Genomic DNA, 57,671 nt, shown 5'->3' with positions numbered 1-57,671 from the left:
TTTAAGCATTGATTTTGCCTTGTTATTTATAAACCGCTTTAAAGAGGAAATCGAAACGAAACCGATTCAAGAAGCAATTGAAATAACGTTGGAAACCGCCGGCCGTTCGATTATCTTTTCAGGACTTTGTGTGTTTATTGGTTTATCAGGACTTTGGTTTATCAAAATTGATATATTTCAAAATGTTGCCTTGGGCGGAATGACCGTTGTATTTTTATCTGCTTTGTGCGCTTTAACCTTTCTTCCCGCCATTTTGTCTATATTAGGGAAAAGGGTTAATAAATTAAATTTACTGCCTGTTACAGATAAACAAACCAGTTTATGGTATAGGTTCGCCAAATTTGTGATGCGTCGCCCTGTTCTTATGTCGATTACGGCACTTGCTGTTCTTCTTGCCGGCCTTATTCCGGTTAAGCAAATGGTCTTAACCATCCCTGGGACAGATTCATTGCCTGCAAAATATCCTTCAAGAATAGCATTAGAAACATTCAAGCATCAATTTATCGCTAAGGAAAAACGGGACGAGAAAAAAGTAACAATCGTTTTATCCACGAATGGAAAAATCCTTAATAAGAATAATTTTAACAAAATTAGTCAGGTAATAAATCGAATAGAAGAAGATCCTCTCGTCAATACCGTTAATTCACCATTTTCAGTAACGGGAATAAAAGATTCAGACCAGCTCCTTCAGTATTTAACATCTGAAGACAAATCTAAAGTTGCTCCGATAATAGACTATTTTATAAAAGATAACAAAATACTTTTTGAGGTTTATTTAAAAACGGGTGAGCATTCTTCAAAAGCTCGAACTTGGGTTAAAAAATGGGCAACTAAAGATTTAGGCTTGAAAGCTTCTTTTGGCGGCTCGATAAAATTTGAACAAGAAATTTTTACGGAAATTTATCAAAAAGCACCATATGGATTACTTTTAATTGTTATTTCCACTCTTGTGATTCTGATGGCGGCATTTCGTTCTATCCTTATTCCAATTAAAGCGATATTAATGAATATATTAAGCCTTGGCTGTACGTTTGGCATTGTCGTTTGGGTATTTCAGCAAGGCCATTTGGGAGTAACACCTTCAAATATTGCCTTAATTTTACCAGTATTTGTTTTTACCCTTGTTTTTGGACTTTCGATGGATTATGAGGTCTTTCTTATCTCAAGAATTCAAGAGTTTTATCTAGAAACAGGTAATAACAGCGAGGCGACAATCTATGGCTTAACCTACACAAGCAAGATTATTACGTCAGCTGCAGCCATCATGATTGTTGTAACAGGTGCCTTCGCCTTTACAGGAGTCATGCCAATAAAGCAATTAGGTGTTGGGATTGCTACAGCCATTTTTATCGATGCAACCATTGTCAGGATGGTGCTTGTCCCTGCCTTAATGAAGCTTCTTGGAGACTGGAACTGGTGGTTTTTTGGAATCAAAAACAAAAATCAATTGGAGAAACGAAAAAAGCCAGCCTGACTTTTCAAGGCTGGCTTATCACCTTTATCGAGAACTTCTTTTAAGACATAAATGAAAGGATGACTTTTTGTGGTAAATCTGTCTCACTATCAGTTTTTTTTTGTAAACGCTCACACGATGGCATTTCATACGAAAAATCCTCAACTTTTTCCGGAATAACGCCTCTTTGCTGCAATTGTTCAAATACTTGTTGCATTGCCTCTTCTGTGGTAATCGTTTCTTCTGAACCCTCCAATTGTAAGCAATCTACACATGTTTCGATAATATTTTCATCAATTTGTTCTTGAGTAAACACTAATTTTGCACCTGTGATATTTTCGACTTCCTGGTTTTCTAATTCAATAATGGTTGTAATGTTCATTTTTATTTACCTCCACTTTTTTATGGCTTCATTATAAATTATTTTCACCTCCCTAATGTTTGAAATCTCTTTAATTCGTTTTTTATTCAAATGTTTTTGACAAATTTCTGTCCATTTTCATTACACCCTTTAAAAGGTATTAACAACCGTTTTAGGCAAGATAATAACAGTAGAAAGATGATGTAGGAGGTAAAATAATGCCCGGAAAAAAGGTTCCATTACTACTAATCACATTCATTCTTTATTGTTATATTTACACTCCAAGCACTTATGCAGCTGAGGTCACCCCAAATAATCGCGGAATAATCGATTTGCGAATCTTAGAAACAACTGATATACATGCTTCATTGGTCAATTATGATTACTATCAAACAAAAGTGGATAACAGGATTGGCCTTGTTAAAACGGCAACTCTTATTCACGAAGCACGAGGAGAGGTTAAAAATTCTTTATTGTTTGATGATGGGGACCATCTAAAAGGCAATCCCCTTGGTGAGTATCTCGCCAGGATCAGGGGGATTAATAAAGGTAAAACGCATCCAGTATACCGTGCCTTTAATTATTTAGATTATGACGCAATAGCCATCGGAAACCATGAATTTAATTACGGGCTAAAGTTTTTAAACTCAGCGATAAAAGGAGCCAAAATGCCCGTTTTAAATGCGAATGTTTTTTCAGTAAAAAAAAACAAGCCCTATTTTACACCCTATACGATTTTAAAAAAGAATGTTGTCGACCAAAGTGGTAATGAGTATACATTGAACATAGGGGTTATCGCCTTTATGCCCACTCAGATAATGAAATGGGATAAAGCAAATTTAGAGGGCAAGGTCTATGCAAAACCGATTGTTGATGCGGCAAAAGAATTTATTCCGATTATAAAGGCCAAAGGAGCAGATATTATTATTGCCCTTGCCCACACAGGTATCAGCAGTGAGCCTTATAATCCTGATACCGAAAATGCTGTTTATTATTTAACACAATTGCCGGAAATAGATGCTATACTAGCGGGCCACTCACACAGTGTCTTCCCTGGTCCGGTATTTCAACACCTACCTAACACAGATTTAGAAATGGGCATTATCAATGGAAAACCCGTTGTAATGGCTGGGGCTTTTGGAAACCGTCTCGGTATTATCGATTTAAAAATCGGGAAGACAGCTGGTAAGTGGAAGGTCTTACAAGGGACCTCTACTACTAGGGCTATTAGTAATGAGAATGGGAAATCGCTTGTTAGAAATGATAAAAATTTATATAGAATCATTAGACCAGAGCATCAAGAAACGGTAGATTTTATAAGAAAGTTAGGTTTGTAGCAACTTTCCCAGAAAAGTTATTACTTTACATCCCAAGTATATTTTTATAAAATTAAGTAAATATTAAATACGGTGTAATTTGGGTGGAGTCTGTCATAGCGGGCTCCTTTTTGCATTTTTTTAAACACCAGAAATAACAAGGGGGAAGAGGTAAAACATGTCAACACAAGCATACATTGCAATTGGTGTATTTCTTATTACATATGCCTTTATCGTCACAGAAAAAATTCACCGAACCATTATTGCAATGGCCGGCGCCATCATGATGATTTTATTAGGAATTGTCGGTCAAGAAAAGGCCCTCCATCATATTGATTTTAATACGCTCGGGTTACTAACTGGGATGATGATTATTGTCGCGATAACCTCTGAAACGGGACTTTTTAAATACATAGCGATTTGGTCTGCAAAAAAAGTGAAGGGTGACCCGCTAAAAATCCTGCTTGTCCTAGGGGTCATTACGGCTTTAGGTTCGGCCTTTTTAGATAACGTTACGACCGTTCTATTGATGGTACCTGTCACTTTCAGTATCACCAGGCAATTGCGGGTAAACCCGATTCCTTTTTTAATCACTGAAATAATCGCTTCCAATATTGGCGGAACTTCGACCCTGATTGGTGACCCGCCGAATATTATGCTTGGAAGCGCTGTAAAAGAGCTGACATTTATGGCGTTTATCAACAATTTAACAGCTATTACTTTTTTCATTTTATTAGTGAATATCGGAATTTTAGCATTTGTTTATCGCAAACAGCTAAAAACGTCTGCCGAATTAAAATCGAATTTAATGGATTTAGATGAAAAGGAAGAAATCACAGACAAAGCTCTTTTAATAAAGTCGTTAACTGCTTTAACATTAACCATTTTGGGATTCTTCCTGCATCAGCTTTTTCATGTAGAATCAGCGACAGTAGCTTTAGCAGGAGCTTTTCTTTTACTTTTATTAACAGGGGAAAGTTACTTGGATAAAGCTTTTGGCAAGGTAGAATGGACAACCATCTTTTTCTTTATCGGGCTTTTCGTCCTTGTATCCGGATTGATTGAGACAGGAGTGATATCGATATTAGCGGATTATTCCGTTCATTTAACGGGAGGCGATGTTACCTCCACTTCAATTTTAATTCTTTGGGTGAGTGCAATTGCCTCTGCCTTTATTGATAATATTCCATTTGTCGCTACGATGATTCCAATGATTAAAGATATGGGTGACCTTGGAATCCAAAATTTAGAGCCGCTGTGGTGGAGCTTGTCTCTTGGAGCCTGTTTGGGCGGAAACGGAACCTTAATAGGGGCCAGTGCTAATGTCATTGTGGCTGGTCTTGCTGCAAAAGAAGGCTATTCGATAACGTTTGGAAAATTTCTGATCATTGCATTTCCATTAATGATACTTTCTATCATAATCTGTACTGCTTATATTTACCTGCGATATTTAATATAGGGGGAATTGGATTGAAGACGGAGTATAAATATAACGAGCAATTACTCAAGATAACGGAAACGGTTAACGGGGATGATATTGAAATTTCCATTACTCTAATTGACAGTGAGTTAAAGAAAAATCTAAAAAAAGTTCGAGATTTTTTTGATGAAAATAAAGTTATTTCAGATATCTACTATTACATTCATCCTAATAATAAATATCAAATTATCGTAAGAAAAGACTTCTACAATGAATTTATAATTCAATTATTCAGGCAGCAGTTATTGAAGGAAATTAAATGGGTATAACAGAAGAGGATGTCCTTGTAAGATGGACATCCTCTTTAGTCTGTTCATTACCCAATCCACTTTTTCTGGAAGGCGGAAATGCTTGCGTATTCTTCTTTTAACAGTCGAGAGAGGCGAATATAGATTGGGATTAACTCCTGATAAATCTCAACATTTTCTGGAACAGGTTCATGATGATTGGTTGCCCCGACCATTTCGGAAACCACATTTAATGAATCTACTTCACCCAAACTATATAAGCCTAAGATGGCAGCACCAAGACATGAGCTTTCAAAGCTTTCGGGGATATTCACTTCTTGATTAAATATATCTGCCATCATTTGCCGCCAAAGCTCTGAACGGGCAAAACCGCCAGTGGCCTGAATTTTTTTCGGTTCCCCGATTAATTCCTCTAAGGCCAAGAGCACTGTATACAAGTTGTAGATAACTCCTTCTAAAACAGCCCGAATTATGTGCTCTTTTTTATGATGCAATCCTAATCCGAAAAAGGAGCCACGGGCATTCGCGTCCCAAATCGGCGCCCTTTCACCGGCAAAATAAGGGTGAAATAAAAGTCCGTCCGAACCAGGTGTAACACGAGAAGCAATCTCTGTTAACACTTCATAGGGATCCTTCCCCAGACGTTTTGCGGTTTCCACTTCGGCGGAACCAAGTTGATCCCGAACCCATCTAAAAAGCATGCCTCCATTATTAACCGGTCCCCCAATGACCCAATGATTTTCCGTCAGTGCATAACAGAAAATCCTTCCCTTTGGATCGGTGACAGGTTTATTTGTCACAGCCCGAATGGCTCCACTCGTTCCAATTGTAACGGCTACAACCCCTGGCTCAATCGCGTTTACACCTAAATTTGACAACACGCCGTCACTTGCACCGACAACAAATGGAATGTCCATCGGAAGCGTCATTTCTTCCGCAAAGCTTTCATTTAAACCAGTTAGACTGAAGGTAGTGGAGACAGGCTTTGATAGCTTGTCAGGAGAAATCCCTGCGACTTTTAGTGCTTCTTCATCCCATTGCAAGGAAGCTAAATTGAACATCCCCGTTGCAGATGCAATCGAATAATCGATTACATATTCATTAAACAGTTTATAAAAAACATATTCCTTAATTGAAATAAATTTATATGTACGATTAAAAATGTCTCCCTGTTCATTCCTTAACCAAATTAATTTTGAAAGCGGGGACATTGGATGAATAGGGGTTCCAGTTCGAAGATAAATTTCATGTCCATTCATTTCTGTTAATAATTTCTCCGCCCATTCTGCACTTCGGTTATCTGCCCATGTTATACAATTGGTAAGCGGTTTACCAGATTCATCCACTGCAATTACACTATGCATCGCTGAGCTAAACGATATACAAAGGATATCATTCGGTTCAGTCCCACTTTTTTTGATGACTTTCTTTATGGTATCAATCACCGCTTGAAAAATTTCTTCAGGGTCTTGTTCCGCCGTGGCAGGCGTGGGTGAAAATAAAGGATATTCAATTCCATGAGTTGCAATAACTGTCCCGTTTTTTGAAAACAGAACCGATTTTGTACTGGTTGTCCCGATATCAACGCCAATAACATATTTTTCATTCATAAATCCATACCTCCAAAAAGGAAACTAGTTAATTTTTTTTAATTTTGTAATCGTTTGCGAGAAATATTTTTTCACATCTATTATTGTGGTATACTGCTAGTATCTACTGATTAGGAAAGGAAATCCGAAATGACAGAAAGTTGCCTTGGAAAAATACGTTCTTATTACGCAAGATTTAGCGATAAAGAAAAGAAAATTGCCAATTATATTTTGGATAATCCAGATAAAATTATTCACTGCACGATTAATGAAGTCGCTGAAGATTTAAACGTTGCCGATGCCACTGTGTTCCGTTTTTGCAAACGAATTGGTTATAAAGGCTATCAAGCATTGAAAATTGCCCTTGCTTCAGAAATCATCACGCCGATTCAGCAAATCCACGAAAAAATTTCAGAACATGACAGCGAAAAAACCATTTCGGAAAAGGTCTTTCAATCCAATATTCGCACGCTCGAAAATACATTACAAATTATGGACAGTGATTCCATCCAAAAAGCTGTTAAACTGCTTCATACTGCTGAAAAAGTGGAGTTTTACGGAACCGGAGGCTCAGCGCTCATTGCAATGGATGCGTTTCACAAGTTTATTCGAACTGGTGTAAAAGCATTTGCCTTTTTAGATTCCCATTTTCAGCTCATGTCTGCATCACAGTTAACGAAGAATGATGTCGCAGTAGTCATTTCCCATTCAGGAACAAATAAAGATACTACTAATATTTTAAACACTGCAATTGAAAGCGGTGCCAAGACGATTGGAATTACCAGTTTTCCTAAGTCACCGATTAGCCAAAATGTCGATGTTGCCTTATACACTAGTTCAGACGAGACTGAATATCGCTCTGAAGCACTTGCTTCAAGAATTGCACAATTAAGCCTTATTGATGCCCTTTATGTGAATCTGATGATCCTAAATAAAGAAAGAGCTAAAACAGCCATCGAAAAAATTAGAGGTGCGATTTCTGATACTCGTATATAATGAAAACTTTAAAAGATGAACCCAATGCGGGTTCATCTTTTTTCAACAAATTCGTGATGTTATACAAATACATTAAGGATGAGAATAAACACTAGTGCTGCTGTTGCTATAATAGTTTCAAGTGCTGTCCATGTCATTAATGTTTCTTTAACTGACATTCCGAAGTATTCCTTGAACATCCAGAATCCAGCATCATTAACATGGGAAAGAATTAGTGAGCCTGCACCTGTTGCTAATACCAGCAGTTCAGGGCTTGTACCAGGCATAGCTGCTGCAATTGGCGCCACAATACCTGCTGCTGTCATCATAGAGACAGTCGCAGATCCTGTAGCAACACGAATCATCGCTGCAATTCCCCAGCCTAAAAGGATTGGTGACATATGTGATTCTTTTGCTAAGTCAGCGATATATGTTCCGATACCAGAATCAAGTAATACTTTATTAAATGCTCCGCCTGCACCAATAACTAATATGATTGAAGCAGTTGGTGCCAAACAGTCATTCGTAAATTTCAAGATTTTTTCACGATTCATACCACGAGCGAAACCAAGGCTAAAGAATGAGAATACAGTTGCAATCAATAACGCAACAACTGGATCTCCCAAGAATTTAAGAGCTTTATAACCAAAGCTTGCTTTGTCTAATTGGATTTCCGCAATAGACGCAATAAGCATTAGAATAACAGGAAGAAGGACTGTAAAAATAGTATTGAAGAAACTTGGTAATTCCTTTAAATCCTTTGGAGCTGCCATTTGTTCTGCTAATTCTTTTGGAACATCTTTATGGATACGTTTTCCTATCCAGCCTGCATAAACAGGACCAGCAAGGATTGCAGTTGGTAAACCTACGATAATCGAGAAAAGAATGGTTTTACCAACATCCGCTTTGAAAATTCCGACCGCTGCCATTGCTGCTGGATGTGGCGGAACCAAGCCATGGACTACGGAAAGACCAGCTACTAAAGGAACACCGATTTTTACTAATGAAACACCAGTTTGACGAGCAATCGTAAAGGCTAATGGAATTAATAACACAAAACCAACTTGGAAGAATACAGAAATACCTACGATAAAACCAACAAACATCATGGCCCAGTGTACATTCTTTTGACCAAAACGGCTTATTAGCGTTTGGGCAATTCTTTCGGCACCACCGGATTCTGCCATCATTTTACCAAGCATTGTACCAAGGCCAAGGACAATAGCAAGGAATCCTAAGGTATTACCCATACCAGCTTTAATGGAATCAATAATACCAGGATGTTCCGGATCTGGAGCAACTAAAGGCATACCCGTTGCCAACCCTACTCCAACCGCTGTGATAATTAATGCGACAAACGGATTTAACTTTGCAACAGTAATTAACAATAGTAACGCAACAATTGCAGCAAATACAATCAATAATAACATTGATGAACCCCCAAAATAATCTGACTTAATTTGTTTTTTCAAGCATATTTCTGAAAGCACTTTCATGTGTAAATTGATTATATGAAAAAAAATTTCTTAATGCAATATATTTTTTAAAAAAATATTTATTGAAATATTAGGAAACAAAAAGAGTTACTGTCATGATTAATCTGAGCAGTAACTCTTTTTTTATACTTTATTTTATAAATCGTATTTAGTTTATCTTAGTACTAAAGCTTCTATCCAGCCGATGAAAAGTTAATGGATAACCAAGTATGGTCGTTTCATGAAATAAAATTTCTTTCATCCTATTTATCATTATTAAAAATACTTCGCAATGTCTATTGCCAGCTTCTCATATTTCTCATAAACCTTTTTATAGATCTTACTGTTTTCCTTATTTGGAACAATTGCTTCTCCCATAGGGATATTCTTTTTAATCTCTTCAAAGGAACCAGCTTTACCAATGGCAACTAATGACGTCCATGCTGCACCCCAAGCAGCACTATGATGACTTTCTGAAACATAGATTTCAGCTTCAAATACATCAGCCATCATTTGCAGCCAAATCGGAGACCTTGATAAACCGCCGTTTACATAAATTTTTTGCGGCTCGCCAGCTAATCTTTCTAAAGCTTTCCCAATCTGATAGAGATTAAATGTAATTCCTTCTAACACTGCACGAATAAAATGTTCTTTATTGTGGGTAATCGAAACCCCATAAAAATTCCCTTTGGCCTGCTGATTCCAAATCGGCGCTCTTTCACCGTTTATATAGGGAAGAAAAATAATGCCATCGGCCCCAGGAGCAACCCGTTCTGCTTCTGTAAGGAATTCATCATAATTTCCTTCGTAGTTCAGAAGATCTTTTAACCATTGTAAGGCAATTCCGCCATTGTTCGTTGGCCCTCCAATGATGGAAGTGTCTGCTGTAAAGGAATAACAAAAGGTTTCTTGATTTTCACTTATTTTTACGCCTTTGGTAAATTGTCTAATTGCCCCGCTAGTCCCTACTGAAACGGCTGCTTCTCCAGGAAGAATAGCACCGATTCCAAGGTTTGCTAATTGTCCGTCAGCTGCTCCAATTACGAAAGGTGTACTAGGCTCGATACCGATTTCTTCCGCTATAATCGGGTGGATTCCTGTTAAAATCGCAGTCGGAGGTACGATGTTCGAAAGCTGTCCTTCGTTTATACCAGTTAACCCTAATAATTCCGAATCCCAGCTATGTGTCGCTGGATTAAATAGACCTGTGGCAGAGGCCATCGAATAGTCAATCACACGTTGATCAAACCATGATTGAAGCACAAACTCCTTAATTGACATATAGTAAGCCGCCAGATTATAGGATTCATAGTTTGTTTCCTTCATCCATAAAAGCTTGACGAACGGTGTCATTGGGTGAATAGGCGTGCCTGTGCTGGAATAATATTTGCTCCCCGTTGCTTCCAATACTTTCTCAGCCTGGTCAAAGCTTCTTCCATCAGCCCAAATAAGTGCTGGAGATATCGGCTTTTTGTTTTCATCAACACATATGAGTGAATGCATAGCAGCTGAAAATCCAATGGAAAGTAGTTCATTTTTTTCAATACCTGCTTTGTTAATCGCATTCCTTACCGCATTAATTGCTAATCTCTCGATTTCAATTGGATCCTGCTCTACCCATCCAGGCATTGGATAATAAGAGGTAATCATTTCTTCTGAATCAGCGATGAGTTTTCCAGTCAAGTTGAATACACATGCTTTGACGCTAGTTGTTCCAAAATCAATACCCATTACATACTCTTTATACATGTTTCCTCTTCCTTTTCAAATAAAACATAGTATATCTAAATTCCTAATATCGCTAAATGAAAAAGCCTTGGAGGATTCCAAAGCCTTTTCTTTTAACTGCTCCCTTTTAGGATAAAACTTTGTTCATACTGCCACTTTTGTAGCCAATTAAATCTAATGTAATATATTTGTATCCATAGGCTTGAAGTTCTTTGACTATAGAATCGTGGTTATCCAAAACTATTTTCATGTCGGTCGGTTCTACTTCAATTCTAGCAATCTCTTGATGAGTTCGAACCCGTACCTGCCGGATTTGTAAAGATTTTAAATAGCTTTCCGCTTTTTCAACCTTCGTCAACTTTTCTTTAGTAATATATTCACCATAAGCAATCCTTGAAGATAGACAAGCGAACGATGGTTTATTCCATGTTGGTAAATCGAAATTCCGTGAAAGTTCCCTTATTTCTTCTTTGAAAAGATTCGCTTCTTGCAGCGGTCCGCGGATTCCTTTTTCTTTTGCAGCCTGCATGCCTGGCCTGTATTCATTCATATCATCAGCAATCACACCATAAATCACATTCTGAAATCCCTTTTCTTCCATGACCGGAATTAAGTGATCAAATAGACTGCTTTTACAAAAATAGCATCGATTCTTATTGTTCTCCGCATAGCCAGGAATCGCTAACTCTGATGTTTCAATTACCTGATGTTTTACACCAATTTTTTCAGCGAGAACCTTTGCCTCATCAAGTTCGCTTGAAGGGTAGGTTTCGGAGTCAGCTGTTACCGCTAATACATGGTCATATCCTAATGTATCTACAGCTGCCTTTAAAAGAAACGTACTGTCCACCCCGCCTGAGAATGCGACAACCACTGATTTCAAATCCCGGAGAATTGACTGTAGGCTTTCATACTTCTCTGTATGCATGGTCCCCTCTCCCCTCTTTTAAAGCCATTCACTTTTAATATTTATGTGTCTTATTAAATTGTCATGCTTCCAAAGCCGCCATCTACTCGAATCAAGGCTCCCGTTACGAAGCTTGAAGCATTTTCTGATGCAAGCCAAACGGTTGCCCCTTGTAGTTCTTCCGCTTCGCCAAAGCGATTCATTGGAGTATGTCTCATGATTGATTCAATTCGTTCTTTATCTAAGATTTTTCGGTTTTGTTCCGCTGGGAAAAACCCTGGAATAATGGCATTCACACGAATTCCATTCGGTGCAAATTCACGTGCTAAGAACTGTGTAACACTGTTTAGTCCCGCTTTGGAAACGGAATACGTAAATACTCTTGAAAGTGGGGTTGTAGAAGAAACAGAAGAAATATTAATGATACTTCCCTTTCTCTCCTGCTCAATCATTCTTTTAGCAAAAATCTGACAGGTTAATACAATCCCTTTTAAGTTTATATCCATGATTTTGTCATATTCATCCATTCCAAGCTCAAAGAAAGGAGTTGCACTATTCGTACCCGGAGCATTTAAAAGGATGTCCCAGCCGCCGGACCATTGTTCGATTTCATTTGCTGCTTGAATTAATGATTCCTGTGAGCTGACATCCGCTGCAAATGCTTTTGCTTCTCCGCCATTTTGTTCAATTTCTTTGACAACTTCTTCAGCTTTTTCAAGGTTTCGTCCGACAATCGCCACTTTAGCGCCGTGTTCTGCCAGCCCTTTTGCCATTGCTGACCCTAATACACCATTTCCCCCAATGGCTACTGCGGTTTTCCCTGTCAAATCAAATAAATTTGTCATGTTTCTTCTCCCCCAATAATCTAGAATAAATTTCCGTTTTCATCAAAAGGAAACTCATAGACTTCTGATATTTGCTCCATATTTGGATGATTTTTTATATATTCAAGCAATGGTTCTGACACTTCAATTTCACTTAGCTTTAATGTATTTTTGATTCGAACGAGTTTGACTGTTCTAAAATCTAAGATATTGCAAGTTTTTATGGCCGCTTGAATGGTCTGTTTATCATTAGGTAAGGTAGTCGCTATTTTCGTTGGTGCGACAACCGTTGACGTCAACCCATTTGCATAGGTTCCTTCTAAATCCATTTTGTCAACAAGGCGCTGGCTGGTAAAATCTGCAGTTCCAACTCCATTGGCATTTCCTTCTGACTCTCGAGTGACATCAAGCACGACCATTTTGCTAACATCGGGACCTCCTGACGCATAAGGTGTTGGATAGCGGCCTGTGATATTTGGATCCATTCCATCACCCGAAATATTTTTACCAATTTCATCAATCACCAGGACATCTATTTGATCAAAAAACAACTTTGGCAATAAAGCTTTGGCTTGTTTCTGTAAATCAGGTTCTTTTTCAATAATCTCATCTGGAGTTAACACATCAACAATGGCTACCCTGTCAAATGCATTTTCAACCGAAGCAACTCCAAAAAGGAATGGTGTTTTTTCCATGATGATTTTTGCCATGGCTGGTACATTTTCTGCCATATACTTAAAACCCATTTGATGACATGCCTCTGCACCTTTTTGTTTCCCTAAACCAATACTAATCATCTTCATGATGCCGCTTTCAACTGATCCCCTAAAAGCCGTATGAGGTTTCACCCGATTGATCACCACGATTCCATCAGCTTCAGAAGCATATTTATCGACATACACTGGCAATCCATTTGGCAGTTCGCTAATCTTTACAACTTCCATAGATGAGCGAATCTCACAGCCTGCACTTTCCTCAGTAACACCTAGATGAGCTAACACTTCTCTCTGTCCTTCTGCAGTCGCACCGCCATGGCTTCCCATACTTGGCACAATGAAAGGTTTTGCACCTAATTCTTTTAAAAATTGCACTGTTACTGCAGTAAGTTCAACGAGGCGATCAAGCCCTCTGCTGCCGACAGCAATCGCAATTTCCATCCCAGGTTTAATTTGTTTTTTGATTTTTTCTCGTTTTATTTTTTCTTTTAATTCCTTTTCAAGGTTTTCAATTTTCGTCTCATCAAACTTTACTCTTACTTTGGCCATCTTCGGTATTGGAATATCTTTAACTAACTCTTGCAGAATTCCCATGGATATACTCACTCCTTTTCATTGTTTAAAGTGTTCCTCACGGGATTATATACCATGTACTTACTTTGTCAATTACTTGGCTATTTACAAATCAATTCATTTTAATTTGTTTACCAAACAAACTAATTAATTGTATAATATCATTATGCTTCCAAAACGTCAATAAATATGTAGTTAAAGGAGAAAATTATGCTTACTGGGGATGCCGCATACATTAAAAAAAATCAATCGTTCCTTAATCCTTTGCAAAACAAAAGCAGCTGCATCGCAGCTGCCTCATACATTTTTAAAACCAGTCTCCATAGCCTATTTTTCTTAAGTAGTCAGCTGAATCTTTAAGACAATCAAATGGATCGCGCCCATATGTGTCGTCTTGTTCAATTAAATAATATTGAACGCCAGCCTCGACACCGGCCTCAATAATCCCTTTGATATCAAGGTTCCCTTGGCCAAGCTCTGCAAATTCAATTATATTTGTGAATTTCTGCATGAATTTGCCCATATCCTTAAAGTCCGATTCCGTTAAATCCATATGGCCAATCCGATAATCCTTTAAGTGAATTAAGGAGACACGTCCTGCAAATCTCTTAATAACATTTATTGGATTCTCACCGCCTCTTTGAGCCCAGTGAACATCTAACTCAAATCCAAGTTTGGTTGTATTATTTTTCATAATATCTAGCAGACATTCATTATCATATTTCTCAAATTCAATATGATGGTTATGATAGTAGAGTTCAATACCATATTTCGCCAATCGTTCAGCCATTTCTTCTGCCGCGTGAATATATTCCATTGCTTTATCTTTTTGGCCCATTAAATTAATTGGCATCATCCCGATTCGGATGAAGTTGCAATCAAGGATTCTGCAATCATTGACGATTTTATCAAAATCCTTCGTCAAAGACTCCCCTGGCATTCCTGGCATAGTGTCTAATGGCGCTGAAATCGAAGCGATTTTAATATCATAATCTACACTTGCCCGTCTAAGGTCCGCGACATTTTCCTCCGTCATCTGTATTTGTGTAACCTCAACAGCATTGAATCCGAGCTCTTTTATTTTTCTTAACGTTTCATATGCGCCTAACTCAATAATTTTATTTTTAAGATTAAACATTTGCACGCCAATTTTTCCTTTTTGCATTGCTTATCCCTCCAATTTGATAGTTTTTTTCATATCCGAAGATTTACGAATCGCATCGATCATTTGAATGGATAGAAGTGCATCCTTTGCATGAACATAATTATCTGTACCTTGTTCAATACACTGATAGAATTGATGAATTAACTTTACATGGCTCGCACCATAATAAAATTTAGATCCAGGGAGTTTTGCATCCTCTATTAAATCTTCCTTTTTGCCATTTTCAGTAACTCGAGTTAAGATGTTGTCTTTAATCGTAAATTTTCCTTTTTCAAAAATTACCTCAAGTTCGACGCTTGAATTTTCTGCATTTGCATTTGTAGCAAAGAACAAGCCAGTAGCACCGTTTTCAAATTGAATGCGGGCTGATGCAGTGTCTTCGACTTCAATTCCATAATCAAGCAGTTGATCAAGATTTCCGCGAATGGATTCGATTTTACCGCCAAGTAATTGCATCAAGTCCAGCGTATGAAGTGCCTGATTTATCATGACACCGCCGCCGGCAAATTCCATTTGTCCACGCCATGAGTTTACGTCATAATAAGATTTCGGTCTATACCAAGCGACAAGCCCTTTAATTCCAACAATCTTTCCATATTCGCTGCTAAGAGCAATTTTTTGGAGCATTTCAAACGACTCATTATATCTGTTTTGGAAGCAGACACAGACTTTTACCTCCTGATGTGCTTCCTCCAGATAAACGATCTCGAGTGCCTCCTCCGTATTTAATCCAAGCGGCTTTTCAAGAAACACATGGACGCCCTTTTCTACACATGCCTTTGTGACTGGATTGTGCAGATAATGCGGCAGGCAAATATGGACGACATCAAGTGCTTCTGATTCCAGCATGTCTTGATAGTCAATATAAAAACGAGCTTCTGGAACAATATTTCTTAATTCTTCATCAACATCACAAACTGCAATAAGTTCTACATTTGGGTTTGCTTTAATTGCAGGCGAATGAATTTTAGAAATATCACCAAGCCCAATTAACGCTGCTTTTAGCATAACTATTCCCCTCTTTAAAACGAACTCAAAGCCTTTCAGCGATGAGTTCGTTTATTGTGATAGATTAGCCTCTTACAGGATATTTACCTTCTTCAGCAATTCTTTTATTTAATTCTTTCAGGAATAAATCTTCATCAAATGGTACTTCTACTTCTTTTCCTAACCAGCTTGAAAGATGAATTGCATTTGCAAGTCTAACACCATTTATGCCATCGCTGCCTGGAGCTAATAGTGGAGTACCCTCTACAATTGCCGAAGCAAAGTCTTCTAATACGGCAATGTGCTGTTCGCCCCATACGCTGCCAAACTCAAGCACTTCCTCGGTGAAAATATCATCTGCATTTCCGCCTATGAAAATTTTCATTACATCCTGCATGCTCATGGTAGCGCTCATTTCATTTTCCGGCTTAACAAGACGTTTAATTGTTACCTTTTTGCTGTCATCCACTACAATTTTCCCTTTATCTCCTAGGATCTCAAAACGGTCTGTCCCTACAATGTCATGTGTACAGGTAACAAATACACCTGTTGCACCATTGCCATAGTCAAGTACTGCTGTTACTTCATCTTCTACTACAATGTCTCTTTGGTAGCCATATTTTACATTGGAATAAACCTTTTTCGGCATTCCGCAAATCCATTGAAGCAAGTCGATTTGGTGTGGAGCTTGGTTAACAAGGACACCGCCGCCTTCGCCGCCCCATGTTGCTCTCCATTCACTTTGGTTATAATAACCTTGTGGTCTCCACCAAGTAGTAATGACCCAGTTTGTACGGCGGATATTACCAATTTCACCATTATCAATAATTTCTTTTACTTTTTGATAAAGTGGATTTGTCCGTTGGTTAAACATGATTCCAAACTTAACCTCTGGCTTAGTTGCAGCAAAATCATTTAACTCTTGAACCTGTTGTGTATAAACACCAGCTGGTTTTTCAACTAATGCATGGATGTCTCTCTTTAACGATTCAATTCCCATTTCTGGGTGTAAATAGTGAGGTACACATGTAACCACTGCATCAACAGTGCCACTTTCTAGCATATCAATATAGTTATCATAGAAAGGGACATCAGGATACTTTTCCTGAGCTAATTGCTTTTTAGCAGGATCAGCATCACAAATGGCACCGATTTCCATATTTTTCACTTTGCCTTCTGCAATGAAACCTGCATATGCACCGCCTTGAGCACCTAAACCAATAATCCCCAATCTAACATTAGCCATAATTACATTTCCCCGCTTTCAATTTTAGATAGAATTTCTATTAGTGCTTCATATTGAAGTTTATAACCGCCTGCACCATCAAGTCCCTTGTTATCCTTGATAATTTCAGAAGCATCTTCAAGCTCTAAATCTTTTAAAGAATCAAACAGAACCAAATGGGGCTCTAAAGTTAAGAAGCCTTTATAGCCTGATTTAATAAATTGGGAGAGCAGCTCTGGTATTTTCCCTTCTCCTGTTCCGCAGACAACATTTTCGTTATCAGATGATACAGCATCTTTAATGTGTATATAAACGACTTCATCTTTAAGTAAGTCGTAGCAAGCTTGAGTGTCCTCGCCACATTGAACAAAGTTAGCAAAATCGAAAATCGCCTTAAAATTTGGAGAGTCAACCGCTTTCAAAATCGAATGGCAGCGTCTTGCAATATCACCGAAAATATCTTTCTCATTTTCATGTAATAAAATGACATGATATTCAGCAGCAATTGATGCAAATTGCTTTAACTTGCTGATAACATGCTCTCGATAGAGATCAGCGTCCTCACCTTTTGGTATATAGAAACTGAATAATCGGATATACTTGCAATCTAGTAAAATACTAATTTTGCAAAGCTCTTCAAGCATCACCTTTTGTTTAGCAAAACCCTCTTCATCATTTATAAAGATCTTTCCAATCGGCGATCCGATAGAAGAAACGCCTATTCCGGCTTTTTGTAAACGAGGTTGCACATTTTCTTTGATTTCGGCAAAAGAAAAGTCGCCAATATTTTTCCCATCAATCCCACGCAGTGATAGATAACGCATGCCAAGGTTTGCAACAACCTCGAGCTGAGTATCAAAATCAGATGAGATTTCATCAGAAAAGCCGGAAATCATTAAATCCTTATTCATGAATATAAATCCTCCTTTTTTACAGTATTTCGTTTATTTTTCCGATAATTGGACGGCGTCACGCCCACCTTTTCTTTAAAGAAACGGCTGAAATGGGCCATACTTTCAAAGCCTGTTGCTCGAGCAACCTCAGATAACGTTCGATCTGGTTCCATTTCTAGTAAATACTTTACTTGATTAAGTCGGCAGCCCATCACATATTCCATAATCGTATATCCTGTTACTTCCTTAAAGACATGAGAAGTATAATATTTACTCAAATTTAGCTCAGCGGCAATTCGGTCCAATGTTATCTTTTCGGAATAATGATCATTTATCCAAGTTGCAATAGACTCGGCATGTTGTTCCTTCTCTGCCTTTTTGCCTGGGAGCTGAGCCAAATCCTTTTGACTCATTTTATAAATTCCTAACAATAATTGAACGAGCTCAAGCCTTACTTCTGCTTCTAATTGGTCATTTTTCTCGTGATTTCGCTGTTTTTCTTCATCCATTTCCGCGATTAGGCCGGCAATTTTCTTGATTCTCCCATCGACAAATTGCCCTGATTCATCATACCCGGTACGAAGCAAATAATTATTTAGCTTTTGAAATGGGTCTAATAAATAAGGCATTCCTAGGACTGACAAAATCTCATCTAACCAGGTAGGAGAAAAATGAAGCATGCTCCTAGTGTACGTGCTGCCCGGCCTTGGATTTGGTTTATGCAAGGTTAGGCCATCCAGAAGGATAATATCCCCCGGCTGCAACTCATAAATTCGATTGTTAATTAAATACTTACAATCTCCAGAATGAAAAAAGTAAATCTCATATTCCTGGTGTGAATGAAATTGAAAGCTATTAGATTCTACCCCTCGAACTCGATAAAAAGCATTTATCCACTCATTCATTAATTTCATGATCTCACACCCTTTTGAGTAAGCGCTAACAAATTTGTTTGTTAACTTAACATACTTTAATTTTATTAAAAATAAAGACAAAAATCATTCTCTAAAACTGCTTTGTTATTATATATTTTTGACTAAGATTGCTTTTTATATATTTATTTCAGAAAAAAGAGACAAAACCATTGGTAAGTTTTGTCCCTTTTTGCCGGTTAAGATTATTCCATCCAGTTTGTATGAAAAACGCCATCTTTATCGACACGTTGATACGTATGAGCACCAAAGTAGTCACGTTGTGCCTGAAGCAAGTTCGCTGGAAGAGTTTCAGTCCGATAGCTGTCATAGTATGCAATGGCACTCGCAAATGACGGCACAGGAATACCGCGTTCAATCGCCATAGCCAGAACTTGACGTAATTCCTTCTGATAGCTTTCTACGATTTCTTTAAAATAAGGATCTAATAAAAGATTTGCTAATTGTGGCTCACGGTCATAGGCATCCTTAATTTTTTGCAGGAATTGGGCACGAATGATACAACCGCCTCGGAAAATCATTGCGATATCGCCGTAACGAAGATTCCATTCGTATTCTTCCGATGCAGCCCGCATTTGGGCAAATCCTTGTGCATAAGAGCAAATTTTACTCATATATAAGGCTTTTCGAACCGCTTCAATCAGTTCTTCTTTATTACCTTCAAATGGTTTAACTGCTGGGCCATTCAGGATTTTACTTGCTTGAATACGCTCCTCTTTCATGGCTGAAATAAAGCGGGCAAAGACGGATTCAGTAATGATTGGCAGCGGTACTCCAAGATCTAAGGCATTTTGGCTTGTCCATTTTCCTGTGCCTTTTTGTCCGGCAGTATCTAAAATCATTTCTACAAGAGGTTTGCCAGTTTCTTCGTCAACCTTTGTAAAAATATCTGCTGTAATTTCGATTAAATAACTGTCTAATTCCCCTTTATTCCATTCTGCAAATACTTCATGAAGTTCTTCTGCATTCAAACCAAGGACATTTTTCAAGATAAAATATGCTTCACAAATTAATTGCATATCGCCGTATTCAATGCCATTATGAACCATTTTTACATAGTGACCTGCTCCATTTGGTCCAATATAAGTACAGCAGGGGTCTCCGTTAACTTTAGCAGAAATGGCTTCAAAAATAGGTTTGACCAGCTCATAAGCTTCTTCTTTACCGCCTGGCATGATGGCAGGACCTTTTAATGCACCTTCTTCCCCTCCGGAAACACCTGTGCCAATAAAATGGAAGCCTGCTGTTTCAAGCTCCTTATTTCGTCTAATTGTATCCTGGAAGAAGGTATTTCCGCCATCGATCAGGATATCGCCTTCTTCAAGGTAAGGTTTTAGCGAATTAATCGTAGCATCTGTTGCTGTGCCGGCTTTTACCATCAATAAGATTTTTCTTGGCTCTTCTAGTGAATTGACAAACTCTTTGACAGTGCGGGCTCCAACAAAGTTTTTACCTTCTGCTTCATTCTTTAAAAACTCTTCAGTTTTTTCGTATGAACGGTTAAAGACTGCAACAGAATAACCTCTGCTTTCAATATTTAAAGCCAGGTTTCTCCCCATTACAGCTAAACCAACAACACCAATTTGTTGTTTCGACATCTCATATCCCTCAACTTTCCTAGTTATGTTATCTTTTATAATTGTAAACCTTTTTAACGTTGTAAAAAATATTTTTCTGCATTGTAATAGCCGATATTCCTTACCATCTGCTCTAGGAATTCCATATTATTTGGAGCAAAGCCTTTTTCCACCCATTCTCCTAAAATGTTACAGAGAATTCGGCGGAAATAGTCGTGGCGGGCATATGAAAGGAAGCTCCGGGAGTCCGTCAACATGCCAATAAAATGGCTAAGTAGTCCAACGTTAGCAAAATCCTTCATTTGCTTTTCCATGCCATCAATATGGTCGAGGAACCACCAGCCGGAACCTAATTGAACTTTTCCAGGAATACCTTCTTCATAGAAGTTCCCCATCATTCCTGCAAGAACTACATTATCTTTAGCATTTAGATTAAACAAAACTGTCCTTGGTAAAGCATCCTCTTTGTCCAGAGCATCTAGGAATCGAGACAATCCTTCAGCAAAGTTCGCTTCACCAACAGAGTCAAAGCCTGTATCTGGACCTATAAGTTCTTTCATTTTAGAATTGTTATTTCTTAGTGCTCCCATATGAAGCTGCATAACCCATTGTTTTTCAGCATACATTTTTCCAAGCTCTTTCAATAAGAAAGCACGATAGGCCACTAATTCATTATTAGATAGTTGCTCTCCGCTTATACGCTTATTAAAGATCTTTTCAACCTCTTCTTTTGCCGTTTCTACATATTCCATTTTTTGAATATCATGGTCAGATGCCCGCCCGCCATTTTCATGAAAGAAATCAACACGGTGCTTTAATGCCTGTAAAAATGCATCCACAGAATTAACCTTAATTCCGGAAACTTCACTTAATTTTTCAATCCAAGGTTCAAATGTAGGACGCTCAATTAAAAGTGCCCCATCAGGTCGGAATGTCGGTGCAATAATTGCTTTAAAGGAATCATCATTTTTTAATAATTTGTGGTATTCAAGTGTTGAAACTGGGTCATCTGTTGTGCCGATAAATTTCACGTTCGAACGTTCGATAAAAGCTCTTGGTCTAAAATCCGGCTGCTTTAACTTTTCATTACATTCCTCGTAAATCTCACGGGCTGTTTCCGGACTAAGTGTTTTTTCAATACCAAAAAACATTTTCAATTCCATATGTGTCCAATGATAAAGCGGATTTCCAATAATATAAGGAACGGTTTCAGCCCAAGCAGCAAATTTCTCCCAATCACTTGCATCCCCAGTAATAAAACGTTCACTATTACCATGCATTCGCATTAATCGCCATTTGTAATGGTCCCCGCCTAGCCATACCTGTGTAATATTTTCATAAGGCTTGTTCTCCCAAACCTCTTGTGGATTTAAATGGCAGTGAAAATCAAAAATCGGCAGCCATGTAACAGCATTTTCATAAAGCTGAACGGCTGTGTCTGTGTTGAGTAAAAACTGTTTGTCTAAAAAGGCTTTCATAATGTCCCCTCCATATCTGTAAACCCTTACAATGTTTATAAAAAAAATAAAGTGTTTTATTTTTTAATTTGTTTAGTGAACAAATTAATTATACACCTAATTTAACATGATTATTTTGTTTAGTCAATTAACAGTTTATGAATAAATTGAAATAACCTGTTATAATAGTAATATATTTAATGATCTGCGTGAAATGGAGGATATTAATGATTACCGGCGATGCGGCTTATATAAAAAAAATCAACCGCTCCTTAATTATTCGAGAAATTGTCAAAGAAGGAATGATTTCGAGGGCAGATTTATCCAAAGTTACGGCCTTAACAAGAGCAACCATCTCAGCGCAGGTGGCTGATTTATTAGATGAGGGGCTTATTATCGAAACACAGCTTGAACACAATTCAGTCGGCAGGAAGCCAATTATGCTATCTTTAGATGGCCAAGCAGGGTATGCCCTAGGTATTGACCTTGATTATGGACAAATTTCTTTTACACTTTCGAATCTTGTTGGTCATCCTATCTCTTCAAATTTTATTGAAATAAATACAACTGAATACTCTGAGATTCTTCCCCTTTTAGTTAAACAAATTAAACAATATGAGACTGCGTACTCCGATAGTCGTTACGGTATAGTGGGGATTGTCATTGCGATCCATGGTCTTGTGGCAAAAGATGAGATAATTCATTATGTTCCACGCCTGCATTGGAACGATCTTGACCTTAAAGGTAATTTGGAAAGACAGATTAATATCCCTATCTATATTGAAAACAATGCAAATCTCTCTTCATTTGCAGAACGTGTATTTTTTCATCACGAAACAGAAAATCTTTTAAGTACATCCCTTTACTCCGGGATTGGCCTCGGAATGATGATGAAAAATGAGTTTTTTCGAGGTTATGACGGTTTTGCAGGTGAAGCAGGTCATATGATCATTGTGCCAGATGGCAGACCTTGTAATTGTGGAAATAAAGGTTGCTGGGAAAAATACTCTTCAGAATCAAGAATTTTTGAATTTCTTTCTGAAACAAGGAACATTAAGAATTTAACATATAATCAAATTCAGAAAATGCTTGATGAAGGTGATCAAGAAGTTCATGAAATGATGGAGCAATTCATATATTATCTCTCTATCGGTTTAAATAATTTGATTAATATGTATAACCCGGAAGTGCTTGTCCTTGATAGTGAATTACTGCGAATGTATCCAGACTCTTTAACAAAAATTAAGGAAAAACTAAATTCCTCCATCAGCCACTATCGGGAGTTAACATTATCCCATATCGGAAAAAAATCATGTGTTCTCGGAGCATGTGCCCTTGCAATCAAACATTTTTTAGATGTGCCTATGCTGAACTTATCCTATGACCAGCAAGCCACACGAAATGAAAGCGCACTCATTTAGGCGTTTTTACAATAGTAAAACCCCTTTTAGCAAGGAAGCTGAAAGGGGTTTTTTCTTATGCACTTTTTAATTTTCATTCGAATTTTTTATTTTTAATTCTTCTACAATATTTTTGTATTTTCATCAGATTAAGAATTTCTTTTTTCTGCTAAATCAATGGCAAGCTGTTTTGTTTTCACTTTATTTAATGGATATAAGAAGACAAGAATTAAGAAAATCACAAATAAGACAATGAATGGAACTAGTGTACCTAAAGTATGAATCCCATCTAGTGTGCTTTGAGCTTGGGCTTTTAGAGTTGGGTTATATCCAACTGCAGCAATCGCATAACCGCCAAGACCACCGGCAATTGCCTGACCCACTTTACGTGCAAAAGAATAGATTGAGTAAACGGTTCCATCTTCTCGTAATCCAGTTAAATATTCATGATAATCGATAACGTCAGTTACAAACGCCCAAACTACTAAATTAAAAATTCCATAGCCAAACATTGCGATTGATAAAATTCCAGTAAATTGATTTGCCGTTAAGTTAGGCATTAAATATAAAGCACCATAAACCACTGCGGCAAGTAGAATACCTGCAGATGCAATTTCTTTTTTACCGAATTTAGCAACTAACGGTTTAATTAAAGGCATACCCACAAATACTGCTACAGATTGAATAAGTCCTACCATACTTAGTGCTTTTGTGTTGCCAAAATAATCTTTAAATAGGTAGACGTTTACCGTACCAATTAACATGAAACATACCATAAAGGTTAAAGAAGCGATTAAAATCCATAATAATGGCTTATTTTTTACAAGACCTCTCATTGTTTGGCTTAATTTGACTTTTGGTTTTTCTGTTTCATCCATTACAATACGTTCAACTGACAATTTATAACATGCCATATAACATGCGATTGAAAGAACTCCAAAAATAATTGCACCTAATAAGAAGTGATTTGCATCTGCTTTATTGTTTACGAACAAAATCATCGGACCAACAACGTTAATGATTAAACCTGCCAAATTGCCACCTAATGTACGGAAGCTTGATAGGCTTGTACGCTCAACAGGATCACTTGTAATAACGGATGCCATTGAACCATAAGGAATGTTAACAGTACTATATAAGGTTCCCCACAAAATATAGGTTACAAATGCATAGGCTTCATAAAATCCTGTTGACATTCCTGGAATGTGAACAAACATTAAGACACCTGTAATAACAAGCGGAAAGGACATTCTAAAAATCCAAGGTCTAAACTTTCCATTTTTACCTGCTTTTCTTGTATCAATAAAACGTCCCCATGAAACGTCTGCTACAGCGTCCCATAATCGTGCAATTAAAAACAGTGTACCAACATATGCCGGATTAAGACCATAAACGTCTGTATAATAAACCATTAAGAACGCAGCCACTAAAATAAAGAAGAAATCATTCCCGAAATCCCCAAATAAATAACCTAGTTTATCTTTCATTCCAAATGGCTTTGTTTCAGCCATTGGTCCACTTGTTGTTACATCCACTTTAAGCTTAGCATTTTGACTCATCTTTACCCCTCCATAACTAGTTTGATTTTGTTTGGAAAATTTAATATAAATTCTACTAACTCTTTTTGATGAATGACTGACTTTTTAAAAATTTGAAATCCTTTTCATTGTCTTTTAAAAAAATTTAATCTCGAGATTTTATTAATTAGTTTAGTGAACTAATTAATGATATTTGTATCTTATCACCCACTGTTTGGTTCCGTCAATAATATTTTGAAAGCGCTATTAAAAAATTTTTTCCATTTTAAATATTCTGTATTTAATTGGAAATAGGATTTTACTAGACACTTATTGTTCAAGACTTCACCTATTGTTCAAAAATTTAGCTAAAAAAATTGGCAGTAAAGTCTACAAAAAAGAAACTTCCATTTTACTAGAAGTTTCTTTTTTTAATTGTTTATATCAAATTTTGTCGAAAATAGTTAATTTATTATATAATTGGAAGAATAAACCGAGGCAATCACTTTTACAGTCCAGGAGATATATTAATGTTAAAAGATTTTGTTACAAATACCGCTTTTTTAATAGCGGCCTTTTCTCTCATGGGACAAATTTTTAAAGACAGGCCCTTAACCTTCTCAGCCCCTTTATCTACAAAGCTTTATTGGGGACTATCCTTTGGATTTCTTGGAAATATATTAATGGTGTTCAGCATTCATATTAGCACGAATATTATCGCCGATTTAAGACACATCGCTATTGTTATTGCAGCAATTTTCGGCGGCTTTATTCCCGCGTTACTTGCTTCCCTGCTAATTGCAATTGGAAGAATCGTATTTTTTGGCTTTAATCAAGCAGCCCTGCTCCCTTCCTTTGGAGCGCTTTTAACAGGAATAGTCTGTGGAGTAATCTCCAAATTTAGATATCATCCATCGGCAAAAGCATTCGTCATGAATCTGATGGGATTATTGATCATATCATTTATTTTCTTTCTTAGAATTCATGACTTAAACGTCCTGAAGAATGTATTACTAGTTCATTATACATTTTCTTTAATCGGCGGATTTATTGCATACCATTTTTTAGAGTTTGTTGCAAAATCAAATCAGGCACAAAGGGAATTGTATGTAGGCGTCATTAAACTCAGGGAATCTGAGAAAAAATTGCATGAGGCAAATGAGCTTTTGAATCGTTTATCCTTTATGGACGGTTTAACCGGCATTGCCAATCGCAGATATTTTGACCAAACCCTGGAAACAGTGTGGTTCAATTCCATATCTACAAACTCACCTATTTCCTTACTCATGTTCGATATAGATTATTTTAAAAAATACAATGACACATATGGTCATTTATCAGGGGATTTTTGTTTACAAGCTATAGCCCAAGCCATTCAAGACTTGTTTCCATCTGATTCGAGCTATACATTCTGTCGATATGGCGGTGAAGAGTTTGTGCTTATCCTCCCTGCTGCCGTCGAGACGGAAGGCAGAAGAATTGCCCAGCATATTCAAGATACCGTTCAGTCACTCAAGATTCCTCATACAAGTTCGGAGATTGCAAATATTGTCACATTAAGTATTGGTATTGCCACAATGATTCCAGATCCTTCATCAAAGCCGCACCTACTAATTCAAAAGGCGGATACTGCTCTTTATTTATCCAAAACCAAAGGAAGAAACACCGTTTCATCTGTACGCTAGGGGGTTGGGTTAGAACAATCCCCTTTTTTAATAAAATTAATTCTTTTGTTGTGTTTTTTCGAAATATTATGCAAATTTTGTTGTATCTTGTGGGAAATACCTGTAAAATTTTCCTAAAGGCATTTTATGGACGGTGAAATAAATGGAAATTACGAAACACTTTTTCTTAAATCTCACCATTTTAATCATTCTTCTATTTTTTTGTGTCATTTTTTTCGAAAAAAGTAAAAGGACAAATATATCTAAACCTTTTATCATACTATTTTCTATTTTTATTCTTTGGATTTTTATTCAGTTTTCTTATAAACCTGTTTCCTTTGCCAGATATGATTTAAGAATCATACCTTTGGTAATTGGCGGACTTTACGCAGGAATAGGACCTATTCTGATAGCTGCCACAATCATTTTAAGGATTTTCTATGGGATTAATTTAGGTTTTTATCAAACATTACTACTTTATGTTCCACTTAGTATTTTTTTATGGAGACTTTATCCGTGGTTTTCAAGGCAGGTTTCTGCTCGTCGCATTTTCATATCAGTCGTTATGGGTATCATTCTTGGAGCCTTTACTGTTATTGGAATGGAATTTGAAAACACTCATTCTAACCTGTTCGATGCTTTGTTTGCCTACTTAGTGATTCCTCCTCTTGGTATTGGGATTATATCCTATTCTATTGAATTTGTAAGAAGAAATATTGAAATGAGACAGCAGCTCATAAAAGCGGAAAAATTAAAGGCAGTTGAGCAAATGGGAGCAGCAATATCTCATGAGATTCGAAATCCACTTACAGCAGCAAGCGGTTTTGTTCAATTGCTGCAGGATGATTATCTTTCCAGGCAAAAAAGAAAGGAATACCTCTCGATTGTAAAGGAAGAATTAATATCTGCAGAGAGAGTTATTCAGGATTATTTAACGTTTGCTAAGCCCTCATTAGAAACGTTTGAGGAACTTAATGTGAAAAGTGAACTAAGACAAATCATTAATATTCTCCAACCATTAGCTAATCAAAATTCTGTAGAAATTTTAACTGATTTTTCCGTTATAGGTTTCATCAAAGGTGATCAACAGAAATTTCGCCAATGCTTTGTAAATGTGCTTAAGAATGGAATAGAAGCGATGCCAAATGGGGGGTATTTATCTATTACTACTGAGTATACCCAAAACAATGTAACCATTCGAGTGAAAGACACCGGAATTGGCATGACGAGCGAACAACTTGAACGGTTAGGAGAACCGTTTTATTCGACAAAAGGTAAAAACGGCACCGGACTAGGAATGATGGTTGTCTATAGCATTGTTCGGGCAATGGACGGGAACATTTGGGTCGAAAGTGAACTTGGAGTAGGAACAACCTTTCATTTTGAATTTCCAACCATATCTTCTCTAATGAAAAATGAATAATTGTAAAACGACGGGCTAATCATATACCCGTCGTTTTTTTTGATTATTTCCCGATAAACATTTGTGACCAATGTTTACCAGTTCCTTCATAGCCCACTCCAATGTGAGTAAATTTGGAGCTTAAAATGTTTGCACGATGTCCTGGACTGTTCATCCAGGCAGTAACAACTTCCTGTGGTGTGCGCTGGCCTTGTGCAATATTTTCACCTGCTGCTCTATAGGTTACACCAAAATCTCTCATCATGTCGAATGGTGAACCATAAGTTGGGCTGGTATGAGAAAAATAATGATTTTGCTGCATATCGACAGCTTTCTTTTGGGCAACTCCACTTAGCTGTGTATCAGCTTTTAAAGCTGAAAGACCATTTTTACTTCTTTGTGCATTCGTTAAATCAATAACCTGCTGCGCATATTGGCTGACTGCCCCAGTGGTCGGAGCGGGAGCTTGGGTCTGAGCAGGCTGCTTTGGTGCTGGTACGGCCGGCTTTGGTGCTGGTGCGGCTGGCTTTGGTGCTGGCTGAGCCGGCTGTGTTTGATTTGGGGCCGGTGAAGTTACCTTCGGTGTAGGTGCTGTAACTCTCGGCGTTTGTTGTCCGGCTGGTGCTCCAGCATTTGGAGTTTGCTGCTGTAAATACGGCTGAAGTTGCTGCTGTAAATATGGCTGTATTTGCTGCATCATCCCCGACATATTGGCTTGGCTTGGATCAAGACGAACAAATTGGTATTTAGCATCCTTGATTAATACCGCTTGTGTATGCGGATATTGATCGCTGTCTAAGTTTGTTTGATATGCCGAAATCATATCATCTTTATTTCGTTTAATTTTACGATTATCATTAAACAGATTTAAGTCAAGATCCCGGTCATTGTTATTTCTATTAGTGTAATCCTCTGTAAGTGGTCCGTTGTGGTCGATGCCATCATCTCTGCCATTACGGACATCAATAATACGGTTATCCCTATCTGTTATATTCATCCCAGTTCGATCATTTAAATCATTTTTATTATTGTTATTACAAGCAGCAAGTCCCATAGTTAGGACCGCTGTTAAAACTAAACCCACTGGTTTTTTTATCAATTGAAATACCTCCTCCTTGCAAAAAAGAATCACTTGCCTTCTTATTTTTAATTTTTTTGGAGAAAGTATTAATGGTAATAAACGTCTTATTCACCAAGGAATGATAAACAGCAAATAAAATAAAAAAACAGATGCAAGAATGCAGCTGTTTAGCGTTTCATTTGAATCTTAAATTTATATCGGTCTGCTCTATAGACAGATTTAACATATTCAACAGGAGTGCCAGTTTGCAGGTAAGTATTTCGTTGAATCAACATCACCGGCGCCCCTTTGGAAATTTTTAAATGATTTGCTTCGGTTTGACTTGCAATAGAGGACTCGATAACTTGTGAAGCACTATCGATTCTTAGATTCAATTGCCCTTCAATGTAGGCGTATAAGGATTGATTCACAATTTCTTCCGTAAGTCCTTTTATAAGGTTTGCTGAAATATAATTGGTTTCTAAAGCCATGGGAACCCCATCAGCTAAACGAATCCGCTTTATTTCATATACCGGCCCATATTCTTGAATCGTTAACTGCCCGGCAATTTGACTAGTTGCAGGAATGATCTCGAAATGAATTAATTGACTCCCGGGGGAAAGTCCTCTTGAAATCATATCTTCCGTGAAGCTTGTCAGTCCCTGCAAAGGCTGTTCAATTTTCCGTTCGGCGACAAATGTTCCTTTCCCCTGCAAACGATTTAAATACCCCTCATTTACTAGCTGGGTAAAGGCTTGTCTGACTGTCATCCGGCTTATTTTGTACTTTTCAGCATATTCTCTTTCAGGAGGCAACGCATCTCCAGGCATTAATTCACCATTTTCAATTAATTCTTTTATATGTTCTTCCAGTTGATAATAAAGTGGAATGGGGGAGTTTTTATTAATCATCTCCTACATACACCTTTCTAATTTAACTAGGGCAGCCGCAGATTCGCACTTTATTTTATAACTTAACAATGAACCTTTAAACCCGCAACCGCCGCTTTATCTGCAATAATTGTAACACATGGATGATTTTTCAACACAGATGCAGGGAAACTTTCATTTATTTCACCATTTAAAAGCTTGAATAAAGCTTCTTTCTTGCTTTCTCCGGAAACCAAAAGAAGAATTTCTTTACTTTTTAAAATGGATGATATACCCATTGTAATCGCTTTTGTCGGAACTTCTTCTACTCGATTAAAAAATCTGGCGTTAGCATTTATGGTTGAGCGAGCTAATTTGACAATATGGGTAATCGAGTTAAATGAAGTTCCAGGCTCATTAAATCCTATATGCCCGTTACTGCCAATTCCAAGAATTTGCAGATCAATGCCACCATGATTACTAATTAAATCCTCATACCGAAGGCATTCTGCTTCAATATCCTTTATATCACCTTTGGGGATATTGGTTTTATTCATATTAATATCAATATGATTAAAAAGCTGCTCTTTCATGTAATACCGGTAGCTATTCTTATTATCAACTGAGAGACCAATGTATTCATCTAAATTAAAAGTCGTTACATTTTGATAAGAAGTTCCATTCTTTTTGTGGTCTTCAATTAAGTTTTTATAAGTTCCAATTGGTGTCCCGCCTGTGGCGAGTCCCAGCTTTATCCACGGATTTTGACAAACCTTTTGGATAATATAATCAGCGGCTTTTTGACTCATTTCGGCGTAATCTTTCACTTCAATGACTTTCATAGGATAAACCCTCCTTTTTATAGGCAAGTGTGCCGCGGCAAAATGTCATAAACACTTCCATTTTGTCATCCAGGATGACAATGTCAGCATCCTTACCTGCAGCGATACTTCCTTTGTGTTCGAATATATTTAATTGCTTAGCAGGATTTACAGACACCATTTCAACGGCTTCTTCAAGCGAACACCCCGTATAGGCTAAAATATTTTTAACGGCATGCCCTAATTTTAAAATGCTTCCTGCAAGAGTTCCGTCTGCAAGAACGGCTTTTCCATCCTTAACCGTTACCTCTTGTCCGCCAAGATCATACATCCCGTTTTTCAAGCATTTTGCCCTCATAGAATCAGTTATTAATATTAGCCCTTCACTTTGCTTTTCTTTGTAAGCAAGTTTGACCATTTCCGGCCGGACATGTACCCCATCAACTATTATTTCTGCTTTTAATTCATCACGTAAAAATGCGGCGCCTACAACGCCTGGTTCACGGTGATGAAGCCCCCTCATTTGATTGAAGAGGTGTGTGACGTGATTCGCACCAGCTTCGATTGCTTTGCCAACCTGTTCATAAGTTGCGTCCGTATGACCAATGGATGCAACAATTTGATGGTCTTTTAAGTAGCGAATCATTTCAAGTCCGCCAGGCTGCTCAGGCGCTAACGTAACTAGTTTGATCGTATTATTGGAAAGATTTTGCCAGTCCTTGAATAATGCGAGATTTGGGTCAACAATATGCTGAATTGGTTGTGCCCCAGCTCTTTTAGCATTTACAAAAGGGCCTTCAAGATGAATTCCTAGTACTTCAGCCAACCCTTGAAATTTCTGTTCTTTGATGTATCGTCCAGCATTAATTAAAGCATTTTCTATTTGTTTTCCCTCTTGTGTCATAGTTGTAGCTAAAAAGCTGGTAGTCCCTTCTTTTGGCAAGGCAGCCACCATTGTGTCCAGTGCTTCCTTGGTGGCATCCATTGTGTCTGCACCAGCCACTCCATGGATATGAACATCGATAAAGCCTGGAACTGCATTAAAATCGGCAGGTATTTCAATCACGTTATAGATTTCTTCATTACATAGATCTTCTGTAGATCCTATCTCAATAATTTTTTTGTCTTTTATTTTTATATATCCATTTACTATTATGCGGTCTTCTGTATAAACCCTTACGCCCTTCAGTAAAATATGATTAACTTTATGAATCATCTTCAAGACTTCCTTTCAGGTTATATCTAAATCTTAGCATCGCCATTATCTAGTTGTCTATACCAATTTTAGGTTTACGATTTAATTTCATTTAATTATTCCACTATTATATCCATTATTTATGCATATTGACTTAATTCTATAAAATGGGAATTTAAAAATCTAAAAATTGGTATAGACATCTATAATTATCAAGTGGTATAGTGAACTCGTGGAAAAACGCTTACACAAGGATTAACAAATAAAAGGAGTGAATAATTATGTTAGGCTTTTTACAACGAATTGGTAAAGCATTAATGCTTCCGATTGCTGTTTTGCCTGCTGCTGGGCTGCTGCTCCGTTTTGGACAGCCAGATTTATTAAATATTCCATTTATCGCTAACGCCGGAAATGCAATCTTTGCTAACTTAGCCTTAATTTTCGCAATTGGTGTGGCAATAGGTTTTTCAAAAGATAACAATGGTGCCGCTGCTTTATCAGGTGCAATCGGCTATTTGGTTTTAACAGAAGGAACGAAAGCAATCGATAAAAATATTAATATGGGAGTTCTTGGTGGGATTTTAGCCGGAATTATTGCGGGATTATTATACAATCGTTACCGTGATATTAAACTTCCGGAGTGGTTAGGCTTCTTCAGCGGCCGCCGTTTTGTTCCGATAATTACCTCTATCGCAATGGTTATTTTAGCTGGACTTTGTGGGTTTATTTGGCCGCCTATCCAGGATGCCATCAATGGACTCGGCAACTGGATTATCGGTTTAGGCGCAATCGGTTCAGGTATTTTCGGATTTTTAAACCGTCTGCTGATTCCTTTAGGCTTGCACCATGTATTAAACAGCTTGTTCTGGTTCCAATTTGGGGAATATGCCGGTAAAACCGGAGACATTGCTCGATTCTTTGCGGGTGATCCAAATGCTGGCGGCTATATGACTGGCTTCTTCCCGGTTATGATGTTTGGACTTCCTGCAGCTGGACTTGCTATGGTAGCTGCAGCCAAACCAGAAAAAAGAAAAGCTACTTTAGGGATGTTTATTGGGGTGGCATTGACCTCATTCCTAACAGGGATTACAGAACCTATTGAATTTTCCTTCATGTTTATTGCCCCATTATTATATGGAGTGCATGCTGTTTTAACAGGATTATCTTTCGTCATCACTTCGATGCTCGGAATCCGGGATGGTTTTACCTTTTCAGCAGGTGCAATTGATTATGCCTTAAACTTTAATATTGCTGAAAAACCATTATTACTATTAGTAGTAGGACTCGTTTACGCTGTTATTTATTTCGTTATTTTCTATAGTTTAATTAAAGCCTTTAATATTAAAACTCCTGGACGGGAAGATGATGAGGAAAGCTTGGAAAGCGTAACTCCTGAAACGGCTGTTGGCGCCAACAAATATGAAACAATGGCTTATCATTTTATTAATGACATTGGCGGCCGGGAGAATATTACAGCGATTGATAATTGTACAACACGACTTCGCTTAAATATTAAAGATATGGATCAAGTAAAGGATTCTGCTTTAAAAACTCACGGTGCAAAAGGTATTATGAAATTAAATAAAACCAATTTACAGATCGTTGTTGGTACGGAAGTAGAATTCGTTGCAGATGCAATGAAAAGAATTAATACAACTGAAATGAATCCGGATTTGGCTTATGAAACAGCCGAGCCGGTTGAATCAGATGGTCTTTCACCACTTTCTGATAAAGATTTTGTTATGCCAATCGAAGGAGAAATTATCCCGATTACTGAAGTGCCAGACCAAGTATTCTCACAAAAAATGATGGGTGACGGTTTTGGAATTGTTCCATCAAAAGGTACGGTTGTTTCACCAGTTGACGGTGAAATTATGAATGTTTTCCCTACGAAGCATGCCATTGGAATTAAATCTAATCAAGGATATGAAATCCTTATTCATATTGGCTTGGATACCGTCAATTTAAAAGGTGAAGGCTTTACTATACTTGTTGAAGAAGGACAAAAAGTTACGAAAGGTCAGGAAATCCAGAAATTTGATTTAGATTTCCTTAAGAAATCAGTTCCATCAGTTGTAACTCCAGTTATCTTCACAAACTTAACAAAATTAAACGTAAAGAAACAAGGACACTCAGCCCAAGGCCAGGACGGAATCCTCTCAATTGAATAGCAGCAAAAATCGACAGGTACCTGGCACCTGTCGATTTTTTGTTACGCATATTGTTTTGATTCTTCTTTTTGAAAGAAGCTTTTCATCGCATGGAATACATCTGCTTTTTGTTTTAGGATATAGTAGCGGAAATGCTCATCCTTGATGTTTTTGTAAGCGGACATTAAGGTCGAATGGCGATTGTATTGATTTACTTCCCCGTAACCAAACATGTTGGATACCTTCATCAATTCTTCAACCAACTTCACACAACGGGCGTTATCCGATGTGAGATTATCACCGTCTGAAAAGTGGAATGGGTAAATGTTGAATTTTCGTGGATTATATTTAGCGTCAATGATCTCCAGGGCTTTGCGGTATGCGGATGAACAAATCGTTCCACCGCTTTCTCCTTTAGAGAAGAAGTCTTCTTCAGAAACTACTTTTGCCTCAGTATGATGAGCAATAAACTCTATCTCTACCGTTTCATACTTTGTTCGTAAAAATCTTGTCATCCAGAAGAAAAAGCTGCGCGCCATGTATTTCTCCCAAATCCCCATAGATCCACTCGTATCCATCATCGCGATAACAACAGCCTTAGAATCTGGTTTAACTACTTCATTCCAGGTTTTAAATTTTAAATCATCCTTGTAAATCGGGTGGAATGCCGGGTTCCCACTCATGGCATTCCGCTTAAAAGCAGACATCATTGTCCGTTTCTTATCAATGTTCCCCATAAGTCCTGTTTTGCGGATATCATTGAATTCGATGTTTTCAACAAGATGCTCCTGCTCTTCTTTCTTTTTCAGATTTGGAAGCTCCAATTGTTTAAATAAAGCCTCCTCAAGCTCCATTAATGACACTTCGGCTTCAAAATAATCTTCGCCTGCCTGATCTCCTGCTCCCTGCCCTTTGCCTGGAGCTTTTTGCCCGCTGGAACCGTCACGTGCTACTACATCACCGACTTGACTGTCACCTTCACCTTGGCCCACGTGTTTGTTTTTGTCATAATTATAACGAATTTTATATTCGTCCAATGAACGAATTGGGATTTTTACCACATCTCGACCATTAGACATAATTATGCTTTCTTCTGTAATTAAGTCTGGAAGATTGTTGCGAATTGCCTCCTGGACTTTTTCCTGATGCCGCTGCTGGTCATCGTGGCCTTTACGGTGGAGGGACCAATCTTCTCTTGAAATGACAAATTGATGGTTATTATCTGACAATGTAAACCCCTCCTTATTAAATTATTCACTTTCAAAATGCACACTTTTTAATCACACACATACAATAACCCGAATGAAAAAATAGATAAAATATGGATTACTTTATCCTATGCAGAAACCGCGAATAATTTACAAATAATTTTGACAATTGGGTTATTGCCTACTAATTTGGACAAGATTTTTTTTACATGGGAAAAAAACAGACTGGCAGATTGCTTCTACCAGTCCCTTGGCTTTTATCGATTTAATAAACTTCCGACATAGCGCAGCAATTCATTCGCTGAAGTCGAATTATAGCCATGTTCATCAATTAAACGTGCTACTACATCATTAATCTTCTTTAGCTGCTGCTCATCTGGTGTTTTTGAAGACGTAGTTATCTTAACAACATCCTTTAGATCCGCAAATAATTTCTTTTGAATGGCTTCACGAAGTCTATCATGCGAATTATAATCAAACCGCTTGCCTTTTCTTGCAAAGGCTGAAATTCTTATCAATATTTCTTCTCTAAACGCCTTTTTCGCATTTTCAGAGATTCCAATTTGTTCTTCAATCGAACGCATTAATTTTTCATCAGGATTAATTTCTTCCCCTGTTAAAGGATCACGCAGTTTCGCTTTATTGCAGTAAGCTTCAACATTATCCAGATAATTATCCATTAATGTCTTGGCCGATTCTTCATAGGAGTAAACAAAGGCCTTTTGAACTTCATTTTTGGCAATATTATCATACTCTTTTCGAGCAATCGAGATATAATTCATATAACGTTCGCGCAGCTCAGGTGTAATAGATGGATGTTGATCCAGCCCATCTTTTAATGATCTTAATACATCTAAGGCATTAATGGAAGGTACTTCTTTTCTAATGATAGTCGATGAAATCCGGTTAATGACATAACGGGGGTCGATACCGCTCATGCCTTCATCTGGATACTCTTTCTTAAGTTCTTCCACATCAGCAGTATTAAATCCTTCTACATTTTCCCCGTCGTAGAGGCGCATTTTCTTCACTAAATCAATGTCACCTTTTTTAGGATCCTTCAAACGAGTAAGAATGGTAAACATGGCAGCCACTCTTAAGGTATGAGGTGCAATATGGACATCAGAAACATCGCTTTCTCTAATCATCTTTTCATAAATTCTTTCTTCTTGTGAAACCTTTAAATTATAAGGAATCGGCATGACAATAATCCTGGAGTGTAATGCCTCATTCTTCTTATTAGAAATAAAGGAACGATATTCTGTTTCGTTTGTATGCGCAACGATTAGCTCATCCGCGCTAATGAGCGCAAACCGTCCTGCTTTGAAATTTCCTTCTTGAGTTAACGAGAGTAAATGCCAAAGGAATTTCTCGTCACATTTTAGCATCTCCTGGAATTCCATCATCCCACGGTTTGCTTTATTAAGCTCACCATCAAAACGGTAAGCACGTGGATCTGATTCAGAACCAAATTCTGCAATCGTTGAAAAATCAATACTGCCTGTTAAATCTGCAATATCTTGTGATTTTGGATCCGATGGACTAAAGGTACCTATTCCTGTTCGTTTATCCTCTGAGAAAAAGATACGTTCGACTAACACGTCTTCAATTCTGCCGCCATAATCCTGTTCAAGCCGCATCATATTTAGCGGCGAAAGATTTCCTTCAATTCGAATTCCATACTCTTCATAAAAATCTGCCCGTAAATGATGTGGGATTAAATGAAGCGGATCTTCATGCATTGGACAGCCCTTAATGGCGAACACAGACCCTCTAGCAGTGTGAGAATAGCTCTCTAAACCTCTTTTAAGCATCGTTACTAGCGTAGATTTACCGCCGCTCACCGGCCCCATTAATAACAAAATACGTTTTCTTACGTCTAGCCTTTTAGCTGCTGGGTGGAAATATTCTTCAACTAGACGCTCCAGTGCTTCCTCTAAACCGAATAATTGATTGCTAAAAAAATTGTACTTCTTCGTCCCTTTTTCCTCTTCAATTCCTGCATCCTTAATCATATTATAAACTCGAGAATGTGCAGATTGTGCTACCCATGGCTTTTCCTTTAACAACAATAGATAATCAGCGAATGATCCTTCCCAACGCAGTTTTTCCTCTTCTTCTCGATACATCTCGATTTTTTTTAGAATATCCATAAGGCCCTCCCCCGAAAGCTTAATCAGAGACGATTAATATACTCTATGCACGTTGTCTATTGAACATGCGTAACCAATAAGAGATACTGTCTATCTTTTTTGTTTTAATAAAAGGAATATTTCACTTTTCATTTTTTAAAGTTAGGCTATAATAATGATATATATGTGTCTAAATTGAAAAATTGTTTAATGAGGGGGCATTACATAACATGAATACTTTCATCGTCATTTTAGTTTTTATCACGTTTTTAGCAGCAATCTTTACTTCAGGGTATAATGACAAACCAGGAACAAAATAATTCTTCCATACAAAAGGGCTGCTATTTTTTAGCAGCCCTTTTTCATATTAGCTTCGTTAATTGGCATGTTGATTTCCGCTCCAAGCGCTTCGCTTTCCGCGGGCGGTCCGGGGAGCCTCCTCGGCGCTTAGCGCCTCCGGGGTCTCCCCTGCCCCGTCCTCCCGCAGGAGTCTCGCGCCTTCCGCTCCAATCAACATAGTTTCAAGATAAAAAATAACCACAGCCTTCATGTTAAATCTAATTTATTTTTTTGGATAAATTCCTTCATGTACATTCTATTTTGCTTTTCAAGCATTTTTCCCATCTGCTCGGTCCAACGGTCGTTTCTCTTTCCTTCCGTTCTTTGAATATAATAGTTAGATATCAACTCATCATATTCCTCCAGCTGCCGGTTATACATTTCCGTATTTTGTTGATATTCGTCTTCATGGTAAATATGATCAAACGGCAGCCTTGGTTTACGGTCATTTTGTTTTACTGGATAGCCAACCGCTAATCCAAATAAAGGGATTACTCTTTCTGGTGTTTTTAAAACCTTTTGAACTTCCTCGAGTTGGTTGCGAATACCTCCTATGTAACAAATACCAAGTCCCAAAGACTCCGCAGCAATAGCCGCATTTTGTGCTGCTAATGCTGCATCGATGAGAGCAACCATAAATTTTTCCGTGCTTTCAATCGATAAATTGACGTTTTTCTGCTCTTTTTCACCAATAATCGTATGGCGGAAGAGATCTGCACAAAAAACAAAGAAATGGCCATTTTTTTCAACATATTCCTGTCCTCCTGCAAGCTCGGCTAATCTCCTCTTTTTCTCTCTATCCTTAACCCCAATAATTGAGTAGGCCTGGATAAAGCTTGAGGTTGATGCTGATTGAGCAGAACTGACAATCGTTCTTATTTGTTCTTCGGTTAAAGGTTTGTCCTCAAAGTGTCGAATAGAGCGATGATTAAGTATAGTTGCTATCGTTTCATTCATATCCTGTATCCTTTCTTGTTAGCAAAAAGAGGCCCAACCCTAGGACCTCCTTGCAATTATTTCAAATGAACATAGTTTTGCTGGCGAAGTGCTTCATAAATAAGAATCGCCGCTGTATTGGAGAGATTCAAAGAACGAATATTATCATTCATTGGAATCCGTAACGAAACCTCTTTATTTGTTTCAATAACGTCTTTTGGAAGACCTGTTGTTTCACGGCCAAATATAAAATAATAGTCCTTGTCTGGATTACTATAATCAAAGCTGCTATGCGGTTTTTGCCCAAATTTTGTTAAGTAAAAGAATTCCCCGCCCGCATTTTTTTCGTAAAAATCCTCTAATGAATCGTAATATGTGATATTTACATGTTCCCAATAATCTAATCCTGCTCTTTTTAACATCTTGTCATCGGTTGAAAAGCCAAGCGGGCGAATTAAATGTAAAGCGGTATCGGTACCTGCACAGGTTCTCGCTATATTCCCTGTATTTGAAGGAATTTGTGGTTGGTATAGTACTACATTTATGGACACGAATTTCACCTCAGATAAAAAACTCTATCTGAATTATACCACTATGACATTTGCTTTCAAGATAAGTGCCTTTAATCAAGAATATGGTAAAACCTATACTTAATATTTGGAGTATATGCGGAAGAATCTTCATACGCCCAGTATCTCATTCGGCTATTGTAGGTGTGGGCATTTACTAAAGGCATTCCGTTCGCGTCCTTAGCCGTGACAATGGTATTATGGTTGAACCATCCGTCCCCTTCAAAATCATAGCAAATCACATCACCTAATAATAATTGTTCGGGGCTGCTTACCTCTTTTGCCCTTAATCCAGCAGTAGATTTAGATAAATATAAGCGAAGGGAGTTGGCAATTGCCCAGCTATAACTCCAGTTATGATTTTGCATCCACCATCCTGTTCCGCGATTCGGATATCCTCTCATTGGTGCCCCAGCAACATGAAGACATTGGGAGATAAAGTTCGTACAATCATTTTCAAACTTTTTATAGGCTGGATTATAGCTGTTCCACCAGCGTTCCGCATACTGAATCGCTTTTAACCGATTATATTGATAGCTTAAGCGATCGAAGGTATCCGCCATGAAAGGCTCGAAATTCCCCACAGGCTGGGAGCCATTCTCTAAGGGCTTGATTTCCCCATCCATTATTAATGTTTCTTTATAAAATTTGGCTACTCTTTCTTCGACTTCTTCTTCCAAATAAAGATTGCCTTTTTGTTTAATTAAATATTGATAATGAGCATTGTATTTTATCGTTTGAAAATCATCTTCACATGTATTTTCAAGGATCTTCCCAGCTGCTTTCACCTTGACGATTTCTGCTGATCTTTTTGCTAAGGACTCAAGTTTCCTATCTGCTTTTGAAAAATTATCCTTGGAATTTCTGTGATTCTCTACAAATTGTTGAACTCTTTTTTCAAATAGTTCTTGAAGAACTTCACGCATTTTATTCCCTCCTTTCCCTTCATACTTATGAAAGAAATTGAAAAAAAAGAGCGGAACCGTTTTGGTTCGCTCCTAGAATTAGATATAAAAGTTTAAGCCTTTTTTAATTTCACGTTGGACTTCTTGATCTGTTTCTTGTCCTTCAGCCTTTTTTAATGCCGCAAATGCATTTTCTCCGCCAATTTTACCTAGTGCCCAAGCAGCCGTACCCTTTGCTATAGGACTTACTTCATTTTCTAATATGTCTACTAAATCGGGAACCGCAGATTCATCTTTAAAATGAGCAAGTGCGATAATGGCATTTCGCTGAATCGGCTTCTTCCCACGCCAAGATCCTGCCAATGAACCAAATTGCTTTTTAAATTCTCGGTTGCTTAATTTTAGAATCGGTCTTAGTAATGGTTTGGCGACTTCAGGATCAGGTTCCATTTCGTCATGAAAATGAAAGTTCTTCCCTTTATTATGCGGGCAAGCAGTTTGGCAGGAATCACAGCCATATATACGATTCCCGATTTTTTCTCGAAATTCATCCGGAATGAGTTCTTTTGTTTGAGTTAAAAATGAAATACAACGCTGGGCATTAATTTGACCGCCTTGAACTAATGCACCGGTTGGACAGGCCTCCAAACACTTTGTGCATGTTCCGCATTGGTCTTCTATTGGTGTATCCGGCACAAAAGGAATACTCGTAATCATTTCACCTAAATATACATATGAGCCAAATTCGGGAGTAATGATGGCACAGTTTTTTCCGCTCCAGCCAATTCCAGCTCTTTCTGCAGCTGCACGATCTGAAAGCTCTCCTGTATCGACCATTGATTTTAAGCGGGCATCTGGCACCTTTGTTAAAATAAACTCTTCCAGCTTTTTGAGCCTGTCTCTTAGAATATGATGATAGTCGAGCCCCCAGGAGGCTCGGCTGAAAATACCTCTTCTTTCTCCCTTTTTACTTTCAACCCGTTCGTTCATTTTGGAAGGATAGGCAAGAGCTATCGAAATGATTGATTTTGGTTCTTGCAAGAGTAGTGCCGGGTTCACTCGTTTCTCAATATCTAGCTCTTCAAAACCGGATTGGTATCTAAGTTCTTGTTGTGTTATTAGTCTGTTTTTTAGTTCTGTGAAAGGGTCGGCACTGGTGAATCCGATTTTATCGATTCCAATTTCTTTGCTGTAGGCAATAAGTTCTTCTTTTATTTTTTTTACGTTCACTTTAGCTACCTCCCTTCCTCGTGAATGATCTATTCCCCTAGGTTGTTTAATTGTTTATAGCACATCTATTTATGATAAACTATTTTCAATGAATTTTGGAGGTGTGATTGTTGGAAATTCAAGTTTCATCGGACCTTTTTAAAGAGATTCCTCATTTTAAATTAGGAGTCATTGAATACAAAGGTATTACCGTTGGGGATTCGCCGCAAATGCTTAAAGGAAGACTTCAGATGTTCCAGGAGTCTATATATTTTGATTTAGAGGATAAAAATGTTACGGATCTCTCTGGAATCCAGGAATGGCGTGCGATTTTTAAAAGGATTGGCAAGGACCCTAATCGGTACCGGCATTCCGCTGAGGCGCTTTACAGGAGGGTTCAAAAGCAAAATTATCTTTCGTCTGTTCAAAGTGCGATTGATATTAATAATTTTTTCTCGTTGCAATATCAAGTCCCCATCGGTATTTATGACCTAAATCGTTTAGAAGGGCATGTGGAGATTCGGCTAGGTGCAGAGGGAGAAGAGTACATTGGTTTAAATGGCCGTTCTAACTCTTTAGAGCGCCTTATTGTTGCCTCTGACAAAAAAGGACCGTTTGGCAGTCCGTTCGTTGATTCTGCCAGAACACCCGTCACGTTAGATACCATGAATGCACTGCAAATTGTTTATTTGAGACCATCAACGGATTGGGAAAATGCTAATAAGCTGACTGAATCTTTAATGAATATGTTTATTCAGGTACATGGCGGGGAAGGTTCTTACCGGATTTTGGGGAGCCAATAAGGCTGTTTTATTGCGAAAATGAAAAAACGCAACGCATCGTTCTCCTTTGTAACGATACACTGCGTTAGTTAATATGTATGGAGCGGGTGATGAGAATCGAACTCACAACATCAGCTTGGAAGGCTGAGGTTTTACCACTAAACTACACCCGCATATAATTTAATAATGTCAAGTTAGTGAACTAATTCGACTTTTTCATAATACACAGTTTTTTTATGGACGTCAAGTAATTATTGCACTTTTTGTCGAATTTTCTCCAAGAAATTAAAAAGCCTTCAATTAATTATCATTTTATTAATTGAAGGCTGAATAAATGACTAATTTTGTTGATGGTCTTCAAAAGAACATTCATTTAGTGGAACAACCTTTGTTTTATGGATGAATTTATAACCAATCCAAATCACCAAAAAAATGGGCAAACCAATATATGATACGGCTGCTCCATACCAATCAATGTTACCTGTCATAAAAGCTTGATAATTTTGGCCAAGAATGATAATAATGCACATTGCTAATGCAAGAATGGGGCCAAGAGGGAACCATTTCGCCTTGTATTTAAGTTCATTCAGGTCTCTTCCCTGGGCAATGTAGGCTTTTCTAAAACGGTAGTGGCTCAACGCAATCCCTACCCAGGCAATAAATCCGGTTAAACCTGATGCATTTAATAGCCAAGTATATACTTGATCTCCGAAAATGGACGTTAAAAAAGCAAGTCCTCCAATAATCGTTGTCATAACTAGCGCATTCATCGGAATTCCGCGCTGGTTTACTTGTTGTAAAAATTTCGGTGCCTGTCCGTCCTTTGCCATAGACCATAGCATTCGAGTTGAGGCATATAGGCCCGACGTTCCGCATGACAAAACAGAAGTTAAAATAACCGCGTTCATGACAGAGGCTGTAAAGGCAATACCCGCTTTTTCAAAAACGAGGGTAAATGGGCTTACGGCAATTTTGTCAACGTCCCCGCCTAACAGTTCAGGACTAGTATATGGGATTACTAGCCCAATGACTGCAATCGCCCCAATATAAAATAGAAGAATTCGCCAAAATACTTGCCGGATTGCTTTCGGTATGTTTATCTTTGGATTTTCACTTTCACCTGCTGCAATCCCTACAAGTTCAGTCCCTTGAAAGGAAAAACCAGCGATGAAAAATATACTTAACACAGACATAAAGCCTCCGCTTACCGGAGCATCTCCCAATGTAAAGTTTTTAAACCCGATATACTCACCTCCGAAAATCCCGAAGATGGTGAGCACACCTACGCCAATAAAAACAATGATAGTAATAACTTTTATTAATGCGAACCAATACTCTGATTCTCCGTAACTTTTAACCGACAAAGCATTCAATAAAAAGATTAGTCCTAAAAACAGGGCACTCCAAACGATGCTTGGCACATCCGGAAGCCAGAATTTCATAATGATAGCTGAGGCAACGATTTCAACTGCCAGGGTAACAGCCCAGTTAAACCAATAATTCCATCCGAGTGCAAAGCCTAATGCTGGGTCAACAAAACGGCTGGCATATGTGGCAAATGATCCGGAAACCGGTATAAAGGTAGCCATTTCACCGAGGCTTGTCATCAAAAAATAGACCATGATTCCAATCGCGCCATAAGCTATCATGGCACCACCGGGTCCAGCTGTTTGAATGGACGCACCAGTCGCTAAAAACAGCCCCGTACCAATTGATCCCCCAATCGCAATCATTGTCATGTGACGTGCCTTTAAATTGCGTTTAATTCCATCATTTGTTTCCTGATTATTCTGACTTTTTTCTTCGATTTTAATGGCTTCCATCCTTTTTCCACCTTCACAATTAGGATATTAACGAAATGGCAATGGATAATTTATCCCCCCCTTAGAAAGAGGGAGATAAATTATCCGATATTATTGATTTTTTTACTATCAGCCATAAGATGGATTACTTATTTAGAAAAATCAAAGTAGTTTCGCTTTAATAAGCGTGGAGCAGCCATAAGTGTGTCAAATGCCAAACTTTTTTCAAGCTTTGAAGTATCGATTAAAAATAGCTGATCTTCAATTTTCTGTACCATTTCATCAGTTTGGTAGGTAATACCACATTCTGAGCAATGGAAGGCTGGTGTGTCCTGAATTTCAATTGTTTTCGTACCGTCCGGTAATTCCCAATACACTGTGTTGCCCGTTTCAACTGCTGTGTCAGATCCGCACCATTGACAATTCAACATTATTCCTCCCTTGCTCCCACAGTCTCATACTTGCTCATTTGGGCATGGAATTTTTTCTCTTTCAATTCATCACGTTTCTCTCGTTTATCCTTTAAAGAGCTATGTTCTGGATTATCCTTATACGTTTTGCGGCGGTCCAATCGTTTTAAACCTTCTGGAATTAGGTTAAATTTCGTATCATCAATAATGGACAGTACACCATTGCTTTCAAAATTTTCAAATACTTCAGGATAAATCTTTTTGTAATAATCCTCTGCACTTCCTGGATGGTAATTTTCAGGTTCTGGATAAGATGTAATGACACCTTCAAAGTTACGCAAAACTACTTTATTGGAACTTTGAGAAATGATATAGTTCGGCTGCAATGGAATTTTGCCACCTCCTCCAGGAGCATCAACAATGAAGGTTGGAACGGCATAACCCGAGGTGTGACCTCGAAGCCCTTCCATGATTTCCAATCCTTTGCTGATTGGTGCACGGAAATGGCCGATCCCTTCTGATAAGTCACACTGGTAAATGTAATATGGACGCACGCGAATTTTAACGAGGTCATGCATAAGCTGTTTCATGATTGGAACGCTGTCGTTAATGCCTGCAAGAATAACTGCTTGGTTGCCTAGTGGTACACCCGCATTTGAAAGCATTTCACATGCTCGCTTCGAATCTTCCGTAATTTCCATCGATGTATTGAAATGCGTATTCAGCCATACTGGATGATACTTTTTCAAGATATTGCAAAGATTTTCAGTAATACGCTGTGGGAATACAACCGGTGCTCTTGTACCAATTCGAATAATTTCCACATGTGGAATTTCACGTAAATTCTTTAAAATATACTCTAAAATATTGTCATTGATAAGGAGTCCGTCTCCTCCAGAAATTAGCACATCACGGATTTGCGGAGTGGAAGCAATATAATTAATGGCATTGTCTAACTGTTTCTTAGGTACACCCATTCCAATTTGACCTGAGAAACGTCTTCTTGTGCAGTAACGGCAGTACATCGAGCACTGGTTCGTGACCAGGAACAATACACGGTCCGGATAACGATGCGTTAGCCCAGGTACCGGTGAATCCTCATCTTCATGGAGCGGATCCTCCAAGTCATATCTTGTTTTATACAATTCCTGAGAGATAGGAACAGACTGCATACGAATCGGACATCTTGGATCATCTTGGTCCATCAGCGATGCATAATATGGCGTAATGTTTAATGGAATGGTTTTGGTAGCAATTTTAACTCCTTCTTCTTCTAGTGGTGTTAAATTGATCACTTTCTTTAAGTCTTCAAGAGTTTTAATGGTGTTTGTCAATTGCCATACCCAGTCATTCCATTGCTCGTCAGTTACATCTTTCCAAAGCTCGATTTCTTTCCAATGTCTTTTTGGTTTAAATAAAGTGTTTCTCATTCTTTTCCCCTCCTGGAATTCGTTTTTTTAATAACCAATTTTTTAGAAAAATTTCTCCCTTGATTCTAACTATTTAAGAAAGGATGTACTCCATATAATAGCGGTTTTCCCCTTCGCCAAACTCATCGAATCTCGTTCCTTTAATGGCAAATCCCATTTTTTCATATAATTTAACAGCTGCCTTATTTTGTGTGCTGACTGTTAAGCAAACTTTGTGAAAACCATCCTGCTTTAAAATAGGATAAATTTCCTCTAAGAATAACTTTCCAATTCCTTTCCCCTGCTGGTCGGAACGAACATAAAAGCCGAATATGTAGGCTTTATGAATATCATTGTAATCTCTCATCATCTCGCAAATGGCGATCGGCCTTGCATCATCTTGTTGTCGGTATTGAATTAGTTTCCCGTATCTAACTAAAGGAATCAGGGTTTGTTCATCAACTGCTCCCATTCCCGGAAATGCATCTTTCTCGAGGTCCATCATTATGTGTAACTGTTCCGGGTTTAGGGAAGTCGGAACTTCGACATAATAGGATTTTTTTAATGTTTCCATGTTTCTTTCCTCCTTAGTTCCACCTTATATTGGATATCATCCAATGGCCAGATTGGCCTTGGGATGTGATGATACGTAAATGTTGTTAAACGGTTGGAAGCAACACCTGGTGCATCCACATAAATGATGTGTCCTACAATCGTCTCAAATGCAGCCCGGAAATGATTTTTAGCCTTAAGACAGAGAATTCTCTTTGTTGAGGGCTCAAGACCAATATGACGGAACATTTCCGGATCATTCGCTGACATCGGCCTTCCAATGAGGAGGATATCCATCTTACCAACGCGAATGTGTGCCGCACCCTTTAAATCGACCTTAAGATTCTGATTAAACGGCCCTGAATTATAAAATACACCGTCTGATAAGGCAATGATTGTTGCTTCAACTTGGACAGGTTCTCCGAATTCAGGAGATACCTTGCCGCCAAGTAACAACGTTACCTTATTTCCGACTCCTGACTTCCGACATGCTTCAATCGATTCCGGATCATAAAGTCCTCCAAACAGTGTTTCAGCGAGGTTCAGGTTCACCACTTCCCTAAGCAGTTCGGTTGTATCTCCGCTTCCGCAGCTTAAAGGATTATCCGAGATGTCAGCCAACACTATCGGTTTGTTATCTTCAATCGACAGCGCCATATCCAGCCCTTGTTTTACATTGGGAAGATCCATGATGAACTCTTCTCTTACACTCCAAAACAAGGAAGCTAGTTTTTGAGCTGCTTCTTTACCTTTTTGTGGATTGAGCGCAACAACCAGTACACTAGCTCCTGCCATGGGAATATCCGAATAAGGGAACCCTCCAAAGATGGATACATTGTATACTTCTTCTTCATCTTCCACTTGTTTTGCCCATTCAATCATTTTGTACATTGGCCCCTCTGCTGTTCTCATATTGATAGAGGGGGGCATCATCGGCAATTTTTCAAACGCAGCGTAGTATGTAACGCCATTCTTTAATTGTTTTAATAAAGCTTTTGCTGCCTGAAGGCCTTGTTCATACATATCAACATGCGGATATGTTTTAAATCCAAAATGAAGCGGAGTATATTCAATCATCTTTTCGCTCAAATTGGCGTGCATATCAAGAGTTGTAGCGATTGGAACATCAGATCCAAGAATGCCGCGGATTTTTCCCAGTAAATGCTCTTCCGGATCAAACAGGTGCTCCACAACCATCGCTCCATGGAGTGCCAGCAATAATCCATCCAGCCTTCCTGCATTCATGAGCGACTCCAGCATTTGCTTTTCAATAAAGGAGTAAGCTTCTGTCGTTACAACACCTGATGGAACCGCGGCCGAACAAAGCAGCGGCACGGTTTCAACATTCTCTACCTGCCTCAAAACATCCAGAAACCCGCCAACTTCAGTCTTCGTTCCACTATAGGCATCATAAATTTCATCCCCTATAAAATAACCTTCATTTCGAAACTGTTCCATTTCGGTTTTCATTGGACTGAAACTATGGGATTCATGGTAGAAGAAGGCAATGCCAATACGATGTTTTCTCATAATCTCCCACCTTTATAAAGACTTGTATCGTTTATTAATAATTTGTATAAATAGACTTCCACTCTGTCATGACATCGAATGCATGATGGGAGACTTCACGGTGTCCGTTACCAGACATTTTCATGCCTCCAAATGCAACCCCCATTTCAGCATTAGAGGTTCCATTATTAATATAGACAAGTCCGCTTACCGCTTCCGATGCCCCCCGATTCGCATAATGAAGACTATTGGTATAGATGGAAGTAGACAATCCATAAATCGTGCCGTTATTTACCTCCATTGCTTCCTCATATGAATCTACTTCAATGATGGCAAGGACAGGCCCAAATATTTCCTCCTGGGCGATGGAGTCATTCGGCCGGACGTTTTCAATAATCGTTGGCTCATAGTAAAAGGAACCTAATTCATTCACGCGCTGTCCGCCTGATACAATATTTCCGCCTTCTTCAATTGCTTTTTGTACATACCTCTCAACTGTATGAAGCTGATCTTCATTTACAAGAGGCCCAATCTGGCTGCCTTCTTCAAGCCCATTTCCTATTTTCATAGATTTTGTTAATTGTACAATTTTTTTGACCAGCTGCTCTTTAACCGGACGCTCAACAATTACCCGGCTTGCTGCTGTACAGCGCTGACCAGTTGTTGTAAATGCTGATTTGACAATTCCATCTGCCGCTTTGTCAAGGTCCGCATCCTTCAAGACGATAACTGCATTTTTTCCTCCTAGTTCCAAGGAAATTCGTTTTAACGTTTTGCAGCTCATTTCAGCCAGCTGCTGTCCAACTTCCGTTGAGCCGGTAAACGAAATAACTTTGACAGCCTGATGCTCTGCAAGTTTTCGTCCAACCTTACTTCCTGAACCGGTAATCAAGTTCACTACCCCTTCAGGCAAGCCGGTTTCAGCTAATATTTCAACAAAAATCTTTGCCGACAATGCCACCTCTGATGCTGGTTTCCAAACAACCGTATTGCCAGCAATCAAAGCAGAAAATATTTTATAGGAAGCAAGTGCAACAGGAAAATTCCAAGGAGTAATGCATGCTGCAACTCCAAGCGGCTCACGAACCATTCTCACATTCCGCCCCGAGAACCCGGCAGGAACCGTTTCTCCAAAAAGACGACGGCCTTCCCCTGCCATATATTGAGCGGTCGCACTGACCACTCCAACTTCTCCTAATGACTCGGTTAGAACTTTGCCCATTTCCATAGTCATAACACGAGCCAGTTCTTCTCTCCGTAATTCAAACAATTGGGCTGCTTTTGTCAGATAAGATGCCCTTTCCGGAATAGGAGTGTTCTTCCAGCTTGAATAGGCTTTTTCTGCCGCTGCTACTGCCGTGTCAACCTGAGCAGGAGAAGCTGCTGCACAAACACCGACAAGCTCCCCGGTAGCGGGATTTAAACTTTCAAAGTAGGATTGGTCTGGTTCATTTACCCATTTCCCATTTATATAAAGATCTCCCTTAAGGATCTCAGTTTTGATTTGATTTGACATAATCGTGACCTCCTTTTCTGAATTACTGCTTAGAGAAATGATATTTTAGCTTCCTAAGATGGTTTCTGACACAGCCTCCTCTAAAATGATCAATCCTTTGTCGAGCACATCTTCCTGAATGTTAAGCGGAAGCATTAACCTGATGGTTTGACCGCTTACACCGCAGTTCATGATGAGCAATCCATTTTCTAATGCTTTCGCTTTAATTTGAGGTACTAATGTTGCTGCAGACTGCTGATCAAATTCAATGCCAATCATCATACCCAAACCGCGGACTTCAACAATACCAGGTAAATGACCGATTGATTTTTGGAGCCTTTCTACAATCTCTGCCCCTAAATCTGCGCTCCTTTCCACTAACTTTTCTTCTTCAATGACCTCAATGTTTGCCAGTGCTGCAGCACAAGAAATCGGATTTCCTCCAAATGTTGAACCATGTCCAGCTGTTGGCCATTTTTCATGGAGCTCACGATTTGCTACTATCGCACCCAAAGGCATTCCACCGGAAAGGGCTTTTGCCAAGACTAAAATATCAGGGGTAACTTTTGCATGCTCTGCTGCGAACATTTTACCTGTACGGCCAAAGCCGGTCTGTACTTCGTCAAAAATCAGCAGAATTCCATGCTCTTCCGTAATCCTTCTTAACTCCTGTAAAAAGCTTGGCGGTGCTGGATAATAGCCCCCCTCACCCATTACCGGTTCAATAATAATCGTAGCAACGCGGGAAGGATCGACGCGTAAATCGAATAATTTTTGCAGCTGGTTCAAGCAATACTCTTCTGTTTCTTCTTTATTAATGTTTTTCAGCTGGCTTGGGTAAGGATAAGGGATATGGTACACTTCCCCTAAAATCGGTTCATAATAACGGCGGTATTTAGAGCTTGATGCCGTAATGGCTGTTGCCCCTAAAGTGCGGCCATGAAACGATCCTTCAAAAGCAATAATTGCAGGTCTGCCTGTAGCAGCTTTTGCTAATTTTAGCGCTCCATCAATTGCTTCCGCACCAGAATTAGAGAAAAAGATGGTATCAAGGTTTCCAGGAGTAATTTGAGCAAGCTTTTCTGCCAGATTTGCAGCCGTTTCATAATACCCATAGTTCAAGCCAAGATGGATTAAGTTGTCTGCTTGCTTTTTAATCGCATCAACCATTTTCCTGTTGGTATGCCCGACTGCATTAACAGCAACACCTGAAACGAAATCGATATATTCTTCCCCATCTGTTGTCCAAAATTTAGCTCCATGTGCCTTATCGATAACAAGCTCTGTCACTCTAGTCATAACCGGAGATAAATGTTTACGTGCTTTTTCTTGAATTTCATTCGTTTTACTTTGCAATTTCAACTGTCTCATCCTTTCGTAATTGGCTTTTGAATATCGATAATGATTCGTCTAGTATTCTCACAATTTCATCTATATCTGTTTTCTTAACATTTAGTGGGGGGCTAATAATGAGATGCTCCCCATTTATGCTATCAATTGAACCTGTCCCCGGATAAAAAACCGCACCTAGTTCCATCGCAATACTATTGATTGTTTCAGCTGCTTTCTCAGATGGTTTAAATAAAAGATCCTGCTCACGGTCCTTCACAAGCTCGATTCCAATTAAAAGTCCTCGGCCCCTTACGTCGGATATACAAGTATGCTTTTGCTTCAATTCCAAAAGGAGCCCGACAAGATAATTCCCTTGCTCGTTCACATTTTCCAATACATTATCACTTTCATAGACTTCTAAGGCTGCAAGGCCGGCTGCAACTGCAACAGGATGACCGCTATAGGTATAGCCGTGAATAAATTTCCCGTCGCTATTTTGAATCAGCCCATCAATTAACCGCTCATGAACAATCATGCCAGCAAGTGGAGCATAACCCGCGGAAACCCCTTTTCCAAATGTGATAATATCAGGCTCGATTCCAAGCTGTTCTGTCGCGAAATGGGTTCCGGTCCGACCAAAGCCTGTCATCACTTCATCGAGGATTAAGATTATTTGGTATCGGTCACAAAGCTCACGGATTTTCTCAAAATAACCAGGCGGTGGCGGCACAGCTCCTTGCTGGCTCCCTACTATAGCTTCGGCGATAAATGCCGACACGTTCTCAGGGCCAAGCTCTAAAATCGTTCTTTCAATATCCGCTACACATGTCCAGTTTTGTTTTGTGAGACAATCATCTTGTTCTCGTCCGTATGGACATCGATGGCAGTACGGAGAGTAAACATGTGCATAGTTTAAAAGATTTGGAGTGTATGCGTGCCTTCTTTTTACGTCACCGCCCGCTGATAATGAACCAATCGTGTTACCGTGGTACGATTGCCAACGACCAATGACAATGTGCTTTTGCGGTCTGCCTGCATCTCTGTGATATTGCCTCGCCAGTTTCATGGCACTTTCATTTGCCTCAGATCCTCCGGTGGTAAAATAAACCTTGTTTAAATAACCAGGAGCCATTATTCCAATTTTTTCAGCCAATTCATGTAAAGCCTTCGTTTCAAAACGCATCGTATGTACAAACGCTGCTTTTTTTGCTTGCTCTGCCATGGCGTCACCTATTGAAGCAATCCCATGTCCCAGGTTAGCAGCAACTGCTCCAGAACAAGCGTCCAAAAATTTTTTTCCAGTATCATCAAAGAGATAAACTCCTTCACCGTGGGTAATGATGGGGTATTCCTTTTTAAAATCACGGTGAAATACAAAATCTTGTTTTACTCTGCCCATCTTTCCACCACCATTGCCATTCCTAATCCCCCTGCTACACAAATTGTCGCCAGACCATATTGACGTTTTTGTTTTTCAAGCTCATGACATATTGTCGTGACAATCCTTGCACCGGAGCATCCGAGCGGATGACCCAAGGCAATTGCACCTCCGTTTACATTCACGTTATCTCCCTTAATCCCCCATTCCTTTAAGCAGGCAAGACTTTGGGCTGCAAACGCTTCATTCAATTCAATTAAATCGATATCTTCTAAACGGAGACCTGCTTTTTTAAGGGCGATTTCAGAGGCAGGTACTGGACCGATGCCCATTTCCTTTGGTGATACACCTGTTGCGGCAAAGGAACGAATCCTTGCCAGGGGAATGACTCCAAGCTGTTTCGCTTTTTCCTCTGACATCAACAGCAGCATCGAGGCACCATCATTTCTGCCGGAGGAGTTTCCCGCTGTTACGGTTCCATCTTTGTCAAAGACAGGATTTAGGGTTGCTAACTTTTCGATGTTCGTCAATCTAGGATGCTCATCGATTGCAAAGTGCCTTGTCCCCCTTTTCCCCTCTTTAACTGGAATAGGAATGATTTCTTCTTCAAATAGACCTAGTTCAATAGCACGCTTCGCTTTCTGCTGGCTCTTAAAAGCAAATTCATCTTGCTCTTCCCGACTAATATTATATTTTTTTGCAAGCCATTCGGCGGTTTGCCCCATCGTAAAATGGCCATAAACTTCCTCAGGCTGCGATTTGGGTTGACTCTCTGTATTCGAGTCGTAAAGCATCACATTACCCATCTTAAGACCAAATCTTGTTCCCACCATATAATGTGGAGCCTGAGACATGCTCTCTACGCCTCCTGCCAAAACAACCTCCGCCTGCCCCGATAAAATGGACATTGCTCCGTTCATGACCGCCTGCATACCCGAACCGCACTGGCGATGGACTGTATAAGCGGGAATTGTTTCTGGGAAACGTGCCTTTAAAGATGCAACGCGGGCAATATTTGGAGCATGGGCGCTTTGCTTTGTTTGGCCAACTATTATTTCATCGACGATATTTGCTCTGTAACCGGAGGCAGAAAGATTATTTTTCATAATCGTACATACGAGCTCTTCTGGGAGCGTGTCGGCCAGTGAACCGCCGAACTTTCCTATGGCGGTTCTAAATGCGTTGACGATTACAACCATTACACTGTCACCTCGGTGCCATTAATAATTGAGTCAGCAATATGAAAAGGGGCCTCAGTTTTTTCTTGTACTTCCTTGAGAGAAATTCCGGGCGCCAGCTCAATCAGATGCAGCCCATCGTGCTTTACTGAGAAAACTGCTAAATCCGTAATAATTAAATCCACTGCACGTTCTGATGTAATTGGATAGGTTGATTCCTTAACGATTTTTGACTCTCCTTTATCCGTCGTGTGCATGGTTGTCACGATCACTTTTTTTGATCCTTCCAATAAATCCATCGCACCACCTACACCAAGAACGCTTTTTCCTGGTACAGCCCAGTTGGCAATTCGACCCTTTTCATCGATTTGGAGCACACCAAGAATTGAGACAGTCACATGGCCTCCACGAATCATGGCAAAGGAGGAAGCGCTATCAAAAAAGGACGATCCTTCTACCACCGTGACAGGAAGTTTACCAGCATTAACTAGATCTTTTTCAACATGCTCCTGTTCTGGAGTCGGACCTACTCCAAGAATGCCATTCTCTGAATGTAGAAAAACTTGGATATTTTCTGGAATATGATCAGCTACGAGCGTAGGAATCCCAATACCTAAATTAACAATATCCCCATCCTTTAGTTCCTTTGCCGCTCTTTCAGCAATAAAATGTTTCACATTCATACTAGTTTCCTCCCGACAAGACGATAAAATCAACGTATAAATGAGGGGTCACGATTTCTTCAGGAGAAATTTGACCTGTCTCAACAATTTCATCTACTTCTGCAATGACGATATCTGCAGCTGTTGCCATCATTGGATTGAAGTTTCTGGCCGATTTGTTATAGATGAGGTTCCCTAATGTATCTGCTTTTTTTGCTTTTATTAAGGCAAAATCGGCTTTAATCGGTTCCTGAAACACATATTTTTTACCATTAAGGATGCGCTCTTCTTTGTTTTCTGCGATTTTCGTTCCGACACTTACTGGCGTATAAAAACCACCCAATCCGGCACCACCTGCCCGAATGGCTTCTGACATTGTTCCCTGTGGAACAAGCTCGACTTCCAATTCTTTATCTTGAAAAGCTTTGACTACCTCAGGGTTGGAGGTAAAATAAGAACCTATTGCTTTTTTTACTCGTTTTTGACGTACTAAAACGCCTAGACCTTTGCCTGGCTCTCCAAGGTTATTACTAATAATCTCTAAATCTTTTATTTCTGAATCTACCAAAGCATCTACTAAACTAAGCGGACATCCTACTAGCCCAAATCCACCTACCATAATTCTTGAGCTGCTTTTAATCTTTTTTACAGCTTCTTCACATGAAATTAACTTTCTCATCCCCTTTTTCCATCCCCTCTATTAATTTTTATGGATTAACAGTTCGGATATAGAAAAAAACCGGACAAGACATAGATCCCCCATAAAGACTGTCATCTAAAAAGAAAACATTCCTTATAAAGTGTCTATACCTGCCCGGTTTTAATAAGACCATGGAGAGAGGTCGTCTCCCCACTTTATTATAACCAAACGTTATGTATTCTTTTGCTTCACATTATCCCAGTAACGTTGAACTGCAGCCTGAAGGGCTACAATGATCGCTTGCTGGGATGGAGCAAAATAAAATTTTTGAATTCGTTCAATCAAGTACTCAATTCCGCTCTCGAGGCAATAGCCTATCAGCAGTTTTTGAAAATGTTTTTTTGTCAATTCTGTTACGAATGTGAATTCTGCTCCCACAATCTTATGCTCTTTTGGGTCCACTTCTAGTACGATTCCTGCGTGCTTAAACATTTCATACATGGAAGTTCCCTGAGGAGCTTTGGCATAGCCTGTCACGATTACTGTATCTAATGTTTGCATGTTCTGTATCGCTCCCTTCAAAATCATATATCTAATTGCTTTCTTGCATCTGGGATCTTAGGATGAAATTGAAGATAGGAAGACTACCTAATAAATTGATTAAGGAACCAACAACTCCACAAAAAAAGGAGGCTATATTTCTAATCTAGGCAAAACCTAGACGAAATAAATAGCTCTCCATACATAACATATGACAGTGAATGGGATCCTGCTCCCATTCCCCTAGCTTGATTCCAACCAGCGGCGATAAAATCTTCACCCTGGAATCAAACTATCGGCGATAAAAACCTTCATCCTTTAAAGGACTACCCTTTTAACGCTCCTCTATTTAAATATTCAGTTTTTAAATTGTATGTGTTACTCTTGATATCATTGTATTTATGGTATAGTCGAAAGTCAATGCTTTTTTCTTTGTTAAGCTTTATTTTCTGAAAGTTTAAAAGTAGGTGTCTTCAATTTCTAAATATTATATTAACTATTTGAAATACTAAAGTCAATATATTTTTAATCTTGAAAATATATTCAAATATCCTCTAGTACCAACTTTCTTCAATGAGTGTTATCGTGCAATGAGACTTATTTATAGCCTATATTTAAATGTGCACGTTTATCCATCTAATAATATCTTCTTGAACTTCTTCCCTATTTGTTTCATTTAACAATTCATGGCGTGCATCTTCATATAGCTTATAGCTTACTTCTATAATTCCGACTTGTTTATAGACTTTATAGGTTTTCAAAACTCCTTTTGAGTCATTTCCAACTGGATCCTTGGCGCCCGAAATTAGAAATATAGGCAGATTGACGGGAATCATCCTTAGATTTTCAGGTTTGTTAATGATTGCTATTCCTCCTAATAAATCATAAAAAAATCCTGCAGAGAAAATCCCCCCACACATTGGATCTTCAATATATTTATCTACTTCCCTTTCTTCTCTGCTTAACCAATCAAATTCAGTACGAGCTGGTTTAAAACTTTTATTGTAACTTCCAAAGGTCAAGTTATTTAGCAGCGGGCTTGGCGTCTGGGCACCTTTACGTTTTATTTCTCTTGATGCTATCCACTTTCCGATTTTCCCCATGATTCCAGGGTCTCCGCCAGTACCGCATAAAATCACACCAGCTAGTTGATTACCGTACAATTGAATATATCTTCTTGATAAAAATGATCCCATACTATGCCCAAATAATATGATTGGGATATCAGGAAACTCTTTTTCGATTATTGTTGTTAGCTCATGCATATCTTCCACCACTTTTTTAAAACCCTGTTTGTCAGCAAAATAACCGCTGCTATTATTTAACTTCGCAGTTTCGCCATGCCCTCGATGATCATTGCCATAGACAATGAAATTGTGGGAAATTAACTCTTTTGCAAAAGCATCATACCGCTCAATATGTTCTGCCATTCCGTGAGCAATTTGAACAATGGCTTTTGGTCTAATTTCATTTTCTGAGGCCCATTTTTTAGCAAATATTTCAACGCCATCTTCTGTTTGAAAGGTGAAAGATGATTGTTGTTGGCTCATTCAAACCACTCCTATATGCAGGTTATTTTAATAAAAAAAGACTCACCCAATTACTCCTAAAATAGGACATTGTGTGAGTCTCGTAACTCCGTCACTTTTGTTAACTTAACATGAATATAGATGAGTCCTTAAAAATTGTCAACCAATTTTGAGTATAGCATGCAGCTCCGCTCTTATTGACCATCACGACTATTTTTTGGGGTTGACTGGCATTATGAAGCTCTCTTATTGACCGTGACAGCTTTTTTTCGGGTCTGACGGGCCATTATGATCTGCTCTTATAATTAATGAATTTAGGATAGTTAATATTGATTATTTACATAACTTTAGAATAAAATAAAAACGTTTCTCATTCAAAATGAGAAACGTTTTTGTGATACCGGTGGTCGGGGTCGAACCGACACTCCAGAGGAACACGATTTTGAGTCGTGCGCGTCTGCCAATTCCGCCACACCGGCGTGACAATATTTTTTTGAAGATAATGCCGAGGACCGGAATCGAACCGGTACGGTAGTCACCTACCGCAGGATTTTAAGTCCTGTGCGTCTGCCAGTTCCGCCACCCCGGCGAAATAAAATAACCTGTTCGTATCCATACTCAACGTAAGTTTTATGGAGGCGGCAACCGGATTCGAACCGGTGGTAAAGGTTTTGCAGACCTCTGCCTTACCACTTGGCTATGCCGCCATAAAAATTTGGAGCGGAAGACGGGATTCGAACCCGCGACCCCCACCTTGGCAAGGTGGTGTTCTACCACTGAACTACTTCCGCAAAATGGCTGGGCTAGCTGGATTTGAACCAACGCATGTCGCAGTCAAAGTGCGATGCCTTACCGCTTGGCTATAGCCCAATGTCATTAATAACTAAACAATAATTTATTTAAAATATTATGGGGCGACTGATGGGAATCGAACCCACGAATGTCGGAACCACAATCCGATGCGTTAACCACTTCGCCACAATCGCCACAATATAATGGCAGGGGTAGTAGGAATCGAACCCACACCAAAGGTTTTGGAGACCTTCGTTCTACCTTTAAACTATACCCCTAAAATGGTGGAGGGGGACGGATTCGAACCGCCGAACCCTGAGGGAGCGGATTTACAGTCCGCCGCGTTTAGCCACTTCGCTACCCCTCCACATATAAACATTTGATAATAAATGGTGGCTCAGGAC

The 57,671-nt window shown here is 38.7% G+C and carries 48 protein-coding genes, 9 tRNA genes and 1 riboswitch (1 of these 58 running past the window's edge); of the genes, 10 read left to right on the top strand and 47 right to left on the bottom strand.

All coding sequences use genetic code 11. From position 1 onward, the window contains the following. A protein-coding gene (locus ACIFOT_RS09735) for an MMPL family transporter (RefSeq protein ID WP_430064177.1) crosses the window boundary here: on the top strand, positions 1 to 1,474 show its 3' portion. The gene continues 701 nt to the left of window position 1, outside the view; 1,474 of the gene's 2,175 nt are visible here — the last part of the coding sequence; its start codon lies off the left edge, out of view; the stop codon is at positions 1,472 to 1,474. Positions 1,475 to 1,514: 40 nt separating this feature from the next. Here the strand turns inward: ACIFOT_RS09735 and ACIFOT_RS09730 are convergent, their stop codons facing one another. Beyond that, entirely contained in the window at positions 1,515 to 1,835 is a 321-nt protein-coding gene (locus tag ACIFOT_RS09730) for a hypothetical protein (protein WP_430064175.1), read from the bottom strand. 197 nt (positions 1,836 to 2,032) lie between these two features. Here ACIFOT_RS09730 and ACIFOT_RS09725 point away from each other — a divergent pair, with 197 nt between their 5' ends. The 3 genes from ACIFOT_RS09725 (at position 2,033) to ACIFOT_RS09715 (ending at position 4,879) form a co-directional block, all read left to right on the top strand. Beyond that, positions 2,033 to 3,151, top strand: coding sequence for a metallophosphoesterase (locus tag ACIFOT_RS09725; protein ID WP_430064173.1), 1,119 nt, complete (start codon positions 2,033 to 2,035; stop codon positions 3,149 to 3,151). 157 nt (positions 3,152 to 3,308) lie between these two features. Next, positions 3,309 to 4,589 (top strand): ArsB/NhaD family transporter, encoded by a 1,281-nt coding sequence (locus tag ACIFOT_RS09720; protein WP_430064171.1) that lies wholly within the window; start codon positions 3,309 to 3,311, stop codon positions 4,587 to 4,589. An 11-nt stretch (positions 4,590 to 4,600) separates the two neighbouring features. After that, on the top strand, positions 4,601 to 4,879 hold the full coding sequence (locus tag ACIFOT_RS09715; RefSeq protein ID WP_430064170.1) for a hypothetical protein: 279 nt from the start codon (positions 4,601 to 4,603) through the stop codon (positions 4,877 to 4,879). Between the two features lie 47 nt (positions 4,880 to 4,926). Here the strand turns inward: ACIFOT_RS09715 and gntK are convergent, their stop codons facing one another. Beyond that, positions 4,927 to 6,468: a gluconokinase gene (gene gntK / locus ACIFOT_RS09710; RefSeq protein ID WP_430064168.1), complete on the bottom strand. Its 1,542-nt coding sequence runs from the start codon at positions 6,466 to 6,468 to the stop codon at positions 4,927 to 4,929. A 129-nt stretch (positions 6,469 to 6,597) separates the two neighbouring features. On the opposite strand from gntK, the gene ACIFOT_RS09705 reads away from it, so the two are divergent. Next, a complete protein-coding gene (locus tag ACIFOT_RS09705) occupies positions 6,598 to 7,443 on the top strand; it encodes a MurR/RpiR family transcriptional regulator (RefSeq protein WP_430064166.1) in 846 nt (281 codons plus the stop codon). Positions 7,444 to 7,502: 59 nt separating this feature from the next. Here ACIFOT_RS09705 and ACIFOT_RS09700 read toward each other — a convergent pair whose 3' ends face one another. From ACIFOT_RS09700 to uxaC, 12 genes are all read right to left on the bottom strand, one after another. Next, positions 7,503 to 8,852: a GntP family permease gene (locus ACIFOT_RS09700; protein WP_430064164.1), complete on the bottom strand. Its 1,350-nt coding sequence runs from the start codon at positions 8,850 to 8,852 to the stop codon at positions 7,503 to 7,505. 321 nt (positions 8,853 to 9,173) lie between these two features. Continuing rightward, a complete protein-coding gene (locus tag ACIFOT_RS09695) occupies positions 9,174 to 10,646 on the bottom strand; it encodes a gluconokinase (protein WP_430064162.1) in 1,473 nt (490 codons plus the stop codon). A gap of 106 nt (positions 10,647 to 10,752) precedes the next feature. Beyond that, positions 10,753 to 11,553 carry an ATP-dependent sacrificial sulfur transferase LarE gene (larE, locus tag ACIFOT_RS09690; RefSeq protein WP_430064160.1) on the bottom strand — a complete coding sequence of 267 codons (801 nt, stop codon included), beginning with the start codon at positions 11,551 to 11,553 and terminating at the stop codon, positions 10,753 to 10,755. Between the two features lie 53 nt (positions 11,554 to 11,606). Further along, positions 11,607 to 12,377 (bottom strand): SDR family oxidoreductase, encoded by a 771-nt coding sequence (locus ACIFOT_RS09685; RefSeq protein WP_430064158.1) that lies wholly within the window; start codon positions 12,375 to 12,377, stop codon positions 11,607 to 11,609. Positions 12,378 to 12,397: 20 nt separating this feature from the next. Further along, the gene (locus ACIFOT_RS09680; RefSeq protein ID WP_430064157.1) at positions 12,398 to 13,666 is read right to left on the bottom strand and encodes a lactate racemase domain-containing protein; all 1,269 of its coding nucleotides are present in this window, start codon (positions 13,664 to 13,666) and stop codon (positions 12,398 to 12,400) included. A 286-nt stretch (positions 13,667 to 13,952) separates the two neighbouring features. After that, a complete protein-coding gene (locus ACIFOT_RS09675) occupies positions 13,953 to 14,810 on the bottom strand; it encodes a sugar phosphate isomerase/epimerase family protein (protein WP_430064155.1) in 858 nt (285 codons plus the stop codon). Positions 14,811 to 14,813: 3 nt separating this feature from the next. Continuing rightward, a complete protein-coding gene (locus ACIFOT_RS09670; protein ID WP_430064153.1) occupies positions 14,814 to 15,818 on the bottom strand; it encodes a Gfo/Idh/MocA family protein in 1,005 nt (334 codons plus the stop codon). Positions 15,819 to 15,882: 64 nt separating this feature from the next. Then, positions 15,883 to 17,043, bottom strand: a complete 1,161-nt coding sequence (locus tag ACIFOT_RS09665; protein ID WP_430064151.1) for a Gfo/Idh/MocA family protein — start codon at positions 17,041 to 17,043, stop codon at positions 15,883 to 15,885. Positions 17,044 to 17,045: 2 nt separating this feature from the next. Further along, on the bottom strand, positions 17,046 to 17,933 hold the full coding sequence (locus ACIFOT_RS09660; protein ID WP_430064149.1) for a sugar phosphate isomerase/epimerase family protein: 888 nt from the start codon (positions 17,931 to 17,933) through the stop codon (positions 17,046 to 17,048). After that, complete coding sequence (locus tag ACIFOT_RS09655) at positions 17,930 to 18,829, bottom strand: AraC family transcriptional regulator (RefSeq protein WP_430064148.1); 900 nt, start codon at positions 18,827 to 18,829, stop codon at positions 17,930 to 17,932. Before ACIFOT_RS09655 ends, ACIFOT_RS09660 begins: the two co-directional genes overlap by 4 nt. Before the next feature lie 203 nt (positions 18,830 to 19,032). Beyond that, positions 19,033 to 20,445 (bottom strand): NADP-dependent phosphogluconate dehydrogenase, encoded by a 1,413-nt coding sequence (gndA, locus tag ACIFOT_RS09650; protein WP_430064146.1) that lies wholly within the window; start codon positions 20,443 to 20,445, stop codon positions 19,033 to 19,035. 53 nt (positions 20,446 to 20,498) lie between these two features. After that, on the bottom strand, positions 20,499 to 21,902 hold the full coding sequence (gene uxaC / locus ACIFOT_RS09645; RefSeq protein ID WP_430064144.1) for a glucuronate isomerase: 1,404 nt from the start codon (positions 21,900 to 21,902) through the stop codon (positions 20,499 to 20,501). A gap of 206 nt (positions 21,903 to 22,108) precedes the next feature. On the opposite strand from uxaC, the gene ACIFOT_RS09640 reads away from it, so the two are divergent. After that, positions 22,109 to 23,302, top strand: coding sequence for an ROK family protein (locus tag ACIFOT_RS09640; protein ID WP_430064142.1), 1,194 nt, complete (start codon positions 22,109 to 22,111; stop codon positions 23,300 to 23,302). A gap of 128 nt (positions 23,303 to 23,430) precedes the next feature. Here ACIFOT_RS09640 and ACIFOT_RS09635 read toward each other — a convergent pair whose 3' ends face one another. Beyond that, positions 23,431 to 24,840, bottom strand: a complete 1,410-nt coding sequence (locus tag ACIFOT_RS09635) for an MFS transporter (RefSeq protein WP_430064140.1) — start codon at positions 24,838 to 24,840, stop codon at positions 23,431 to 23,433. Positions 24,841 to 25,328: 488 nt separating this feature from the next. On the opposite strand from ACIFOT_RS09635, the gene ACIFOT_RS09630 reads away from it, so the two are divergent. Together ACIFOT_RS09630 and ACIFOT_RS09625 are read left to right on the top strand one after the other, a co-directional pair. Beyond that, complete coding sequence (locus tag ACIFOT_RS09630; RefSeq protein ID WP_430064138.1) at positions 25,329 to 26,483, top strand: diguanylate cyclase domain-containing protein; 1,155 nt, start codon at positions 25,329 to 25,331, stop codon at positions 26,481 to 26,483. Positions 26,484 to 26,625: 142 nt separating this feature from the next. Continuing rightward, positions 26,626 to 27,885: an ATP-binding protein gene (locus ACIFOT_RS09625; protein WP_430064136.1), complete on the top strand. Its 1,260-nt coding sequence runs from the start codon at positions 26,626 to 26,628 to the stop codon at positions 27,883 to 27,885. Between the two features lie 43 nt (positions 27,886 to 27,928). Here ACIFOT_RS09625 and ACIFOT_RS09620 read toward each other — a convergent pair whose 3' ends face one another. From ACIFOT_RS09620 to nagA, 4 genes are all read right to left on the bottom strand, one after another. After that, complete coding sequence (locus ACIFOT_RS09620; RefSeq protein ID WP_430064134.1) at positions 27,929 to 28,963, bottom strand: CAP domain-containing protein; 1,035 nt, start codon at positions 28,961 to 28,963, stop codon at positions 27,929 to 27,931. Between the two features lie 149 nt (positions 28,964 to 29,112). Further along, the gene (locus tag ACIFOT_RS09615; protein WP_430064133.1) at positions 29,113 to 29,835 is read right to left on the bottom strand and encodes a GntR family transcriptional regulator; all 723 of its coding nucleotides are present in this window, start codon (positions 29,833 to 29,835) and stop codon (positions 29,113 to 29,115) included. A gap of 62 nt (positions 29,836 to 29,897) precedes the next feature. After that, the gene (nagB, locus tag ACIFOT_RS09610; RefSeq protein WP_430064132.1) at positions 29,898 to 30,635 is read right to left on the bottom strand and encodes a glucosamine-6-phosphate deaminase; all 738 of its coding nucleotides are present in this window, start codon (positions 30,633 to 30,635) and stop codon (positions 29,898 to 29,900) included. Continuing rightward, positions 30,622 to 31,830 carry an N-acetylglucosamine-6-phosphate deacetylase gene (gene nagA / locus ACIFOT_RS09605; protein WP_430064131.1) on the bottom strand — a complete coding sequence of 403 codons (1,209 nt, stop codon included), beginning with the start codon at positions 31,828 to 31,830 and terminating at the stop codon, positions 30,622 to 30,624. Before nagA ends, nagB begins: the two co-directional genes overlap by 14 nt. Before the next feature lie 260 nt (positions 31,831 to 32,090). On the opposite strand from nagA, the gene nagE reads away from it, so the two are divergent. Next, on the top strand, positions 32,091 to 33,980 hold the full coding sequence (nagE, locus tag ACIFOT_RS09600; protein ID WP_430064129.1) for an N-acetylglucosamine-specific PTS transporter subunit IIBC: 1,890 nt from the start codon (positions 32,091 to 32,093) through the stop codon (positions 33,978 to 33,980). 41 nt (positions 33,981 to 34,021) lie between these two features. On the opposite strand, the gene yhbH is transcribed toward nagE, so the two are convergent. The 6 genes from yhbH to queG all read right to left on the bottom strand — a co-directional run bounded on the left by yhbH (position 34,022) and on the right by queG (position 41,278). Next, positions 34,022 to 35,188 (bottom strand): sporulation protein YhbH, encoded by a 1,167-nt coding sequence (gene yhbH, locus ACIFOT_RS09595; protein WP_430064128.1) that lies wholly within the window; start codon positions 35,186 to 35,188, stop codon positions 34,022 to 34,024. A 236-nt stretch (positions 35,189 to 35,424) separates the two neighbouring features. Next, positions 35,425 to 37,320, bottom strand: a complete 1,896-nt coding sequence (locus tag ACIFOT_RS09590; protein ID WP_430064126.1) for a PrkA family serine protein kinase — start codon at positions 37,318 to 37,320, stop codon at positions 35,425 to 35,427. 525 nt (positions 37,321 to 37,845) lie between these two features. Further along, entirely contained in the window at positions 37,846 to 38,595 is a 750-nt protein-coding gene (gene nfsA / locus ACIFOT_RS09585) for an oxygen-insensitive NADPH nitroreductase (RefSeq protein ID WP_430064124.1), read from the bottom strand. Positions 38,596 to 38,651: 56 nt separating this feature from the next. Next, positions 38,652 to 39,125: a tRNA (uridine(34)/cytosine(34)/5-carboxymethylaminomethyluridine(34)-2'-O)-methyltransferase TrmL gene (gene trmL / locus ACIFOT_RS09580; protein WP_430064123.1), complete on the bottom strand. Its 474-nt coding sequence runs from the start codon at positions 39,123 to 39,125 to the stop codon at positions 38,652 to 38,654. Positions 39,126 to 39,196: 71 nt separating this feature from the next. After that, on the bottom strand, positions 39,197 to 40,069 hold the full coding sequence (locus tag ACIFOT_RS09575) for an amidase domain-containing protein (protein WP_430064121.1): 873 nt from the start codon (positions 40,067 to 40,069) through the stop codon (positions 39,197 to 39,199). Positions 40,070 to 40,147: 78 nt separating this feature from the next. Next, a complete protein-coding gene (queG, locus tag ACIFOT_RS09570; protein ID WP_430064119.1) occupies positions 40,148 to 41,278 on the bottom strand; it encodes a tRNA epoxyqueuosine(34) reductase QueG in 1,131 nt (376 codons plus the stop codon). Between the two features lie 110 nt (positions 41,279 to 41,388). Between queG and ACIFOT_RS09565 the strand changes: the two genes are divergently transcribed. Continuing rightward, entirely contained in the window at positions 41,389 to 42,060 is a 672-nt protein-coding gene (locus ACIFOT_RS09565) for a B3/B4 domain-containing protein (protein WP_430064117.1), read from the top strand. 78 nt (positions 42,061 to 42,138) lie between these two features. On the opposite strand, the gene ACIFOT_RS09560 is transcribed toward ACIFOT_RS09565, so the two are convergent. The 22 genes from ACIFOT_RS09560 to ACIFOT_RS09455 form a co-directional block, all read right to left on the bottom strand. Next, positions 42,139 to 42,212, bottom strand: a tRNA-Gly gene (locus ACIFOT_RS09560). A 165-nt stretch (positions 42,213 to 42,377) separates the two neighbouring features. Then, positions 42,378 to 43,862, bottom strand: a complete 1,485-nt coding sequence (locus ACIFOT_RS09555) for an amino acid permease (RefSeq protein WP_430064115.1) — start codon at positions 43,860 to 43,862, stop codon at positions 42,378 to 42,380. Positions 43,863 to 43,990: 128 nt separating this feature from the next. Beyond that, positions 43,991 to 44,269, bottom strand: coding sequence for a YokU family protein (locus ACIFOT_RS09550; protein WP_430064186.1), 279 nt, complete (start codon positions 44,267 to 44,269; stop codon positions 43,991 to 43,993). Positions 44,270 to 44,271: 2 nt separating this feature from the next. Beyond that, positions 44,272 to 45,681 (bottom strand): lysine 2,3-aminomutase, encoded by a 1,410-nt coding sequence (gene ablA, locus ACIFOT_RS09545; RefSeq protein ID WP_430064113.1) that lies wholly within the window; start codon positions 45,679 to 45,681, stop codon positions 44,272 to 44,274. A gap of 73 nt (positions 45,682 to 45,754) precedes the next feature. After that, positions 45,755 to 46,234, bottom strand: coding sequence for an N-acetyltransferase family protein (locus ACIFOT_RS09540; protein WP_430064111.1), 480 nt, complete (start codon positions 46,232 to 46,234; stop codon positions 45,755 to 45,757). Further along, positions 46,222 to 47,742: a M81 family metallopeptidase gene (locus ACIFOT_RS09535; RefSeq protein ID WP_430064110.1), complete on the bottom strand. Its 1,521-nt coding sequence runs from the start codon at positions 47,740 to 47,742 to the stop codon at positions 46,222 to 46,224. Before ACIFOT_RS09535 ends, ACIFOT_RS09540 begins: the two co-directional genes overlap by 13 nt. 34 nt (positions 47,743 to 47,776) lie before the next feature. Further along, the gene (locus ACIFOT_RS09530; RefSeq protein ID WP_430064108.1) at positions 47,777 to 49,237 is read right to left on the bottom strand and encodes an aldehyde dehydrogenase family protein; all 1,461 of its coding nucleotides are present in this window, start codon (positions 49,235 to 49,237) and stop codon (positions 47,777 to 47,779) included. 45 nt (positions 49,238 to 49,282) lie between these two features. Continuing rightward, complete coding sequence (locus ACIFOT_RS09525; protein ID WP_430064107.1) at positions 49,283 to 50,578, bottom strand: aspartate aminotransferase family protein; 1,296 nt, start codon at positions 50,576 to 50,578, stop codon at positions 49,283 to 49,285. Next, complete coding sequence (locus ACIFOT_RS09520) at positions 50,562 to 51,947, bottom strand: aspartate aminotransferase family protein (RefSeq protein WP_430064105.1); 1,386 nt, start codon at positions 51,945 to 51,947, stop codon at positions 50,562 to 50,564. Before ACIFOT_RS09520 ends, ACIFOT_RS09525 begins: the two co-directional genes overlap by 17 nt. After that, complete coding sequence (locus tag ACIFOT_RS09515; RefSeq protein ID WP_430064103.1) at positions 51,935 to 53,125, bottom strand: thiolase family protein; 1,191 nt, start codon at positions 53,123 to 53,125, stop codon at positions 51,935 to 51,937. Before ACIFOT_RS09515 ends, ACIFOT_RS09520 begins: the two co-directional genes overlap by 13 nt. Then, the gene (locus tag ACIFOT_RS09510) at positions 53,125 to 53,787 is read right to left on the bottom strand and encodes a 3-oxoacid CoA-transferase subunit B (RefSeq protein ID WP_430064102.1); all 663 of its coding nucleotides are present in this window, start codon (positions 53,785 to 53,787) and stop codon (positions 53,125 to 53,127) included. The genes ACIFOT_RS09515 and ACIFOT_RS09510 overlap by 1 nt, the downstream gene beginning before the upstream one ends. 1 nt (position 53,788) lies before the next feature. Further along, positions 53,789 to 54,445, bottom strand: a complete 657-nt coding sequence (locus ACIFOT_RS09505; protein ID WP_430064100.1) for a CoA transferase subunit A — start codon at positions 54,443 to 54,445, stop codon at positions 53,789 to 53,791. Positions 54,446 to 54,637: 192 nt separating this feature from the next. Continuing rightward, positions 54,638 to 54,967: a DUF3870 domain-containing protein gene (locus ACIFOT_RS09500; protein WP_223593123.1), complete on the bottom strand. Its 330-nt coding sequence runs from the start codon at positions 54,965 to 54,967 to the stop codon at positions 54,638 to 54,640. 162 nt (positions 54,968 to 55,129) lie between these two features. After that, a riboswitch (Lysine riboswitch) is annotated at positions 55,130 to 55,302 on the bottom strand. Positions 55,303 to 55,560: 258 nt separating this feature from the next. Beyond that, the gene (locus ACIFOT_RS09495; protein WP_430064098.1) at positions 55,561 to 56,496 is read right to left on the bottom strand and encodes a lysophospholipase; all 936 of its coding nucleotides are present in this window, start codon (positions 56,494 to 56,496) and stop codon (positions 55,561 to 55,563) included. Between the two features lie 377 nt (positions 56,497 to 56,873). Further along, positions 56,874 to 56,954: transfer RNA gene (locus tag ACIFOT_RS09490), tRNA-Leu, on the bottom strand. A gap of 24 nt (positions 56,955 to 56,978) precedes the next feature. Then, positions 56,979 to 57,064, bottom strand: a tRNA-Leu gene (locus tag ACIFOT_RS09485). Positions 57,065 to 57,108: 44 nt separating this feature from the next. Next, positions 57,109 to 57,182: transfer RNA gene (locus ACIFOT_RS09480), tRNA-Cys, on the bottom strand. A 9-nt stretch (positions 57,183 to 57,191) separates the two neighbouring features. Beyond that, positions 57,192 to 57,266 (bottom strand) — tRNA-Gly (locus ACIFOT_RS09475). A gap of 4 nt (positions 57,267 to 57,270) precedes the next feature. Further along, positions 57,271 to 57,345: transfer RNA gene (locus ACIFOT_RS09470), tRNA-Gln, on the bottom strand. 40 nt (positions 57,346 to 57,385) lie between these two features. Further along, positions 57,386 to 57,461: transfer RNA gene (locus tag ACIFOT_RS09465), tRNA-His, on the bottom strand. Positions 57,462 to 57,471: 10 nt separating this feature from the next. Beyond that, positions 57,472 to 57,545: transfer RNA gene (locus ACIFOT_RS09460), tRNA-Trp, on the bottom strand. A 4-nt stretch (positions 57,546 to 57,549) separates the two neighbouring features. Further along, positions 57,550 to 57,634 (bottom strand) — tRNA-Tyr (locus ACIFOT_RS09455). Positions 57,635 to 57,671: the final 37 nt, after the last annotated feature.

The organism is Neobacillus sp. NRS-1170 (assembly GCF_050468025.1).
This window is presented reverse-complemented; position numbering and strand designations above follow the sequence as displayed.

What these genes read in the sequence shown, in the direction of transcription:
- ACIFOT_RS09685 (WP_430064158.1), bottom strand. Translation starts at nt 12,377, where the DNA reads ATGACAAATTTATTTGATTTGACAGGGAAAACCGCAGTAGCCATTGGG.
- uxaC (WP_430064144.1), bottom strand. Translation starts at nt 21,902, where the DNA reads ATGAAAGCCTTTTTAGACAAACAGTTTTTACTCAACACAGACACAGCC.
- ACIFOT_RS09510 (WP_430064102.1), bottom strand. Translation starts at nt 53,787, where the DNA reads ATGAATGTGAAACATTTTATTGCTGAAAGAGCGGCAAAGGAACTAAAG.
- ablA (WP_430064113.1), bottom strand. Translation starts at nt 45,681, where the DNA reads ATGAGAAACACTTTATTTAAACCAAAAAGACATTGGAAAGAAATCGAG.
- ACIFOT_RS09695 (WP_430064162.1), bottom strand. Translation starts at nt 10,646, where the DNA reads ATGTATAAAGAGTATGTAATGGGTATTGATTTTGGAACAACTAGCGTC.
- ACIFOT_RS09680 (WP_430064157.1), bottom strand. Translation starts at nt 13,666, where the DNA reads ATGGGAATTCTGCAAGAGTTAGTTAAAGATATTCCAATACCGAAGATG.
- nfsA (WP_430064124.1), bottom strand. Translation starts at nt 38,595, where the DNA reads ATGAATGAAACGATAGCAACTATACTTAATCATCGCTCTATTCGACAC.
- ACIFOT_RS09540 (WP_430064111.1), bottom strand. Translation starts at nt 46,234, where the DNA reads ATGGAAACATTAAAAAAATCCTATTATGTCGAAGTTCCGACTTCCCTA.
- ACIFOT_RS09535 (WP_430064110.1), bottom strand. Translation starts at nt 47,742, where the DNA reads ATGAGAAAACATCGTATTGGCATTGCCTTCTTCTACCATGAATCCCAT.
- ACIFOT_RS09655 (WP_430064148.1), bottom strand. Translation starts at nt 18,829, where the DNA reads ATGAAATTAATGAATGAGTGGATAAATGCTTTTTATCGAGTTCGAGGG.
- gntK (WP_430064168.1), bottom strand. Translation starts at nt 6,468, where the DNA reads ATGAATGAAAAATATGTTATTGGCGTTGATATCGGGACAACCAGTACA.
- larE (WP_430064160.1), bottom strand. Translation starts at nt 11,553, where the DNA reads ATGCATACAGAGAAGTATGAAAGCCTACAGTCAATTCTCCGGGATTTG.
- ACIFOT_RS09495 (WP_430064098.1), bottom strand. Translation starts at nt 56,496, where the DNA reads ATGAGCCAACAACAATCATCTTTCACCTTTCAAACAGAAGATGGCGTT.
- ACIFOT_RS09665 (WP_430064151.1), bottom strand. Translation starts at nt 17,043, where the DNA reads ATGGCTAATGTTAGATTGGGGATTATTGGTTTAGGTGCTCAAGGCGGT.
- ACIFOT_RS09630 (WP_430064138.1), top strand. Translation starts at nt 25,329, where the DNA reads ATGTTAAAAGATTTTGTTACAAATACCGCTTTTTTAATAGCGGCCTTT.
- nagE (WP_430064129.1), top strand. Translation starts at nt 32,091, where the DNA reads ATGTTAGGCTTTTTACAACGAATTGGTAAAGCATTAATGCTTCCGATT.
- ACIFOT_RS09675 (WP_430064155.1), bottom strand. Translation starts at nt 14,810, where the DNA reads ATGCAAAAAGGAAAAATTGGCGTGCAAATGTTTAATCTTAAAAATAAA.
- ACIFOT_RS09670 (WP_430064153.1), bottom strand. Translation starts at nt 15,818, where the DNA reads ATGCTAAAAGCAGCGTTAATTGGGCTTGGTGATATTTCTAAAATTCAT.
- nagB (WP_430064132.1), bottom strand. Translation starts at nt 30,635, where the DNA reads ATGAAAGTCATTGAAGTGAAAGATTACGCCGAAATGAGTCAAAAAGCC.
- ACIFOT_RS09590 (WP_430064126.1), bottom strand. Translation starts at nt 37,320, where the DNA reads ATGGATATTCTAAAAAAAATCGAGATGTATCGAGAAGAAGAGGAAAAA.
- ACIFOT_RS09615 (WP_430064133.1), bottom strand. Translation starts at nt 29,835, where the DNA reads ATGATTAATAAAAACTCCCCCATTCCACTTTATTATCAACTGGAAGAA.
- ACIFOT_RS09505 (WP_430064100.1), bottom strand. Translation starts at nt 54,445, where the DNA reads ATGAGAAAGTTAATTTCATGTGAAGAAGCTGTAAAAAAGATTAAAAGC.
- ACIFOT_RS09725 (WP_430064173.1), top strand. Translation starts at nt 2,033, where the DNA reads ATGCCCGGAAAAAAGGTTCCATTACTACTAATCACATTCATTCTTTAT.
- nagA (WP_430064131.1), bottom strand. Translation starts at nt 31,830, where the DNA reads ATGATTCATAAAGTTAATCATATTTTACTGAAGGGCGTAAGGGTTTAT.
- ACIFOT_RS09500 (WP_223593123.1), bottom strand. Translation starts at nt 54,967, where the DNA reads ATGCAAACATTAGATACAGTAATCGTGACAGGCTATGCCAAAGCTCCT.
- ACIFOT_RS09575 (WP_430064121.1), bottom strand. Translation starts at nt 40,069, where the DNA reads ATGCGTGAAGTTCTTCAAGAACTATTTGAAAAAAGAGTTCAACAATTT.
- ACIFOT_RS09640 (WP_430064142.1), top strand. Translation starts at nt 22,109, where the DNA reads ATGATTACCGGCGATGCGGCTTATATAAAAAAAATCAACCGCTCCTTA.
- ACIFOT_RS09720 (WP_430064171.1), top strand. Translation starts at nt 3,309, where the DNA reads ATGTCAACACAAGCATACATTGCAATTGGTGTATTTCTTATTACATAT.
- ACIFOT_RS09660 (WP_430064149.1), bottom strand. Translation starts at nt 17,933, where the DNA reads ATGAATAAGGATTTAATGATTTCCGGCTTTTCTGATGAAATCTCATCT.
- gndA (WP_430064146.1), bottom strand. Translation starts at nt 20,445, where the DNA reads ATGTCGAAACAACAAATTGGTGTTGTTGGTTTAGCTGTAATGGGGAGA.
- ACIFOT_RS09635 (WP_430064140.1), bottom strand. Translation starts at nt 24,840, where the DNA reads ATGAGTCAAAATGCTAAGCTTAAAGTGGATGTAACAACAAGTGGACCA.
- ACIFOT_RS09515 (WP_430064103.1), bottom strand. Translation starts at nt 53,125, where the DNA reads ATGGTTGTAATCGTCAACGCATTTAGAACCGCCATAGGAAAGTTCGGC.
- ACIFOT_RS09700 (WP_430064164.1), bottom strand. Translation starts at nt 8,852, where the DNA reads ATGTTATTATTGATTGTATTTGCTGCAATTGTTGCGTTACTATTGTTA.
- ACIFOT_RS09705 (WP_430064166.1), top strand. Translation starts at nt 6,598, where the DNA reads ATGACAGAAAGTTGCCTTGGAAAAATACGTTCTTATTACGCAAGATTT.
- ACIFOT_RS09555 (WP_430064115.1), bottom strand. Translation starts at nt 43,862, where the DNA reads ATGGAAGCCATTAAAATCGAAGAAAAAAGTCAGAATAATCAGGAAACA.
- ACIFOT_RS09625 (WP_430064136.1), top strand. Translation starts at nt 26,626, where the DNA reads ATGGAAATTACGAAACACTTTTTCTTAAATCTCACCATTTTAATCATT.
- ACIFOT_RS09520 (WP_430064105.1), bottom strand. Translation starts at nt 51,947, where the DNA reads ATGGGCAGAGTAAAACAAGATTTTGTATTTCACCGTGATTTTAAAAAG.
- ACIFOT_RS09730 (WP_430064175.1), bottom strand. Translation starts at nt 1,835, where the DNA reads ATGAACATTACAACCATTATTGAATTAGAAAACCAGGAAGTCGAAAAT.
- ACIFOT_RS09530 (WP_430064108.1), bottom strand. Translation starts at nt 49,237, where the DNA reads ATGTCAAATCAAATCAAAACTGAGATCCTTAAGGGAGATCTTTATATA.